Genomic DNA, 57,671 nt, shown 5'->3' on the forward strand with positions numbered 1-57,671 from the left:
TTGCAACATCTGTAACAGGTTTATATGTGAGTATTTTTGTTGCTTTGCCGTTAACAGAAAAACTGTATGGATGGATGACAAGAAGAAAAAGTAAAAATATGAAATCGAATGTGGGGGTGTAACCAATGTTAAAGAACATCCAAGAATGGGTATTAGTTTTAGGGATTATCGGAGTTGTGGTGTTAATTGGAAATTATATTGGCTATGATATACTCCCAATTACTGCATTACCAGGAATGGTTATATTAATCCTTATTTCTTTAGCTGGCCTGGTTATCGGTAAACTAGTCCCACTCAAAATCCCAAGTATAGCTTACATTGGAATATTAGGTTTTATACTTACTGTTCCTAGCATGCCTGGATCAGATCAAATTGTAAAGTGGACTGCAGATGTCAGTCTTTTAGCAATAGCTACACCCATTTTAGCCTATGCTGGGATAGGTATTGGCCGTTCATGGACAGACTTTGCTAAACTAGGTTGGAAAACAATTGTTGTTGGAATGTGTGTATTACTTGGGACCTTTTTGGGTTCTGCAATTATTGCTGAAATTGTTCTGCGCTTTCAAGGGATTATTTGATTTGAGGGTGAATTGAATATATCATCAAATAAACTAGTTTCTTGGAATGAAATGGAAGGCGTTCATGGCATGTTGATTCTAAATGATATTGTAAGTGCGCCCATGAACTTTCATAAACTTTTACTAACGTCCGGAACGAAATCCCTACTACTTATCTCCATCTTCTTTTCAACAACTAGTTAAAGAAGTTGGTTTTGTTCAACGTACAAGTAAATATCAAGCACAAGAATTAATTGTTTTATGTATATGGCTTAGCCAACAGGTCGCGAGTACACCACTCACACAATTGTGTAGCTGACTCGAAGCATCTACAGGTGTCCTCATAAGTCCCGAAGGGCTTAATCAACGATTTAATGATTCAGCCGTACAGTTTCTTCAACAAGGACTAGCTAACCTTCTAACATGTTGACTAAACACCACTGCCTTCGCATAGTAAGCACCGTTATCGTACGGAGCGGCATAATCAAGCTAACGGGAGCGTTGTATTATAAGGTCGACCAGTAAAAATTACTGGTTGACCTTTTTTAAATAGAATCTATTATATCAGTAGCTAGGGTAGAACGTACGGGTGCGTGGGACATGATCCCGTGAACTAAACTGTCTGCCCCCTACTTGTAGAAACATGTTTCTAGTTGGGACGTAGATCTCGTATAACAAGCGAAGCTATGACACTACATGGAGGACTAGGGGTACTGGTAAGTAAGTAGAGGAGGAAAAAACATTCTATTAGTAATTTGAATTCAATATATTAAACATCCTAATGATTTTTGGATAAAATAACCTATTTTTAATTATATAGTCTGCGCAAAAATCAGAATATTTCGTATAATATAATTATATTTGGTACGGACATCATGATGTGTATGAAGCTTTTTCAACAACATTTAGTAGGGGGGTCTCTTTCTAGTTGTTTACATGAAATATTTCTTAGAACATCATCGGTGTATATGGCATAAATCAAGGGGTGTTATGGAAAGGAAATTTAATCAGAAAAGGGGTTTTTTCTTGAAAAGAAATTTGTTTATCTCTCCCTAGTTTTTGTGCTTGCATTAGTAGGCTTTTCTTCAGGTACACTTCCAAACCATCTTGACCCTCTTGCACCTGACACTGTTTACTTTAACGGAAAAGTTATCACCATGGACAAAGATGCTACTATTGCCGAAGCGGTAGCAGTCAAGGAAGGAAAAATCATTGCTGTTAGTTCAAATAAGGAAATTCGCAAGTTAAAGGGACGGCACACGAAAGTCGTTGATTTAAAGAATAAAGTGTTATTGCCGGGATTCTTTGTGGTTGCTTAAAAGAGTGATTACAAAAACATTCCCATGCTAATAAGTACTTTTCAACTGGATCTTTTCCTTTTTCAATATAAACAGCTACCTCATCTGTGTAGCATTTCAAGAATTTCATTGAAGCGAAAAAAATCAAATGGTGTTCCCCTACTCTAATAGGTAGAAAATTATAAGATTATGAGAATACTGATGTAATATATATGGTTCTAGAAACCTTGTTGGTTCTTGTTGCATAAGATTAACAGCATAAAGGTCGTTTTTATCATTTATTATTCTGGTGATAAATCAAAGCTGATGAAAAGACTGCAATTATTAAAAACGATGCTTAAAGATTAGCTTCGTTTCCTTGCTCAATCATTGAAGTACATATGGGTTAACTAATGTATAAACAAAATGCTAACATTTTGCTATCGCAATCAAGTGAAAAAAGATAAAAAAACCATAAAGATATTACACACTCTCACTTAACGGGCGGCATGATGTATGATTTAAAGCCAAAAAAGTCCCACCAGTCACTTCGTACGATAACATAGTATCCTCTTTAAATATAGGGGGAGGGTTGATTTGTTTGCTATCTTTTTAACATAACGACTGCTATATCAAATATATATTATAATTATTTTAAAGAGAATCGTTAGCAAGTAAATTTATAAGAAACAGTAGCTGACTTAGATTTCTACTTTAATGGGAAATCAAGGGTTTTTATTTAAAAACCCAGAAAAACCCCCTTATAACACAAGGGGGTTTTTGGTGGTATATTGGGGAAAAACAAAAATATTGCCACCAATTACATCTGTTTAAAAAAAGGCCAATTATATCTACGATGGCAGCAAGAAAAAGTAAAAAGACTTGCTGACATTATTAATGCTATCTAACAATATTCGGATTTGTAAAGATATCACTACTATCATCACTATTTGATGAGAATTCGGAAATGATAGCTCCTTCAGGTCCGGATTTAAACCAATGGTTCGTATCAGTAGGGATGGTGTATTGGTCGCCTGGATAGAGAATGATTTCCCTTTGAGCTGTGTAGTATTCGGCATGTTTTGCCGGGGGTTTTGTTGAAATTTGACCTTCTCCTTCCACATATAGGTATACCATCCCTGAGCGACATCTGAATGTTTCTTGTTTTCCATCTTCACCGTTAATCCTTCGTGGATGACGATGTTCAGGGCAGGTCTGATTAGGTAGCATCACTAATTCTTTAGCACAATAGCGCTCATTATTTATATAGACAACTAATTGTAATCCTTCTTCATAAATGTTGCCTAAGCCCATATCTGTTACTTCTATGTTTGCTTTTTCCTCTTCATTCAGTACGATACCCGACTTATTAAGATAAGTTAACACTTGAGATTCGACATTTTTCATTTCGTAACCCTCCGTAAAGGTGGAATTTACTTCAGTGTGGGATTTTACTGCCCGTTAAGAGTGGGATAAATCTACTTTTTTGATGGAATTTAAAAGATGCAAATTAAATGCCTTGCGAGCTTCAATAATACAAATAGGGTAAATTATATTTGGATTCCATCGTTCCATACTTTATCTTTTGTTTAGATTTTGAGATGTATATTACTTGGGTTTTCGTTGGTCATAACCATTAAGACTTATCCTTTCAATCTATTCAAATTAATACTTTTTCTATTTCAGAAAGGGTGCTTGCCTGTATGAATCTTTCAAATACTACTTTATGAATGGATAAAGAGAATATTTCAGTTAATAGTTCATTTAATTGATTCCTATCTTTAAAAGCGATAACAATTTCTAAATTTGAATCAGTTGTAGTGACACCCTTTATGATATTGATACCCACAGCCGTTTCATTAACTACTTTTTGATCTATAAGAAAAACGGAAAATTGATTGTTTATTTTAGTTTCTGTAACAATCTTTTTATCAAGAAACCCTTTATAAAATGTAGTTCCATCTATCATTTTAGCTAGTATCTCTTTAAAGGAGTGTTCGTTTTCTAATCTCTTTGGTTGAATCAATATATAGCTTGGATGTAGGTGTTTTTTTAACAGAGGAAATGACATAATTCTAGTCTCTTTTGTTATACCATCTTCAATAAACCTCTCTTTAATATGCTTCACATCTGCATCATTGAGTAACGTCGATACATATGCGACAGGAAGGCTATTTTGTTTAAGTTTAACCGTTGAAATAATTAAATCAATGTCATCCAAGTTCGAAAAACGGTCCAGCCAGCTTGCCGATATCACATCAACAATCTCCCATTCAGGAAATGAACGGTTTATACGGTTCTTTAACAAGTGGGAGGTTCCTATTCCTGTTGAGCAAACTAAGATTACTCGTATTTTTTTAATTTTTTGTTCAATAGCTGCTTGGAAATGGACCAGTAAATAACTAATTTCATCTTGACTAATATAATTTAATTGATGAGCTTGCATAATAGGTAGAATTCCAAGTCTTACTAAAACAAATACGGAAGAGTATTCTTTGTAGAGCTCTTCTAAAAGAGGATTCTTTATGGCAATTTGGTACTTTACTCTATTCAGCATTGGCTTTAAATGGATGATTAATCCTTCATAAAGCTGACGATCATCTGTCAAATCCAAATTTATGATATTGGAAATAGTTTGAATTAATTCCTTTGCTATTATTCTTGAGTCTAAATCTGCTTTACTTAATAAATTCGTAGTATCAAGATTCAATGATGTAATGCATACGCCGGAAGAAATAAGATATTGATAAATAAAATAAATCTCTTCTTCAGGCAATGTTAACTCAAACAGTTTCGCAATTTGTTCTGCCATTTCTTTTGCTATGGAATATACTTTTTGATCGGTTATTGTTAAATTGTAAGTTACATCTTCTTGGTAAATGATTTTGCCTTTTTTCAGACGTTTAATACAAATTAGTAAATGAGTAAACATGTTTATGTAATAGGGATCGCCAATTAAATATCCTAAACGAGATTCTGTTTCCTCTAAAATCTGTATAATAATCTCGACATTTTTATGACCAAAATGATTTACTAATTCACTTAATGTTGCTTTTTCAATTCTGGATTCGATTTCATCTTCTATTTTTGGTTCTTCATTAATCAGCTCATTAATGAGGTATACCATTGCTTTACGAATATCTCCTTCTCGTCCGATCAATCGAGTACCATTCTTGTTTTTTTCCAACTTAAGGTTAAAAGGTTGTATCCATTCTTCAATGACTTTTAAATCATTTACAATGGAAGTGCTACTAATAAAATAGGCTTCAGAAAGTTTGTTAATAGAGGTTTCTCGAGGAGAATCATATAGTAAATTCGTTAAAATTTTCATTCTTCTTGATTCCACTGAAAGGCTACAAGCGACACTTTTATTCAATAAAGAAATTTCTTCGCTAAGTTTTAGCATTTGATCATCTGTTAAAACTAAAGATATACCTACGCCTGGTCTTTTCTCCAAATGGATATCTCTCTCTTTTAAATCTTCTTCGAGTACTTTTAAATCTCTATATATAGTTTTTTCGGATAATTGCATATGTTTAGAGATTTCTTTTACTGGAACATATTCTTTCTTACTAATCAGATAGTTCAATATTTCCCTGTTCCTATTTGGTAACGCTTTCATTAAAGAGCGCCTCCTGTCCTTTCATACAACAAATAATACCAGTCTTAATAAAATTGAAGAATACCAAACTGTGTCCACATCATTAAAGACATTTTATTATTCTTTATAAATCGATGATGAACCCTTGTAAGAGATTCAAGAGGTCTGGGTATCCGCTTGATTACTCATTCTCGAAAGAGTATATATCTAGTAATCAAGTAAAACCTATATCAATTATATGTATAGCCTGATTGTGGTGCAAGAAATATAGAGAATTTTCACATACAGATGCTATCATTCCAAAAAGAATGTCTATTGGTTAAAAAAGTAAGCAGAATTCAAGTGAGAGTATTATGAACTTGAATTCACTTTACATATGAAACTTTGATACCGTATCGATTGATTTCTTTAATTGTGTCCAGATGTGTTATGGACTCTTTAGGGTATTAATATGTCCTGAATGATACGGACATATTTTAGTATGTTCCAATATTTTGGATGATGCTATGATTTGAGTAAGAAAGGGGGGCGCCTCTTAAAGAAAGCGCTTTAAATACGAGTTATTAACTAGTGAAATTTCTATTGATTGTGTTCCAGCAAAAGAATTAAGGTGAGAATACAACTCATTAGGGTTGGAAGAAGCAAGAACTCAAATAGATGATAAGAAGGAGAATTTACAATGGACATTACTAAGATTATTAATGAAAATCTAATTGATTTAAACCTTAAATCAAAAACAAAAGATGAAGCGATTTGGGAACTTGCCAAATTATTAGAAAAAGACGGCGCATTATCTTCAAAAGAAGAATTTATAAAAGATGTCTATTTAAGAGAGGCCGAAGGACAAACAGGATTAGAAAATCATATTGCTATTCCTCATGGTAAATCAGCAGCCGTATTAAAAACATCCCTGGCTATTGGACGTACTGAAAATGCCATTGAATGGGAAACGCTAGATGGCAAACCTGTTCACTGTATTATTCTATTTTCGGTCAGGCTTGTTGATCAGAATACGACTCACATCAAGTTGTTGTCTCAAGTAGCTAGTACACTCGCTGACGAGGAAATTGTAGAACGTTTGTTAACTGAGCCAGAACCAGCTGACATTATAAATTTATTTGCTCATAGAGAAAGTATTTCATAACGATTTGATGATATGTTCGGTCAGCATACCATTCAATTTAAGCTCATTTCAAATGAAAAAAATAATGGGAGGGATTTATATGAAAATTGTTGGGGTTGCTGCATGTACAGCAGGAGTTGCACACACGTATATTGCCAAGGAGAAATTAATTAGAGGTGCGAAAGCTCGTGGGCACGAAGTGAAAGTTGAAACTCAAGGGACAATCGGAACAGAAAATAAGTTGACAAAAGAAGAAATTGCTGCTGCTGATGTTGTTATTTTAGCAGTTGATATAAAAATCGGTGGTGAGGAACGATTTAAAGGCAAGCCAGTTATCAGAGTTAAAACAGAAACAGTCATTAAATCACCTATTAAATTTATAGAAAAAGTAGAACAATCATTAGGTGTATCACCATTAATGGGAGGTTGATCTATGCACACTAAAGCTAATAATACCGCTTCAGCAATTAAAGGACATTTACTGACAGGTATTTCATATATGATACCCTTAATCGTTGCATCTGGGCTGTGTATAGCGCTAGGACAAATTTTAGGCGGGATGAATGTTAGTGAAGCAGAAGGTACGATTCCATATATGATTAATCAAATTGGCGGTTGGGGAATGGGATTAGTTGTCCCTGTTATCTGCGCAGCAATTGCATATTCTATTTCTGATCGCCCCGGGATTGTACCAGGATTGATTGTTGGTTTTATTTGTGCACAGATAAATGCAGGCTTTATTGGTGGTATGTTGGGGGGGTTTTTGGTTGGTTATGTCGTTATTGGCATTAAATATTACGTGAAATTGCCAAAATCGATGCAAGGGTTAATGCCCATTTTAGTTATTCCTTTTTTTACAACGTTGATTTGCGGTCTGTGTATTTTCCTTATTATCGGTCAACCAATTGTATGGTTGCAAGATAGTTTGACGGACATGCTTGAATCAATGCAGGGAGGTTCAAAATTTATGTTAGGAGCTATCTTGGGGATGATGGCTACCTTTGATTTTGGCGGACCAGTCAATAAAACAATGTCACTTTTTGCGGATGGAATGTTGGTCCAAGGTATCTATGGACCAGAGGCTGTCAAGTTTGTGGGCTCAATCATACCACCATTAGGTATTACATTATCTTATTTTATTACAAAAAACAAATATACACAATCGGAAAAAGAAGCGTTAAAAGCAGCATTTCCAATGGGGATTTGTATGATCACTGAAGGTGTTATTCCAATTGCAGCGCGAGATCTAATTCGTGTAGTTACTTCTTGTGTCATTGGCTCCGCTATTGCTGGAGGACTTATTATGATTTGGGGTGTAGAAGCTCCAGTACCTCACGGTGGCTTGTTTGTGGTTCCACTGTTTACCCATCCGTGGTTGTTCTGCCTATCGTTAATAATAGGTTCTGTCATTTGCGGTGTAGCTTTATCATTAATGAAAAAGCCGGTAACTGAAGCGGATGAAGATTTTGATGACACCGAAGATGATAACGTATCTTATGATGACATTGTATTTAAAGTAGAGTAATTGTTTGTTTACTAATTTGAAAGCGCTTTGTTTACTGCAGGGATAGAGTATTAATCATTATAACGATTAAATATTTTCCATAGGCTATTTATGAAAGGTGTGATGCCAAAACTTGATTATAGAATTCTAAAACGCAGGTAAAAATAGTTTAGTAGTTTTAACAGAGAATAATATTAAAAACTAAAGGAGATGGATAGATTATGTTAATCACAATGAAAGAGTTACTTACAGTTGCTAAAGAAAATAAATTTGCGGTAGGAGCATTTAATGTTGCGGATAGCACATTCTTAAGAGCGGTAGTTGAGGAAGCAGAAAAGGTAAATTCACCAGCTATTATAGCTATTCATCCATCTGAATTAGAGTTTTTAACTGACGAGTTTTTCTCATATGCAAAGCAACGCGCTTATGTAAGTAACGTACCTTTTGTGCTTCATTTAGATCATGGTGGTTCAATTGAAGACATCATGCGAGCTATTAAATGTGGCTTCACTTCAGTAATGATTGATGGGTCATTGTTACCTTATGAAGAAAATGTAGAGTTAACAAAGCAAGTAGTAAAACTTGCACATGGTGTTGGAGTTTCTGTAGAAGGGGAGCTTGGCACTATTGGGCAAACAGGTAACTCAATTGAAGGAGGAGTTACTACTGTCACTTACACTGATCCTGCACAAGCAGAAGATTTTGTGGCACGAACAGGCGTAGATACACTAGCTGTTGCGATTGGTACAGCTCATGGCATATACCCAAAAGATGTTAAACCAGAACTACAAATGGATATTTTGAAAGAAATTAATCAACTCGTTGACATTCCATTGGTTCTCCATGGTGGTTCTGCTAACCCAGATAGTGAGGTTTCTGAATCTGTACAGTTAGGCGTATGTAAAGTTAATATTTCAAGTGATATGAAGTTCTCTTATTTTAAAAAGGCTCGTGAAATTTTAAGCACTACAGAATTGTGGGATCCAAATGCAATTTATCCTGAATGTATTGTAGAAGCCCAAAAAGTGATTAACCATAAGATGAAACTATTTAATTCTATCGGAAAAGCTGGTTTATATAAAGAATTACGTAATGAACAACGTAAGGCTGAAAGTGTTAGTCTATACTAATATTTTCACAAGATAGGAGCTGTTATATAAAATGATGTACTAAATTTGACATGGTTAAGAGATAATCATGTTCGATTTTCTAAAAAAAAAGCGGATGACGTATCCCCCCAACATAGGGGGGTGATGCCATCCGCATATGTAGATCTTTAAGGATAGATTCAAGATGCCTGGGACATCATTTGTAAGTGCACTTTAAGAAAAGAAGATGATGTCGAATAATCAAGTTATTTGACTACAAGTCTTATCTTTGACTTTTTACCTTTCCTTTCTAGCAATTTAGGGTAAAAGGTAGACTAAATTATTTGAAGGGAAGGGTTTTAACATGCGATTACAAGGAAAGAAAATTGTCAGTCTAGTGCATGGTGAATTTGAAGATTTAGAGCTTTGGTATCCGATTCTTAGACTCAAGGAAGAAGGAGCAATTGTCCATCTTGTTGGAGAAGAAGCAAATGAAAAATATATTGGAAAATACGGTTTACCTGCTCAGTCCGAACTAGCGTATCGAGATATAAAGCCAGAGGAATATGACGCAATCCTAGTCCCAGGAGGCTGGGCACCTGATAAAATACGACGGTTTCCTGAAGTGATTTCATTGATTCAACATATGGAAGAAAATGAAAAACCTATTGGGCAAATCTGCCATGCGGGCTGGGTGTTAATATCTGCTAAAATTTTACAGGGAAAAAAAGTAACCAGTACACCGGGAATTAAAGATGATATGGAAAATGCAGGTGCCATATGGTATGACGAACCAGTTGTGACCGACGGACATCTTGTATCAAGTCGTCGCCCTCCAGATCTTCCAGACTATTTAAGAGAATTTATCAATGTTTTGGAACAAAAAGTGATTTCATGAAGAGGTTCTGTAAGGATGGCTTGTAAGAAATATGTGTTTGGGATTGATCTTGGCACAACGTTCTGAATAGACATTTTAGTCATTCAGGAAGGAGAAGTCAAACCAAAGGTAACGAAGGAGTATCCGCTAATTCATGAACCGGGATACAGCGAACAAGACCCTGAACAATTGGTTATTCAGACGTTTCAGGCATTAAGCGAGCTTGTCAAATTATCCATTTTTCCTTCTTCTGATATCGAATGACCGAGCTTTACTAGAAAAATGTATAATTTTATTGGATTGTAAAGATAAGGTGATCAGACCTTTGATTCTATGGAATGATACACGCTAGACCTAACAATGTCTAAAAATAAAAAAGCCAAATAGGCAGTCGTCTCCTGGACATCACAAAAAACCAGCGTTAGTAGGACTCAACCTTCCTAAATTAATGTGGGTTCAGGAGAATTAGAATAGATTTTAGAAATATTAGTGTTTTCTTATCCGAAGGATTATCTCATTTTCGCTTAATTAAATAGATAGCCAATAAATATTAAGGTGCAGCAGGCACTCATCTGTTGAAAATGTGAACAAATGTAAGAAGTTATATCAACCTATTAGTTACCTTTTAATTAACAGAATATTCCGATATAAGTCTTGGCGGATTTAATTTCTACGTATTAACTGTTTTACTGTTTTTGGGTGAACACATGCAATTGCAAAATGATGTGTGGTGATAATGCTAACTCATTTCTCGTGGTTAATTCTGGATATAAGACTCAAAGATTCTTGATTCTTAGACAGTAGTCTGGTGATGGGTTGCTTTAGATTTTTAAAATTAATCACACTAGACATAATTTGTGCGGCATAAGTGCCTTAATTATGGGGCGAAAAAGGGTGGTAGGAAAACTATGAATTTAGGTGCGATAGAAGCAGGTGGAACAAAATTCGTATATGCAGTTGGAGATGAACAAGGGAAAATCATCGATCGAGTTTCAATTCCGACAACGACCCCGAAAGAAACGATGAACAATGTTATTGATTTTTTTCGAGGGTATTCAATATCGGGCATTGGCCTCGGTTCTTTTGGGCCTGTTGATTTACATGTAGAAAGTCCACTTTATGGTCATATTACTATGACGCCGAAAGTCGCATGGCGAAATTATGATGTTCTAGGCGAATTGAAGAAGCATTTTCCTATCCCCATCGGATTTGATACCGATGTAAATGCAGCTGCTTATGGGGAAAAGATCTGGGGAGCCGCTAAGGATGTAGACAGCTGTATTTATATGACGGTCGGAACAGGTATTGGAGTGGGTGCAATTGTAGGAGGGAAGTTGCTCCACGGACTTATTCATCCTGAAATGGGCCATATTTTGGTACGCAGACATCCATTAGATCAGTATGAAGGAAAATGTCCATACCATAAAGATTGCTTAGAAGGCCTTGCCTCTGGTCCAGCAATTTCTGAAAGATGGGGGAAGGCTGGTTTGGAACTTCATAATCGAGCTGAAGTTTGGGAAATGGAAGCCTTTTATTTAGCGCAAGCATTGGTAAATTACTTGTTAATCTTATCACCCAAAAAAATAATCCTAGGAGGAGGCGTAATGATGCAGGAGCAGTTGTTTCCTCTAATACAGAATAAAGTTAAAGAGTTAATCAATGGGTACATTCATCATTCTGCCATTCTATTAGACATTGAGGAATATATAGTACCTGCAAGATTAGGTCAAAACGCAGGAATCAGTGGTGCTCTGGCTCTTGCTATCAAAGCAATTAATACAGATTTAAAGGCATTGAAAAATTTTTAAAAGGAGCCTTTTTATTTATGAATAAACCATTATTTCTAAAGCCGGTTTTTCAAGAGCGGATATGGGGAGGCACTGCTTTAAGAGATAAATTTAATTACGAAATTTCAACGGAACATACTGGAGAGAGCTGGGCTATTTCTGGTCATCCAAATGGTCAGAGTGTTGTTAAAGGTGGTCCTTATAGTGGGAAAACTATCAGGGATTTATGGAAATCCAATCATGATATTTTTGGAAACTACCCGTCGGACGTATTTCCATTGTTAACAAAGGTGCTTGATGCAAACAAAGATTTATCTGTTCAGGTTCATCCGAATGATGACTATGCAAAAGTTAACGAAAATGGAGAATTTGGAAAAACAGAGTGCTGGTATATTATCGATTGTAAAGAAGATGCAGAGCTAGTTTTCGGACATACTGCTCAAACTAAAGATGAATTCATTCGGCAAATAGATGCAGAAAACTGGAACGAGCTCCTTCAACGAGTGAAAATCAAGCCGGGTGACTTCTTTTATGTTCCCAGTGGAACGATTCATGCACTGTGTGAAGGGACACTCGTCTTAGAAATACAGCAAAATTCAGATACGACATACAGAGTATATGATTACGACCGTACAGATCAAAGCGGAAATAAGCGGGAATTGCATTTGAAAAAGGCAATCGAAGTTACAGCAGTTCCTCATTCCAATGTTGAAATAGAGTTGAAATATGAAGTGAAACCCGGTGCTAAGTTAACCACATTTGTAGAAGCAGAATATTTTTCTGTTTATAAATGGGATATTAACGGAAAATCTACCTTTGTTCAGGATAAATCATTTATGCTCTTTAGTATTCTAAGTGGAGAAGGAACTATTAAGGTTGGAAATGAAAGTTATACAATTAGAAAAGGAGATCATTTTATCATGCCTTCTAATATCGGCGAATTCATTCTAGAAGGAACGATGGAGATTATTGTATCGCACCCATAACAGCTAATCCTTATGATTATTAATCCCGCTCGTAAATGTCCACTTTTTTTTAACACATAAAGTTTATCTTAAAGATCCTTTTTTCATTATCGTGACTTATCAAAGGGGTAAAGCTGATTTTGAAGCAATGAGGTAAAAATTCATCTATATGCAAATCTCAGTTATTAAAAGCACATAATAGACATTTCAAGTCTAATATCTCTAATTTAGATTTTTAAATCGGCTTCTTAAGCAAACAGGTGCTTTACTTCAATTTGGAGTTGCTTTGGCAGCTCTTTTTAGTATAGAGCTAACGGGGGAGTTAAGTATAATAACAAGCATCAAATTGAAAACTATGCATGTAAACTCAAATAGAAATAAGCTAGTCAAACTGAATTTGCTTTTTATACGTCTATTAGTTGTAGTTATTCTAATTCTAAGCACTCTATTATAGTTCAAGCTAAAAAAATCCAATATTATCCCGAAAGTATAACTCTTTACGAAATCAAGAAGAAAGTTGTTTTTTACATAGAAGAAACTCGTCAAAAAAGTAGACGTTGCTGTTTTGAACAAAGGTTATATGTTGTCCCATAATAGTTTCTTCATCAAGTTTACAGTGAGCATGTATAGTTTAGCACAATATTTTTTTTTGATTTTCGTAATGTCTTTCAAGGTTGGAAAGGTTCGACTAGAAAAGATATGAGTCATTTTTGAGTTTCGCTGTAGAAAATCTATAATAATCTTCCTGTACGGTCATGCACTATGTGACTACTCCTATAGGAGCTCATACGGTATTAAGTCGGGAGTTTAAAGTGAAATTGGAAATGGATCATACAGAAACGAAAAAAGTTCAGGTCCCAAGCTGAAATTGCGTAATAGTTTGATAGAAATGGAAGGACAGAAATGACATGGATAATGGACTACGTTTAGAACTACTTAAACATTATAATCGAAAAGATGTGCATAATATTTTTGACCCATACAGTCCTTTTACATCAGGTTCAAGTTGAAAAGATGCAAGTTTTGAATAATTTCTCGCATCTCTTCAGCTTCTTTTTTTTATTTACAGTTTGTAGCCTCGAGTAAGATTGAGAAAATTAGAAACGGTCCTTCTTTTTAGCAAATTGCCTCCTAGTAATTCTTGACCGGTGTTTCTTCAATGGAAACAGGGGGGGAACAGGTCCAATTTCTGAACAGATTATATTACAAAACGTTAAACCAATAGCACAAAAATAAATACATATTGGGGTTCCACAACCCATCTGGCACAAACTAAAAAATTGTTCACAGATATCGCAAGGGTTGTTTGCTCTTAAAGGTGAGCATTTACAGTTACAATTTACGGACACTTTGAACTGCCCAACTAGGTTCATTTCTACTATCTAACAATTGAAAAACACCTCGATTAATAAGCTTGTACTACATTATATTCTTGAATGAATGAAGTTCTTGGATATTTTATTAGCCTTTTTTATTAAGGCTATGTTAAAGGAAAAGGTTTATTTATAGCAAAATGGTACAGTCACACCAACCCTACATCTGATCGAATTATTTTCATCTCAACTGGATATTTATGTTGAACTAAGAATAAGTTTGTGAGAGTTTAGACTTAAACTAACGGCGCAGGTTTGTTTAACAAGTAATGTATAATTAATCATTGTGAGGGGAATTTTTATGTTAAAGGTAAAACCTTTGGAAAATAGAGATTATGAACTTACTGTTATTCTTCCAACATTTGCTTCAACGTGCACTGCTGAAAAAACATTTCCCGATGTTGTTCTAACAGCTGCAATTTCAGAGGGAGACCATGAATTTGAAACAATTGTAGCTGTAGCACATCCGCATCCTCATGAAGATATAGAAAATTGCTTGGTCGTTGCTCCGTGTGGTATGTGTCGTGAGTTAATAAGTGATTATGGAAAAGATACCGATGTAATTTTTCCTTATAAAGGCGAATTAGTGAAATGTAATGAAATGGAGTTGTTACCGGAAAAATACACAAGTGATATAGAATGATTAGTTCTTAGTCAAAGACTAGTAAATAATTTGTGAATAAATGTACTTAAACTAAACGGGTGCTTTAGTAAAAGAAGGACATTAAAATACAATGAGCTTGGAGATACATTTCCCAGCTCATTTTTTTGTTCATTTTTTACTTTAACATTCAATTTTTTATGGACAGCTAACGATGAGTGACTTTTTAAGATGAAGGTCGCTTTTTTTTATTCCTTAAGAAAGATAGTGAAATAATGTACTTAAACTATAGGGTGCTATAGTTCAAGAAGCTAAAGGCAGCAATTATTAATATTATTTTGTTCTTCCACCAATCGGGCGCGTTAGTTGAAGATGGAGTTGCGATGGCAGCTCTTTATTCTTGCTGATCAACTTACGAATAGGTAAAAGGACCACACATATTAGACATATCAAAAATGTGTGGTCCTTTTAATATCAAAGGTTAAACTTACCTTACCTAAATATAACATGTGATCATTTGCAAATCTGGATATTTTAAATTTGCTTTCTATACACATTCAATTATTTCTCTTTTTGTATGTCTTCCCAAGGTTCAAACAAAAAGGGAATTCCAATCATGTACTAATGATGTATAAGGTATTTATTCCCTTCATTAATTGATTTCTTTATGTAAAGTAGATTAAACTTTTCAGTATGGGACAGAAAGTTTATTATTAAGTTAATACCTAGTAAAAGCAAGCCTCTTAAGAGTTGTAGTTTTTTAGTAGGAATCCCAATCACAAGGCAAGGTGTGTGAAGCAAATGGAAATTAACGATACAGATAAAAAAATTTTAGAGATATTAATGCAAAATGGTCGAACTTCGTATTCGGATATAGGAAAAGAACTAAATCTATCACGCAATGTTGTACGTGATCGTGTGCAGCAACTAATGGAAAAGGGTGTTATTGAAAAAATCAGCGCTGTTATCAACTCTGAAGCTGTAGGTAAAAAAGTATCAGCCTTTTTTGAAGTGGATTGTGAACCTGCAGACTTAGTGAAAGTAGCAGAAAAACTAGCTAATAATCCAAGTGTTGCAAGCTGTTACCAAATGACAGGACCTAGTACATTACATATGCACGTTTTAGTTGAAGACTTTGCTTCCTTGGAATTCTTTATCAATAATGAACTATACGGGATAGAAGGTATTTCTCGAGTAGAAAGTCATATTTTACTACGCCGTTTCAAAAGTAGATCAGGATTAAAACTATAATAAACTCCTTATAATCGGGGAGTTTATTTTTTTTATATAATTTTACTGAAAATTAGAACTTTTGTAAAAATATGTTTTACTATTCCGGAAAATAGTATATAATCATTTTTAAATCGTGCAATTGTTATTAAATGAATCCAGTTTAATTAACAAACGCTAGAAAATAACGTTTTTTTCGTTCGTTTGGTTATTCTGCCGCTTGAAAATGAGTGCATATTACATTTAAAGGGAGAGGGATTATTATGGCTTTACAGTTAGATCCACATTATTCACCTTATACATCACAACGAAATGTAGTATATGCCAAGAATGGAATGGTCGCTACGTCTCAGCCTTTAGCCGCACAAGCAGGGTTAGATATTTTGAAAAAAGGCGGAAATGCGATTGATGCAGCCATTGCAACAGCTGCTTGTTTGACAGTAGTGGAGCCTACCTCAAACGGAATTGGGGGAGACGCTTTTGCACTTGTTTGGACTAAAGGACAATTACACGGACTAAATGCAAGCGGTCCAGCACCTATGAATATCTCCATCGAGAAGGTAAAAGAAGATGGACATGAAAGTATGCCAAAGTACGGCTGGCTGCCGGTAACTGTACCAGGTGCTCCGGCTGCTTGGGTAGAATTATCAAAACGTTTTGGCCGACTACCGCTACTAGAAGTTATGAAGCCAGCAATTGAATATGCCGCAAACGGATTTCCTGTTTCACCAACGCTAGGTCGCTTTTGGAAAAAGGCATTTGAACAATACAAATTGGAATGTACAGGAGCAGAGTTCGAAGCTTGGTTTGAGACCTTTGCTCCTAAGGAACGAGCACCTGAAGTCGGAGAAATATGGTCGTCTCTTGACCACGCTGACACACTAGAAGAAATCGCAAGAACAAACGGAGAAAGCTTTTACAAAGGGGCACTTGCAGAAAAAATTGCAGCAGCTTCTGCGACTTATGGGGGCTATTTAACAAAAAATGATTTAGGAAACTTTAAACCAGAATGGGTTGATCCCATTAAGGTAAACTATCGCGGCTATGATGTTTGGGAAATCCCACCAAATGGACAAGGTATCGTAGCTCTTATGGCACTAAACACACTAAAAGGATTTGATTTTACAGCAAAAGAAGAAACAAACACATACCACAAACAAATCGAAGCAATGAAACTTGCTTATACTTGCGGCAAGCAATACATTACAGACCCTAAGCATATGGGTCTAACTGCAGAAGAGCTATTAAGTACTTCGTATGGCCAGCAGCATCAAGCACAGATTGGAAGTGAAGCATGCATGCCAGTTCCAGGTGTACCGCCACGCGGAGGAACAGTGTACCTTGCAACAGCAGACGGAGAGGGCAACATGGTATCGTTTATCCAAAGTAATTACATGGGCTTCGGTTCTGCGGTTGTTGTACCAGGAACAGGAATTGCATTACAAAACCGAGGACATGATTTCAGCCTTGATCCTACTCATTATAACTGCCTTAAGGGCGGTAAGAAAACGTACCATACGATTATTCCAGGATTTTTAACGAAGGATAATCAACCTGTGGGACCATTTGGTGTAATGGGAGGATATATGCAACCGCAAGGGCATGTTCAAGTAATTATGAATACAATAGATTTTCACTTACATCCTCAAGCAGCTTTAGATGCACCAAGATGGCAGTGGAAAAACGAAAAAACTGTAGAAATAGAAAAAACATTCCCATCCCACATTGCAGAAGAATTAGTACGAAAAGGACATGATATTAAAGTGTCGGTAGACTCAGGCTCGTTTGGACGAGGTCAAATTATATGGCGAAACCCTGAAACGGGTGTACTGATTGGTGGCACAGAATCAAGGACAGATGGAGCAATTGCTAGTTGGTAATCCACAGAAAGGATTGATTCCATGAAACAACTAGACATTTTTATCGCGTTTTTTCGCAGCAGCATGCTTGGATATGGTGGGGGGCCTACAACGATTCCTCTCGTTCAAAAAGAGGTAGTAGAGCGGTTTAAATGGATGAACAATGAGGAATTTGGCGATGTGTTAGCGATTGGAAATACGTTACCTGGTCCAATCGCAACAAAGATGGCAGGCTACATCGGATTTCGTATTGGTGGTGTACTTGGAATGATAAACGCCATTTTTTCCACCATTTTACCAACTATCATTTTAATGATTATATTACTCAGTACATTAATTGTGTTCAAAGATTTGAAATGGGTTCAAGGTATGACAAAGGCAGTTGTACCGGTAGTAGCAGTGATGCTTGGAGTCTTAACATGGGAATTCGTACAGAGTTCTATTAAAGGACTCAAGTGGTTTTTTACTACATTGCACATCATCGCCGCATTAGTACTTATCGAATACTTCGGTATTCATCCCGGTTTTTTAATAGGAGCTCTATTAGTTATTGCTGTAGTAAAACCTACCAATACGTTGGAGAAAAAGAAAAGGCAGAAGGGACTATCAGCATGATAATTTATTTGCATGTCTTTTGGGTCTTTTTCATCACTAATATTTTAGGATATGGCGGAGGACCAGCAACCATCCCTCTCATTCAGAAAGAAGTAGTAGAGCATTATAAATGGATGACCTCCCAAGAATTTAATGAAGCTTTAGCGATGGGGAATGCCCTGCCCGGTCCGATTGCAACAAAGATGGCAGGCTACATCGGATTTCAAGAAGGTGGATACCTTGGCTCATTCCTGGCAGTATTTGCATCAGTTGCTCCGTCTCTTATACTCATGCTAACTCTAATGGGACTTCTGTATAAATTTAGAGCTTCTCCGCAAGTTAAACGCATGACGCTTTACGTCAAACCGACAATTGCGGTGCTTCTTGGAGTGATGGCATTTCAATCATTCTATGAATCTTATTTTCAAATAGGAATAGGACACATTCTATTCTTAGGAATAGGCAGTTATTTATTAATACAAAAAGTGAAAGTACACCCTGGATTAGTAGTATTTGCTTCACTCATATATGGTGCAATCAATTTGTAGTGTAAACACTCTGTAGAGTCTCTATTAGAGGCTCTATAGAGTACACAATAGTGTGTGTTTATAAACCCAACTACTTAATTCACAGATGAGCATCACATTTTATATTCGGAATTTCCAAAAAATAAAGCGCTTTCTTTTTCGGATTTACGATAAAAAATACAGCCATATTGATCTTAATTAAAATTAATAGAGTTTAGGTGCTTCCTTTACTAAGTTGATTCATGTATTGAACTTATATCATTTTATTATCAAAAAAGGATGTGTTTTCTGTTATGAAATTAAAATGGATTGTTCTAGCTTTTTTGTCCGTTCTTTACTTGATTAACTTTACCGATAAGGCGATTATAGGGTACGCAGCTATTCCTATTATGGAAGATTTGGATCTTAATTATAGTCAATGGGGTATAGTTGGAAGCAGCTTCTTTTGGTTCTTTTCAATAATGTCTATAATTGGAGCTGCATTGTCAGATCGAATTGGAACGGGTAAAATGCTCGCTTTCATGGCTATTGGTTTGACAATAGTGCAGTTTGGAGCATTGACTATTTACGGATTACCAATGCTAATTTTGTCTCGTGTCCTGCTAGGTGCTATTGAAGGACCGTTTCATGCAACTGCTATTAGCCATATAAGCAAACATTTCGTTCCTGAACAGCGAGGGCTTGCGATTTCTATTATGAATACAGGTAGCATGATTGCTAAATTTATGGTTCCTCTTCTCATTTACATGATTGGAATTTATGGTTGGAGAATGGTATTGGTTTCTTTAGGAGTATTAAGTATGGTTTGGGCAGTTCTGTGGCTATTTACTTTAAAAGGGGAAAATGGGAGAAATATAGTGAAGAGTGAATCTACCTTAGTTTCCGAGAAAGTAAAATGGTCAGAGATATATCCACTTTTTCTATCTTCTACTTTTATCTTTACTTGCCTTGCTCTTTTCATGGCTTACTGGATTCTTACATGGTCGTTTATATGGATGCCGACCTACCTTGTTAAAATTGTCCATTTAACACAAACTCAGATGGGCTATGCAGTCATGTTCATAGGCCTTGGTTCTGCTCTTGGTGGTATGCTTATCTCATTTATATCAGATCTGTTACTCAAAAAAACAAAAAATCTTCGACAATCCCGTGTGCTTGTGGCTGGACCATCACTAATATTAGCTTCTGTATGTTTTTATTCTACAACATTTGTCCAAAGTACAATTGGAGCAATTATTGCCTTATTTTTGGGAATGGCGTTTGTAAATGGTATGTTTCCACTTGCACCCCAGATTGTGAATCACTTACTTCCTGAACGAAGAGGATTAATGTCAGGTGTTTTACTAGGGATTGCAAACTTGTCAGGAATTATTGGTCCAGCTGTAATTGGTTTTGTTGTCCAATCTGCAGGCGATAACATTAGGATCGGTTTTAATTACTCTGTTCTATTGACTGCCACTTTATTATTAATTGCCAGTCTTATTTTCTGCATTTTTACAAAACCTGATAGTCACACGAAAAAATCACCATTATCTACTGATGTTGTAAATTTATAGAAATAAAAACAGGTGGGAAAACTAAACACCGACCTCTCCGTATACCGTGTGTACCTTCTGGTATACGCTGGTTCAATTAAGTCAAATCCAGAATAAAATATCTTTCATAGACGCTTTAGTGCCCTTGACGATTCCAATAGGAATTATCGAGGGTTTTTGTGTAGGTTTCTGGTGTAAAACCTTCAAAACAAGGGCAATTAAACTTTAAACCTGAACATACTGATACTAATCTAAAAGAGATGTGGATCGATACGCCATTGAAAGAAAATAATTTGTTTAAGTGGATGCATTATCAGCCTAAAAATATATTCATCTGACTGTTAGATGGTACTTACAGTAATGGGATTCCGATTTCGGTCGAACTGACAGGGACATAGAAAATGATGGATTAGGGGAAAAGTAAAGATTGTTATAAGTGAGGTTCTCTATATAAAAAATCAGGAAATTGTTTTTAAAAATGCCACACCCCTTAATAAAAAAAATTAAACGGAAATCCATTCTATATATTTTTGAATGGGTTTTCTTTATCCTTATTACACTCTCTTAGTTAGATAAATATATCTCACGAATTATGAGAGGCGATATAAAAGGTATTTGATTATCCAAGAATGAAAGTTATTAAATCAAAAAAACGCATCAAGTTTAGAAGATGGAATAACCAATTTCTTCGTAAAAGTACACTTTTATGCAAAATTAAAAGTCCTTAATAGAAGTAAAAGGGTTCTAGTGTAAAACTCACTCGTTAGAAACAAAGTGTGGTTTCCTTTAAATTGCTAGCTTATGAAGATAATCCAAACTCCATTAAAGGGCGCATTAATTGAACAACGAATTTTTTATTTTATTGTAGTAAATCTTAATGTTGTTGTAGTAAATGAGGTCATATGTAGTACAAAGAAGGGCAGATAAAGCAAATTTTATCTATCCCTCTAACCGTATATAACCATGATTGGAAACTCATATACTATGTCCGGAAAATGAGCAAGTTCAAAGAGCACCCTTGATGCACCTGAATTATTTCACTTCAACATCAAGACCCGATACATCTTTCGCGATGATAGGACTTGCAAATTATTTATTGTTTAAAATTGAAATTTCAACTTTGTCATAAACGTTTTCTCAAATTTTTTATGCTTAGGATAATAAAAAGAAAAGGCAAGTATAAAACAAGAAAGCTCACGCTGTATGGATTGATTAATTTATTTAATATATCTAAGGCTTCGAAATCAAAAAGAAATATATTGATAAGTAGTATGATTATGGACATTGCCCACAAGGGATACTTTTGCTGGACATTGAATAAGCGCTTGACCCCCCTGCTGGCAGCCCACAAAGGAATGACCATGTTGGGTATGATAACAAGGGCCCACCAAGAAACTGTTATGTATTCGAACCGTTGAATAAAGGGCAATTCAATAATACTGGACAAAGTTAGTGTTGGCCATAGGGTAAGGACCAACAAACTCTGTGAATAAAAGGCTTTTGAAACAAAATAAATAAATAAGATCAATAACGTAGTGGCTAAGGCTCCTCCATGAGCATACTTTTGTGTTTTTTCAGCATTTTTGATGAATGGATAAAACATCAAAATCATTTCAAAACCAAGCATTGATAATGAAGTAGTTCTAGTTCCTTTCATTATTTCCAATAATGTATGATTAAAAATAGGAAGAAGATCAGTGAAATAAGCGAATTTTAAAGTATATAAAGGTATAAATAAAAGCCAGTATGAAGCTATTAAAGATAAAAAGGTAATACCCGTAACTGAACGGAATCCTCCCGAAATTATATAATAAATCAGGATTAGGAAAACCAAAGCAAACATCCAAGAGGGGACCTCGTCAAACATCCAAACATGTAAGATATTTATATAGCCGATTATGATCGTCATGCCAAGGACAAAAAAGTAAAGAATGAATAAGAGACTGAAGAAATTCCCCATCCATTTACCAAATGCATGATTATTAGCGGAAATGATATCACCAGGAACCATACTGAAAATCTTATATATAACCCAAATTAAAATATGAACAATTAATCCGGCTAAGATGATGGAAATCCAGCCATCGGTGCCAGTTACCTTAGCTAAATCTCTTTGAAAACTCAACACGCCTAATCCTATTTGCATGGAATGCACTAAAAAAAACACATAGAATGGCGATACCTTATACTTGTCATTAACAATAGTTTGGTTCATAAAGGTCCCTCATTTGTATCACTCATATATTTATAATCTGGCTTTTACAAGTGAAATCTATTCAAAAAGAATATAAACGTTCAGTACACAGTTCGAATAAACCATATGGAAAAAATGAATTGTCATATTGTAGCGCATTCATAATAAAAACCCCAAATAGGGGCTAATGTTAATATCAGAACGACTTTGGTGGGCAACAAAGATATGGTGGACATGAATTGTTTGGAACTCCACAAAAAATGTGTTCGATACAATACTCATTCACTACTGATTGAGTATGAGGGAAATAATGTTTGAAAGGGTTCACATGCTTATTGACTGTTTTAGTATGTGATGGATGAACCATAGGTATCACCGCGAGACATTAGTATTAACAAATTGTTTGGTTGGTGAAATTTGAGGTGGCTCATACTGAGCCGGCAAAGTTTGTGGTGGACAACCAGGTCCCATCAGTTATTATACATGTCTACACCTCTCATTATAAAAAAATTAGGTCAATTAGAGATTCTGAAATGTTATGAAAAGTGTACTAGTTTGAATGCCCTCTTCAATCCTGGTTAATATGCATAAATGTGCTACCATGTCACAAAAAAAGTAACTATCCGAGTGCTAGAATAGTTACTTTCGGAGAGGAGATATATATAAAGAGTGGAACAATATTCCGGAGGTTTAGGTTCCAATGAAACCCAACTTGTTACCTACCAAAAGAAAAATGTTTTGCGAAATACTTTAATCTTAATCTTAGTCTTAATTTCAATTTCTTTTTTACTTTTTTTGCTCATTTTTCCCTCACCTACCTATATGACATAAAATATTTTATGAATGTTGGACAAGTTATGACACGGCATGATTATGAAGCATACGACAGAAACCATTGAGTTAAGAGTCTTAACTTTACATTCAAAATGCAGTAGTCAAAAGGAGGTTCCGACGAAATGGGATATTCCGAGAAGAACAAGAAACTTCATTCGTTTTTGACAATAGTACGGGTAAGTGTACTGTTTACTCTACTGTGCCTTACACATTCGAAAACTCTCTAATTTAGCAGAGTGATTCATCATAGAATCCGAGGGTGATCGACCGATAGAGGGAACAAGCAGCTGAAAGGTTTTCTAAGGCAAGAAACGCCTTATAAATAAAGAAAAACAAAACTATAAACCCAATCGGAACGAAAGGGAGCCAATAACATGACAACAGCTAAGTTGAACGTATTATTTAGAAAAATTCAAAAGGATGATATATACGAAGTTCTTATGTTCCAAGTTCAAGGGGATGAATTACCGCATGCTAATGAAATTTTAAAAATGCGAGGATTCACTATGATGCTGAAAGATGAAAGAAAGTGAGAATCAGTCTATTCATTATTTACATAAAAATAAAGAAAAACGTCCCTGTTTAGTAAAAGTGCAGGGATTAATTTGATCTTAAACACAAATAACCCCGTTCAAGTAATTATGAACGGGGTTAAATATTTCCTTATGATATACTAATTTTACTCTAATCCCGCATGATCTTTTTCAATTTGACTACTTGTAGATAAAGCATTGTAATGTTGATATAAATAACCTGAAATGACATGCAATAATGTGTGGTACCGCATATTCTGAAACCGCCAAGACCAGTCAATCTGCATCTCTACTGTTTGATAAATGTCCTGTAATGGACGTTCAAGTTCATGTATAATTTCTTCATCTATTTTTTTTACTGTTAATATATTATAGGTTTTATCACCTTGTTTAAAGTAATCCCTCGGTCACAAGGCTGTCCACCGCCACCTGGATAAAAAATCGTTTGATTAAACACAACAAATTGTTCTTTTATTGAAACAATATTTGCCGTACATTCTTTTATATAACTATTCTCTGCATATAACTCTATCGTTGCCATTTTTTTCTCCTGTAGTCGCCTTAATATCTTCTACTAGCATTTCAACATGTTCTTTTTTCGTTGACCAACTAGTACAAAATCTCATAGCACTGTGTGTAGCATCGACTTTTTCCCAGAAGGAAAATGAATACTTTTTGCCTAATTGCAAAATTACATCATCCGGCAAAATGGGAAACTGCTGATTTGATGTAGAATCATATCGTAATGAAAATCCATTTTCAACAAATGCATCTCGAATCTTGATTGCCATTTCCACGGCATGATTAGAAATTTCATAGTATAACCCATCTTCAAATAAAGTTTCAAACTGGATCCCCAAAAGTCTTCCCTTAGCCAATAATCCTCCCTTTTGCTTGATAATATATCGGAAATCCTTTTTCAGGGCATCATTTATGATGACTACTGCTTCACCAAACATCGCACCAACTTTAGTTCCGCCAATATAGAATACATCACATAGACTTGCAATATCTGCCAAGGTTAAATCGCTATCCATTGAAGCCAAACCATATCCTAATCTAGCGCCATCCATTACCAATGGCAAACGACATTCCCGGCAAACTTTACTTAATGCTTCCAATTCGACTTTACTATATGTCGTTCCATTTTCTGTAGGGTTAGAAATGTAAACCAATCCTGGCTGTACCATATGCTCATGAGTGACATCATTCCAATGCGCATCATATAAATCTTTCACCTGTGCTGCTTGGATTTTCCCATCGTCACTCGGTAAAGTAAGTATTTTATGACCCGTTGCTTCAATTGCGCCAGATTCATGTGCGGCTATATGACCAGTAATTGCTGAAACTGCACCTTGATGTGGGCGCAAAATGGAAGCGATAATAGTTGTATTCGTTTGTGTTCCTCCTACTAAAAAGTGTATATCTGCATTCGGGGCATCACACTCTTTTCTAATGTAGGCCCTCGCTTTTTCACAGTGTTCATCCACTCCATATCCGGGTGTTTGTTCTTCATTGGTTTCTATTAATCGTTCCAGAATTCGCTTATGAGCACCTTCTGTATAATCATTTTCAAATCGTATCATCCTGTAATTCCTCCAAACTATCCAATTTCTTCTGAATGAACATCATAGAAGCATGGATTTCTTTAATTTCTTTTTCTGATAATCCTCTAAATAAATTCATTACTTGTTCATTAGATTTTTCATTAATCTGGTTAAAAATAGTGATTCCTTTAGGAGTTAATCGAATCAGACTAGTTCTGCTATCCAAGGTCGAATTTTCCTTGATGACTAGTCCATCTTTACTTAGCTTGGCAATTATTCTACTCATATAGCTACGATCAATTTTCAGTTTATCAACTAGATCATTTGCTATACACTGCTCCAATAAACCGATTTCTAAAAGTACCCTTGCCTCTGTGAAAGAATATCCGGTATCCAATATATGCTTATCAAATAAACCAAGTATATTGGTATAAAATCTATTGAATTTCCGAATATCTGCAATAGTATTATTATTTATATTCATTGGAAGCTCCTTTTTAGTGGACTGTATCAACTAAAACTTTAGTTTAATTAGTGGACTTTGTCAACTTTTTTTAATGAAGGATAAATCGTTATATACTATCCCTCCATTTTCAATTTCTTCGATTTCAAATGTGGGACTTGTCCATGCCATATTTTTGATAATGCATACAGTAATAATATGTTCATTTTTTATAACTTAAAATAAACGTGGAATGGAGAATCTTGATGGCCAATGGATGTAACCAGAATCCGATAGGGGATTGTTCGGAAGCTGAAGGAATGAATACAACTGCTAATGGGACAGCCTCACATGCAGAAGGAATGAATACAATTGCCAACGGGTCTGCTTCCCATGCAGAAGGAAGTACTACAACTTCAGGTGGGAACGCTACACACACGGAAGGGTTTAATACAGAAACAACAGCTGATACGGCACATGCAGAGGGATCTACTACGACAGCAAGCGGTATAGCTTCCCACGCGGAGGGGTATCTAACTACCGCCAGTGCAAATACTTCCCATGCGGAAGGAAGTGTAACAATTGCGACGGGAAACTCTTCCCATGCGGAGGGGTTCCAGACTGCGGCGATTGCTGATACGGCACATGCAGAGGGATCTACTACGACAGCAAGCGGGGTTGCTTCCCATGCGGAAGGTTTTGCGACGAATGCAAGTGGAGTCCAATCGCATGCAGAGGGAAATAATACAACAGCAGCTGGAGCTAATTCGCATACAGAAGGATTGAATACACAAACAACGATTAGCGGTGTTAATGCGCACGCAGAAGGAGAAGGGAATACGGCTAGTGGCAGGGCCTCCCATGCGGAAGGAGGTGGAGTAGATCAAATAGGTAATCCAGCACCTACCTTAGCAAGTGGGGATGGTGCTCACGCAGAAGGCATAGGGACAACCGCTAGTGGACCTGCTGCACACGCAGAAGGATTCAATACATCTGCAAGTGGTTCTGTTGCCCATGCCGAAGGAGTTGGTACAATCTCCAGTGGTTCTGTTGCTTCCCATGCGGAAGGAGTCAATACAACTGCTAGTGGATTTGCTGCTCATGCCGAAGGGTTAGGCACAATTGCCAGTGGAAATTCTTCTCATGCCCAAGGGGAGGGCTCTATCTCCAGTGGGCTACGATCTCACGCGGAAGGACAAAGTACAACCGCAAGTGGGGAAGCTTCTCATGCCGAGGGTAGCAATACAAACGCTACTGCAACGGATTCCCATGCAGAAGGATTTCAGACTACCGCCAGTGGATTTGCGTCACATGCCGAAGGCAATACAACTCTAGCACAAGGTGAAAGTGCTCATGCGGAAGGATCCTCTACTATTGCAAGTGGAATAGTTTCCCATGCCGAAGGAATTAGAACAACTGCAAGCGGGGATGCCACTCATGCGGAAGGTTTTGAAAGCATAGCAAATGGATTTGCGTCCCATGCCGAAGGCCAGTCAAGAGCTTTTGGGTCGACGTCCCATGCGGAAGGCGCTTCGCTAGCTAATGGAGGAGTTTCTCATAGTGAAGGTTTGTTTACAACTGCCAATGGAGACCAATCGCATGCAGAGGGAAATAATACAACAGCAGCCGGAGCTAATTCGCACACAGAAGGATTAAATACGCAAACAACGATCAGCGGTGTTAACGCGCACGCAGAAGGAGAAGGAAATACGTCAAGTGGCAGGGCCTCTCACACAGAAGGCGGTGGTGTGGACCTACTTGGTAATCCTGCTCCCAATTTTGCTAGTGGACAGAGTTCACATGCTGAGGGAATCGGAACAACTGCAAGTGGGTTTGCTGCTCATGCGGAAGGGGGAACCGAAGATATTACGTCCCTGTCTGGTCCGCAAGCTATGGGGGATTTCTCTCATGCAGAGGGTAATAGCACCTCGGCCAGTGCAGAAGCAGCCCATGCAGAAGGAAACTTAAGCATCGCAAACGGAATTGCCTCCCATGCAGAGGGAAGCGGAACTTTGGCTATGGGAGATTTCTCTCATGCAGAGGGTAATAGCACCTCGGCCAGTGCAGAAGCAGCTCATGCGGAAGGAAGTTCAACACAGGCCTTAGGCCCAGCATCGCATGCGGAAGGAACGAATACAATTGCGAATGTCCAAAATGCACATGCAGAGGGAAATGGAACTTTCGCTTTTGGTGTGAATTCTCATGCAGAAGGATCGAGCACCAATGCAAGTGGGTTCGCTGCTCATGCAGAAGGTAACGGATCCACTGCAAGCGGAGATCATTCACATGCGGAGGGAGAAAATACGGTTGCTTCTCAAACAGCGGCCCATGCAGAGGGAGGAGGAAGTACTGCGAGTGGAATTGCTTCCCATGCAGAGGGAACAAATACGAATGCTTTTGGGATATCCTCTCATGCGGAAGGCCAAGGGACGCAAGCCAACGGAGCAATTTCTCATGCAGAAGGGAGTCAGACACAAGCACAGGCTCCTTTCTCCCATTCAGAGGGTCTAAATACGGTCGCAGCTCAAACTGGTTCTCATATTATGGGGCAAAATGGGACCACACGCTTCCCTTTTTCCTGGCATTTGGCAAACGGTCTTGCTGTTGGGCCAACGTTAAATTCCGCTGTAATCGAAGGGGCGACAGGAAATCTCTACCTGGACGGTGTTGTGTTGTCTCCTGCTGCAGCCGATTATGCTGAAATGTTTGAAACGGTTGATCGAAACCCAATTGATGTTGGCTACTTTGTTACTTTCGATGGTGCAGGTGATAAAATACGGAAAGCGAATGATGCAGATCAGTATATTCTCGGGGTAGTGAGTGCAACTCCAGCAATGATTGCGGATGCAAGTGATTTGCGCTGGCACAACCTCTTCGAAAAAGATGAATGGGGCAGGATTCAATACCATGAGGTGGTTGTACCTGAAATGAAAAATGCTGATGGAACAGTGGTACAACCAGAGTTTACAAAAACTGAACCAATATTAAATCCTGAATGGGACGCTTCAAAAGAATATACCCCACGTTTGCAAAGACCTGAATGGGTTCCTGTTGGTCTTTTGGGAAAACTTCTGGTTCGGGATGACGGTACATGTCAGCCGAATGGATATTGTAAACCTAATAATGAAGGGCTTGCAACAGCAGCAGATCATGGATACAGGGTGATGAAGCGTACGGGACCTAATCAAATATTAGTGATGCTTAACTCTATTCCTTCAATAAAAGAGATTGATATTGTTGACAAGTTAGAAAATCTAGCAAAATTAAAAGTACAAGGATTTCTAACAGATGAGGAGTTTCAAACGCAAAAACTAAAATTATTATCGTTATAAAAGCCTGCCCTATAAAAAAACAGCCTGTTCACATGAACATGGCTGTTTTTTTAAGTAAATCAAAGTTAGGTCTAATATTTTTAACTATTACCGTAATATCATTATCATCGTTAGATTCCACTTGATCGATTCGGAAATCCTCACTAGCAACATATCTACCTTTTATCTGCTGAACCCAATCGAATGCCGTAATGGCTGCTCTCCAGCTAACGCACCCATCATGACAAAGTTAAATCCTTTTATTTATATTTTTTAAGTTTTTCTTCATTAGATGGGATACTCGTAGATTTTCTTGATTAGAAGTGTTTTCTAGATGCTTGATAATTAATTCTTGACGTTCCACAGGATGATTTTGACTTAATTTAGCTTTCGCTTCAATTTTTGTGATTATTATTTTGAATGCTACAATCCCTTTACTCATTCCTTCGATAAAATTGGAATCTACATCATTTAATTTGTATAGGCTATCTGTTCCTTCATATTTGTTTACCATGTCATTTAATGAATCGAATATTACTTTTGGATCTTCAACAATCTCAATCTTTCCATATACATGGATAGACACATAATTCCAGGTAGGAACTGCCATCGTTGTTTCATACCAAGACGGAGATATATAACAGTGAGGACCCTGAAAAACCACAAGAACTTGTTGGTTTTCTATATCCTTCCATTGTTCATTTGGGCGAGCAAAATGACCATATAGAGCACTTTCATCTTTATTTAATGTGAGTGGAAGATGGGTTGCGTACGGTTCTCCATTGTGCTGAGAAAATAAAGTGGCAAAGCTGTTCTTTTCGATAAAATCATAAATCATTTCTTCATCATTGAGTTGAAAATGTTTAGGAATATGCATCATGTTTCCTCCTATTTACTTGTTTTTTCTTTCATTCATCGCTTATATAAGATATTCTACGATGCGAATTGACATTTAAAAAGGTACAATTATATAAAAATAGACATGTCAAAGGTGATTGTAAATGAAAAATACCATTTTTGCGTTTAAGGATGAATCTCCCAAATACAAACAAATATACGAGCAATTTAAATTATTTATAGAGCGAGGTGACATACCAGCAGGTGATCCATTGCCCTCCATTCGCCACCTTGCCGACTCCCTTCAAGTAAGCCGCAATACGACATTAATGGCATATGAACAGCTTGTAGCTGAAGGCTATATACGTGGAGAAGGTCGAAAAGGGTATTTTGCAAATGCATTAGAGCCACTTTTATTTCAAGATGCTTTAGTCCCACGTCATAAACAAACAAAGTCGGTGACACCGGTCCTGATTGATTTCCGAGCAGGAGCCGTAGATCAAACCAATTTCCCCTTGAAAATTTGGAGGAGAATAGCAAATCGAGTGTTAACATTAGAGGAGAGCTTTCGATATGGAGAACCCTTTGGTGAGGTATGCTTGCGTGAACAAATCGCCACATATTTACTCCAATCTCGTGGGGTGAAAACAGATGCAAATTCGATTATCATCGGCAGTAGTACCCAACAAATGTTGATTCATCTTGGACAAATCCTGATGGGTGATTTCCCAAGCATTGTCGTAGAGGACCCAGGGTATGATGGAGCTAGGGAAGCTTTTCAATTCCATCATTTTACTCTGGAAACATTACCAGTTTATGAAACAGGTGCTGATCTTTCAAAATTAGAACAAGTGAAGTCACAATTAATCTATGTAACACCCTCCCATCAAAGTCCAATTGGAGTAAGTATGTCCATTCAACAAAGGCAAATGCTTATTCATTGGGCTAACAAGATGCAAGGATATATTATCGAAGACGATTATGATAGTGAATTTCGCTATACGCAACAACCATTTCCAGCACTTTCTTCCATTGATTCAACAAGAGTTATTTACCTAGGGAATTTCTCAAAGTCCTTTCTTCCAGGACTACGTCTAAGTTATATGGTGCTGCCAGAGCTACTTATAAACCGTTATAAAGATCAATTTCTTCATTTCGAGAGTACCACTTCTCTTCTTAGCCAGCTTACAATGGCTAAATTTATGGAAGAAGGAGAATGGAATCGCCATATTAAACGTATGCGTCTTGTTTATAAGCGAAAAATGCAGTGCATTGTTTCCGAATTAAAAAAATACTTCAAACAAAATATATCCATTATTGGGGAGCAGTCTGGTTTGTACTTATTAGTTAAGATACGTTTGAATCGTTCAGAAGAATGGCTAATTGAACGTGCTTCCTTTTTTGGAGTTAAAGTGTATCCTACCTCCATTTACTTCATTAAAAATCATTCTGATGAAACAGTTCTTAAATTTGGTTTTAGTAATCTTACTTGCGATGAAATCCAGTTAGGCGTGAAGCTTTTAAAAGAGGCTTGGTCATAAAAAGCACCCCGTCCGTTAGTTGATTCCAAAGAAAACGTACTTGTTCATCACAAAAACTTTGAAATAACAGCAGATTGAAGTGGAATTTGATGATGATATAGTGAAGGTCTCGTTTTTAGTTAATCGAATAAAAAGATGCACTGCAAACAGTAATATTTTAAAAGGCTGTTCGCAGTGCTTTTTTTAAGACCATCCCCATATTCAAACAATCCCGATTATTACAGTAATAAACAATATAGAAAGAAATAAGGGCATTAATGCAATAGAATATTTCAATTGCAACACGGTGAAGTGGCCTTATAGGTCGGCTGGCTTTACCATGTGCAATAAATGCAAAGTAAAAACAGCTACTTTCATTTGGAGGTGAAAAATAGTTATATTTGCATCTGAGTGCTTTTTCTTTTGGACATAGAAGGTGATGGAGAATCGATTGAATAATGCCTGGGCAATAGGGGTGTGCAAATGAAATAAGAAAATCGCTCATCTGTTGAACCTACAATTGCAGAAGGAATTAACACAGAAGATGAATTGAAAAGGGATTTTACAAAAGAAGAGATAGACAAAGGCGATTACACAGAAGTAACCACTTTGTCTTTGGATGAAAAAGGTGATTTCAAGAGTTAGGACTTTTGGATTTACTTAACCAGGTCTCTAAATTAACGTTATTTTCATAGTAAAATTCACTTATGTTTAGCTCTCAATCGTGTTAATTTCCTCTTGTGAGTTTTTATTGCTGTTTCTTTACCTTTTAGGCTTTTAGTAATTACTCCATCGCTTTCTACAACAACCAAATTATTGGTTCCGTCTTGATAATTCTTATAGCTAATATACATAATTACCATCCTCTCTTCATACAGCAATGATAAAATGTTTCATTTTCATTCTTCTAAAATAATTATAGGATATGTTTTTTAAGCCTGTGTTAAAAAACAACAAAGATTGCGAAAACAACATTGAAAGCTAAAGCTCATTCATCTGTAAAGATTTTTGATTTTATGAGTGTGTAACTAAGCCAAGTGTTTCCAACATTACGGTTAAGAATAATAAAGGAAAGTCAGATTCAGTAATAGTCAAAGGATTGAAAAAAAGTGATGTTGTAAAACTATATACATCCTCCGGGAAGTATCTATCAAGTAAAAAGTCCACTTCCTCCTCTGCAACCATCACGGTTAATCAGTTAAGTAAGGGTTCAGGTTCCGTTTATGTAACAGTAACACGCCCTGGAATGAATGAAAGCGACAAAGTGAAGAAGACATACAAAGCAGAATAGTATAGTAAAACTAGTACTGGATAAAAAGAAAAGAGGATTAGCGGCTGACAATAGGCTAAATGAAGGCAAAGAGTCGGCAGAAAATTCGTGTTTCATGGGTAATAGAGAAAAGAGGCGACACTCAAATTAGGAGTGTCGTCTTTTAGTATACAAAAAGGGAGTGTATTCATATGTGGAACTGAGTGGGAAATGGAGATAATAAAAAGAGCTGGAATCAAAAAAACATTGCTAGCCATCACAATCCACCTTTTAAAGCTTTAAATAAGGCGTGATTTTTTTTATTTCTACACCTTATCTTTTTAATTACTGAATTATTTTTCAAGGTTGCTCGAGGTATGTCCCATGATCTTTCATTAATAAAGAAGGTATAAACCCCTTGTTTGGAGAATATTTTGACAAAAGGGGGTTGTATAATTGCGGAATAATATTGAAATGGATTTATCAAAAGAGGATATTTTAAAAATGATTGTTCAACACCTGGGTGTATTCCCTTTAACTAGTCTAGGGGCTATTAGAGAAGTGATTAGAAGTTCTTTGAAACAGCGTGGGTTTATTAGAGGGGTAACCGAACATTTAAGTGCTGCGACTATACCATATAATCGAAAAATAACTGAAGAAGATATTCGTTTAATAAATGATTGCATATATGACCTTTTATATAGCCGCGTTATCACACCAGGTATTAATGATGATAATCAGGATTTACCTTGGATTCGTGTATCAGATAAAGAAAAACTTAAAAATATATGTATTTAACAAATTATCGATAGACTTGATCAGACTGTAGGCACTAGGAGTCTATCAGAAGGTACGAGACTCCTGCGGGAAAAGCGCGTCTAGGGGAGAATCCTTTAGGCGCAAGAAGAGGGCGGACCGCCAGCGGAAAGCGAGTGCCCTACGTTCCAATCAACGTTTACATTGTAAAATCCATAAAAAAACAGTAGGCAAACTCAATTTTCATCGAGTTTGCCTACTGTCTGGGGGAGAGCACATAATAATATGTGCTCTTTTGTTATCTCTAAGTGATAGCTTAAGTACAGTTCTGCATATTCTCACTAAAATTGAATGGTGAATGACGTTTCATTTGTTCCTCACTAATTGAGGATGCTTTTTAAAGAAGTTACAATAGATTCCTGTCTAACAATATTCCCATTTGTTCTGCCACGACTTGAGGTGGATCAGGTATACCTTTCGTGAAATAAGATTCCACTACACCTACGACAGCTGATCCAAAGAATGTAAGAATAACATCTTTACTTAATCCTTGATTTGTTCCTTCTGATATATTCACATCGCCCTTTAATTCTTCAATGACAAATTCCAGGAACTGACTCCGAAAAGTAGAAGCTCCTTTACTCTTTAACATCGTCGAAAAGAATAAATAATTACTTTCAAAGTATTCAAACCAAATAATATTCCCATCTTTAAAATCCATTTCGGACGCGGATTGGCAGAGTTTTCTTAGTTCGTTAATATGTTCTTCAATGAGTTTATCCAGTAAATCAAACTTATCCATGTAGTGATGATAAATGGTTCTTCGGCCAACATTCGCCCTGTCAGATATATCCTGTATCGTAATTTGATCGAAATTATTTTCAGACATTAGTTCAATAAAAGCTTTTTTTATGGCTTCTTGAGATTTGAGTATTCTTCTATCCACCCTAGACATTGTGAGAGTCACCAAACTTTCATAAAGATAATTACACAATTTTATTAAAATTGAGCAATAAGGCACAAATTGTGATTATTTGATTATTGCAGACATCAAGTTTTCATTTTATATTATACACAGATGTGCGATATCGTATCAATGTGTATTTACTATCGGGGCATTATATTTATACACATCAGCATAAGAAAATAGTGAATTGAAAAAGAAAGAAGGGATAAAATGTCAAATCCAAATGACCTTACTCCTGCACAGAAAATGATCGGAGAGTTTGCTCCCAAACTTGTACAATTAAACGATGATGTTTTATTTGCGGATGTATGGGAGCGTAAGGAGCTTTCTCCTCGTGAACGTAGTTTAATAACTGTATCTTCTTTAATAACTGGTGGAAATACAGAACAACTAGGTTTTCATTTCAATAAAGCAAAAGAAAATGGCCTTACTGAAGAAGAACTTATTGAAGTCATTACCCATCTTGCTTTTTATGCTGGTTGGCCAAAAGCGATGTCAGCCATAACGGTGGCTAAAGAATTGTTTTCGGAAGAAAAGTAAAAATAATGTTTAAAAAGTAGTTATAAAGAAAGGATGTTTTGTGTGTCTAATATTAAAGATAAAGTTGTCATTATTACGGGTGCTTCTAGTGGTATTGGAGAAGCTGCTGCAAAAGAACTTTCATCTAAAGGTGCGAAGCTAGTATTAGCTGCTCGTCGTGAAGACCGATTGTCGAAATTGCAAGAAGAGCTTCAAAAGAATGGCGGACAAGCTATCTATAAAGTGACGGATGTGACTGCCCATGAGCAATTGGAAGAGTTAGCCGAGTACGCTCTTAAAGAGTTTGGTAAAATCGATGTACTAGTTAATAATGCAGGAGTCATGCCACAATCATTTATGTTCAAGAAAAAAATCGAAGAATGGAATATGATGATCGATGTGAATATTAAAGGGGTTCTTTATGGTATTGCTGCCGTTTTACCTACCATGCGGGAACAGAAATCTGGACACATCATTAATCTTTCTTCCATTGCTGGGCATCATGTCTTTGCTGGTGGATCAGTATATTGTGGTACCAAACATGCAGTGAGAGCAATCACTGAAGGTTTACGTCAAGAAGAAGCAATTAGTGGTACAAATATCCGTACAACAAATATCTCTCCAGGAGCCGTGAGCACGGAATTGACAGAGGGTATCACGGATGTAGAGATAAAACAGGCCTATGATGAATTGTACAAAGGCGCAATTGAACCAGAAAGTATTGCACGTGCGATTGCTTTCGCGATTGAAGAACCTGCAGATGTTGCCATTAATGAAATGATTATTAGACCTACAAAACAACAGGCATAATAGGTGATCATGTTTTGGAAATGAATTGCACAAGAGCGAGAACATCGTCCTAAATACAAAAGTATTGGCCAATATATGTGATGTCATTGGGAAAGTCTTGCTTGAGGAAATTTTGAACACTCTACATCACATTCAGAGAAGGTAAAAGGTTTAACAAAAGATGAAACTGCTGTAATCATCACACATATTTCGCTCTAGGCAGGTTGGCTCAAAGCTTGGTTTACATGTAACATCGCAAAAAAATCTATAAACATTAAAAGAAAGTAGGTTTTATATATGGCATATGAAGAATTAAGCAATAGCACAATCTTTCCAATGGGAGAAAAAGTTGAAGCAAACTTTATCGGGGATGCATACTTACAAATGGTGTTTACAGATAAAACACCACTCAATACTTCAATCGGGAATGTAACCTTCGCTCCTGGTGCTCGCAATAACTGGCACTCTCATAAAATTGGGCAAGTTTTGTTAGTTACTGGTGGTGAGGGTTGGTTTCAAGTAGAAGGAAAACCAGCTAAATTACTCAAAACGGGGGACGTTGTGAATATTCCGCCGCATGTAAAACATTGGCATGGTGCAACAAAAGACAGTTGGTTTGTACACTTAGCAATGACACCGGGAGAAACGGAATGGTTAGAACCTGTTGATGATGAAACGTTTAATAAATTATAAAGGAACGATGCAGCGAGTCAATTGACTTGATGCGTTATTCCTTTATAAAAGTGGAAGTACTTAATCATTCAAGTGAAGAACTTGGTTAATTTTTAACAGAATGAAATAATCACACCCACGCAGCATTAGATATTCTTATATGTTCTGGGTAAACCTGAACTACTTAGTAAAAGAGAAAACATTGCTTCAATTAAGGAATTGCCAAAGAACCAGTTTTAGAGGATTCTAACCGTAAAGAATAGATGCGTACGAAGAGAGAGCATTCCTTCAAATATATAAAAGCCCTTCTCTAATTGAGGAGGGCCAATGTTGGATTTGGTTAAGAGAATTATGATAATTGCATTTTAATAACACTTACTCAATTAATTGTAGTTTTCACCGGTAAGATGGGTTTCAAACATATCGATAATTTCAAGGAAACGTTCGGCTTCACGGAAAACGTGATCTGCCAATAGTGGATGGATAATGCTCTTGATTTTGCATTCCTCGATTAAATCCCTGGCGGTTTTCTTAAAGTCTCGAAGTGATACAACAGACACACGATTCTGATCTAAAAATTGATCCAAAAGAGGGGCTGTTTGAGATTGTGGTTTCATGGACTCTAAGTCTACAGCCTGAAAGACTAATTGATCAAAATCATTGCTAAAGTTTCGCGCCATATCTACAAGCTTTCTTTCCGATGGATCGAGGAGATGTCCGATAAATTTTGCGTGGTCTGCCATTATTCTTAAAAAGAAAACATTTTCCTTGATAATAGAATCTGCGAGTGGTTTCAATTTTCCTTCATTTAACTCTTTTAATCGTTTTCTAAAATAATTGGCTTCCCGGCTTGTATGATCGACTAAAAGAGGGAAATTGTTTGCCCCAGGCAATTTACAAGTAAGGATTAATCCTAATACTTTCCTTTTAAATATAAAAATCCCCGTTGCGGCTTGTTGAACTTCCGAATTAAATCTTCTAATCTGTTCTGGGTCAGTTTGATTTGTAAAAGAATGAGATTGCTGTTCTATCCGTTCAAATACATGATAAAAATGATTAGCTTCTTCAATTAGCTGTGTATCATCACATCTGAAACCCAGTCTTAGAAATAACGAATGTTCCTTCATTATTCTTGACCAAAAACGTATTTCATCCAACGAACGTGCTACAAACATTCCGGATGTATTTCTCATATTAAATTCCTGTGTGTTCTCACTCATAAAAAATCCCCCTTTTTTCAAAACCATCTTTAAAATCTTATTAAAAAGGGGTCAATAGTATACGGCTAAGTTACATATTAAATATAGCTTTTAATTATTAAGGTCATTTAGCCAACACTTGAACCAAACCTACTTAACGAACATTTTCGTATAATCACCGTAATGAAACATTCATCTCTTGGAAGCACTATATAAGCATTTTCCTCTTTAACCTATACGATATACGATACAAGATGTAGGTGAAGTTAAAAACCAAAAGGGGAAAATACAATTAAGATAATCTAGATCTTCGAAAAAGAAGATACCCGTGGGATCTTGGTTAAGTTTCCTAAGGATGGATATTACTGAAAAAATATTTATTAAAAGAATTATGTGAATTTTCAAACATGTGGAAATAGAAACAATAATGGTTTAATATTAAAGGAATATTTTTTTTGGAAGAAGGCGGTTTATTCATGCATCAAGAGGGTGAAAAGCTTCAAAGAGGTTTAAGTAATAGACACATCCAATTAATTGCTCTTGGCGGGGCAATTGGAGTTGGCCTTTTCTATGGGTCTAGTGAAACGATTCAGATGGCGGGGCCTGCAATTCTTCTTTCATATATAGTTGGAGGATTGGTTATTTTTACAATCATGAGGGCTTTGGGGGAAATGGCCGTTGAAGAGCCAGTCTCAGGTTCCTTTAGTTCCTACGCGAACCGTTATCTGGGCTCTTTCGCAGGTTACTTAACCGGATGGACCTATTGGTTTATGTGGGTAGTGGTCGGAATGGCTGAAATTACGGTTGCTGGTGTTTATGTGAACTATTGGTTTCCAGATATCCCTCAGTGGGTTACGGCACTTGTGGTTCTTATTGGGATTACCTTGATTAACCTGATTAACGTAAAAGCGTTTGGGGAGTTTGAATTCTGGTTTGCGATGATTAAAGTTATCGCGATTATCGGAATGATTCTTGCAGGATTGGGAATCATACTCTTTGGTATCGGGAACGAAGGACAACCAATAGGATTTGAAAATCTATGGGCACATGGCGGGTTTATGCCAAATGGAGTTAAAGGCATATTATTTTCACTAGTCATGGTAATGTTTTCTTTCGGTGGGGTAGAATTGATCGGAATTACAGCAGGGGAAGCTGAAAATCCTAAAAAGTCGATTCCTTCTGCCATTAATAACGTAGTTTGGCGAATTCTGATTTTTTACATTGGTGCGCTAGGCATTATGATGGTCTTGTACCCTTGGAATAAAGTTGGCTCAGAAGGAAGCCCATTTGTTCTTATATTTGATAAAGTTGGTATTCCAGGAGCAGCCCATATTATTAATTTTGTTGTTTTGACAGCAGCATTGTCAGCATTTAACAGCGGACTGTTCAGTACTGGGAGAATGCTCTACAACTTATCTCTGCAAAATAATGGCCCAAGATACTTTAGGAAACTAAGCAAACATGGTGCTCCGATTAGAGGCATTTTGTTTTCATCTTCTTTCCTATTAGTTGCGGTCTTTTTAAACTATATTGTTCCCGAAAAGGTATTTATCTATATTTCTGCGGTTGCAACGGTTGCGGTCATAACTAGCTGGACAATTATTTTGATTACACAATTAAAGTTCAGACAGTCCAAAACCAATGATGAAGTGAAAAAACTTAAGTTTAAAATGCCACTACATCCGTTTTCTACTTATATAGCGCTCACTTTCTTAGCACTTGTAATTGTATTAATGGCCTTTATCGACGGCATGCGGGTGGCCTTAGTTGTCGCACCAATATGGTTTGCTGTTCTTTATGTAGGATTTAGATTAAAAAAGAAAGATTCATCTGGAAAAATCAATTGAACAAAAGCACGATATGAAATAGGTGACAATAATTGAGGTTATCGCCTCTGCTTGTTGAGAAAGTAGTATTTCTCAACAAGCTTTTTTTAATTCTTCATTTTTTTTCTTTGAAAAATTGGCATGCTGTTCATATTCCCGCATGCAGTGAGTAGCACTGCTCACTTGCAATAAAACTTCTATTTGACTAAATCTATATTCTTCCACAATTGGCCGTGGCTGCTGAAGGTGATTCGCTTTGTTTATAGAACCAGCTTGCTTGGTGCAATGATTCAATAAAGGGCTGTGATAACAGCTTTATTTGTTCTACAAGAAAAATCACGAAACGCCTGAATTAAGACAGATTTCCCTGCATTTGTTTGTGCGTTGTAATTTCTGGGCAGGAATAAAGACGAAAATAATAAACCAATAGCTTTGAAAAAATGGAAGACATTTTGGTTCAGATCGAGTATCAAAAGCAAGGATATTAGCCTGAATTGGGATTAGGAATGGTAGCTGATAGAGGAAGCAAATACAGATTTTTATAACCAAGTGGGTTTACACCTGTTTCGGGAGGAGTTTGGCATTCGAATAATCAGAGGTGATTGTTAGCTTTAATGATTAAATGGTGCAGAATATTCTTAAATTCACAATGAAGGTAATTGGTTAATTAGATCGTTATTTTTTACCTAGAAAGGGTAGTATGAATCAGTAAAGATCTTTAATAGGCTAAAAGATAAATCATGAGAATCTCAATATAGGATTACCGGTAAAACAGTGGTTGTAAAGATGACCCATTAGATTGACTTTCATATGAAGGACAATGCTGAAACCCTCTGGGAAGCCATTATCAATAATATAAGTAAGTAATAAAATAATCCGATATCAAATGTTTAGAGCAGAAAGAAGGAATAAGAATGGGAGATTTTCTAGTTAATAAAGCAGGTGCTAAAATTTATAATGACACCAATAAACACGAAATTCTTAAAGTTCCAGTATTACTAAACGAAAAATCAAAAGGGGTCATTCATCAGGTTCTTTGTCTAGGTTATTTGGGAGGACAAAGAGAACCGATCATCACTATTAAAGAGTCAAGTGGAGAAATTGTCGCATATCGTTTACCTCATAATTTATATGGATGGGTTGCCAATCTAATGGGATTGAAATTAGAGGGAGTTGATATGTTTCCTGCAAAAGTTGAATTCGGCATATTAAAAGATAAGGCATCTGGGAAAATTCTATAGAAGCATCGGCAACATTTCGTGGTCAGGTAGCTCGTTTTTTACTTCATTGATTTAGCCACAAACAAAAGGTACATGCATAGTACTAAGCTTGTTTAAGATTAGTCACATTAAGTATGTTGTAAAAGGAAAGGGGGATAAGGATGGAAGCCGTTGAAATCTAAAAGGAATGAATCATTACATTTGGCAGCACGATAAAGAATTATTGAAACAATAGGATGAAAATGCTGAAGAGCAAATCCATCGTGCGAGTCCCCCAAGGATTATGGGAATTGGACCCGTTGCCTTTTTATTCTAGGGTTTAACGAATATAATTTATCGCCAATTGGATGATTTCAAAATATAAGATATAGTATATTATACATGTAAACGCAAACATATAATCTTTTTGAATTTAGGGGTTAATCGAAAGAAAACAAGGAATCCAACTGGGACGTGTTATCAAAAAGTCGCCGAAAAAGAATAGATGAAATTACCACAGAGTTAAACATTCCGTATTTTGAGTGTGATTCATATCATCCAATAAAAAATATAATACAGATGAAAGCGTTTTCTTTTCAAAAACGTTAGCGAAAACAAATTCCTTGAATCTTAGGAGCTCCTGAAGGCTATGTTCGATTATCTTTTTCCAGCTTAAAGAAAAAAGATATAAAAGAAGCCATTATTCGGTTTGCAAAAGGTATTGATAGGATGTTACCTACTTTAATCGTACTCATTTACCATTCACTTTCATATTTTCATAAATTACAAAAATAGGGCGTGTTAGCATGAGTATCAAAATCTCTGAAGAGAGTTATGATCATAATTTAGTTGTAAATAACCGCAAGATTTTAACGTCCTCATCGGCTTTGGGGATTCTACGACAACAACTGGTTAGAAATATAGGATTAGAGAGAATTAATAGTTTTCTTTTTCATTTTGGGTGGGAAACTGGCGTGAATGATGCTAAAGAAGCTTTAAAAACTGATTTATCGTTAGAATCTTTAATCAAATATGGACCTATTCTTCATATAAAGAACGGTCATATTAGAGGGATAAAGCATGATTGCTGCGTGGAGTTGGATGAAGATCAAACCATTGTATCTTATCACGCCACCGGGACTTGGTTTGATTCTTATGAGGCAACAGAGCATATAAAGCGAATAGGCATTTCAAAAACGCCAGTTTGTCATACACTTATTGGTTATTCAAGTGGTTTTATGTCAACAGTAAGCGGAGAACCACTTCTTGCTAAAGAAATAACATGTGTGGGTAAGGGGGATTCAGAGTGCCGTTGGATCTTAAGGACACAAAAAGAATGGGAAAGTGAAATGCAGAAAGGTGAACTGCCTTTTTACAATGAAACACCTATTGTAAAAGAACTGGAATATACATATGAACAATTGCTTGAGCAAAAAAATTTCGTTACACGATTAGCCAATTTTCAAAAAAAGTTAACGGAAGAGATAACTCATGGGAGTGATTTGCAAACGATAGCCAATATGGTATTTGACATCGTTCAAATTCCCATCATTATTGAAGGGATAGACTTTCAAACTATCATTTATTCGGGTTTATCAGAAGAAAAATATTTGGAATTGAAAGCTGATCTGGAACAATATATTCAAGAAAACGCTCCAAAGGATCTAGTACAAAGAAAAGAAAAGAATCCATTCCCGTTTAGGAAAAAAACAATTATAACCGCCATACAGGAACGTCTCATTACTCCTATTCTTGTACAAAAGGAGGTCTTGGGATATTGTACCTTTATTTATGAAGACATAAAAAACGATAAACAAGAGGAAGATTATTTGCTTCTAGATCGTTTTGCAACAGCGGCTTCTCTTCTTCTATTAAATGAGAAGACTAAATTTGAGTCTTTCGAGAGAATGAAGGGGAATTTTCTAGAACAAATATTAGACGCAAAGTTCCCTGCAAGTGAACTAATCAAAAGAGGGAAATATACAGGCCTAGACCTGGGACAGCCTTATTATATTACGGTGATGGAATATAAGAAAATGCAAAGTTCTATTGAGGAAGAATTTCTGTTACAGGAACAAATTTCCGAATCTACTTTTCGCTACTTTAATGAAAAAAAGCATAATATATTGGTAAGTCAACGCGATGGAAAAATCATATTATTTATGACGAACGAAACCGCTAAGAGTTCAACGATATATGATTTGATGAAAGAATTTTATAAATATATGATACGAAAATATCCTCAAGGTGAATTTAAGTTTGGAATCAGTAATGCAGGTTATGATATCAAAAATGCATCAAAACATTATGAGGAAGCAACAATTGCCTTACGATTAACGATAAAGAAGAAAATTGTGCCATTTAAAACATTAGGAATCGTTGGAGTGCTGATTAATGCTAATAATAGGAACGGAATTAAAATGATTGCAGAGCAGGAGCTTGGACCTTTATATAACACAAAAGATCCAAAAACAATAGAACTCATTAAAACGTTATACACATTATTGTTAAATGGTGGAAAACTCGAACGGACAATGAGTGATCTTTCTCTTTCAATGAGTGGGTTACGGCATAGGATTAATAAGATAGAAAGTTTGCTAGAAAAAGATATTCGAGATCCAAATGAAACGCATCAATTATTACTGATTATAAAATCCTTAATTGCTTTAGGTGAATTAGACCTCTAATAGAAATCTCTTTTCTGTTATAAATCGAGAGACATATGACTATCATGAGTATTCCCAGTTGTTACAATTGTTCCTAGTAAAAACCGTTGCGGTCTGAGGCCGCATGGAATGAATAAGCAAAGTGTTTTGTTCGTTCATCTTTCACATAATAGCCACTCTCAGGATCAGTTGTCCTTTCTTTAATCTCTTTAGTTTCTTCCTTATCAAATTTATCCGGTGGAAAAGGTTTCTTTCTGGGAGATCCTCAGGCGCAAGCCGAGGACGCTCCCGGACTGCCCACGGAAAGCGAGTGCCATACGTTCTAATCAACGTTTAAATAGTGAAATCCATAAAAAAACTGTAGGCAAATTCGATTTTCATCGAGTTTGTCTACAGTCTGAGACCATCCAGTTTTAACTGGTTGGTCTTTCTTATTTTTCGGAAGTAACATAATTTTAGTCTTTATAGATGAACAAAAAATTGTTATAAAAAGGAGATTTATGAATGGTTTTTGCTCTAGTCTGAATATTTCAAAATCGATACACTATAAATAGACGGTGATATGTAATGCAAGTTGTAAGCGGTAACAAGATTTGAGTTATTCGACCGGTCAATATCATCTTATTTTTTTTAAAAAAACAAACCGTCAACGAAAGAAAAATAAACAAATGAGGTGAAAAAATGGGAAACATTGCACCAATAAAAGAAGAAAATGTAACGATTGAATATATATTAGCAGGTGCGGAAAAAGTCGGAAAATTAGCGGAACAAGAAGCACAAGAAGCGGAGAAAAATGCGACGATTTCTGAAAATGTCATTAATCTACTGAAAGAAACGCAAATATCGAGATTAATGCTCCCTAAGAAATACGGTGGACCTCAAATCGATTTAAGAACGTTTGCGAAGGTTGTTCGTACGGTTGCTAATTATAATATTTCTGCAGCTTGGTTGGCGTATCTTTATCCTCTCCATAATATGTTGCCTTCTTACCTTCCGCAAAAAGGCAGAGATGAAATAGTGAATCAAGGTGGATTAATATGTGATGTATTTGCAGCAATTGGAAAAGCAGAAAGAGATGGGGATGGATACCGGATAAGTGGAAAGTGGAATTTTGCTAGTGGTGTCCTATATTGTGATTGGATTGGCCTTGGTGTTGAGATGCAATTCCCTGATTGTACAAAGCCAGAGGTAGCTTTGCCGATCTTACGGGCATCCGATATTCAAATCGTTGAAAATTGGGATACTTTTGGGCTAAGAGGTTCTGGAAGTAATCAAGTAATTGTGGATAATGTATATGTCCCAATGGAACGTATTTTACGGTTAAAGGAAGCTGAATCTACTCGTAGACCACCAGAGGAAGATTATGATAAGGAATATCCTTTATACCATGTTCCATTTTACCCTGCTTTTTATCTTGGATTTCCAAACATGGCACTTGGTGGTGCAGAGCGTATCCTTTCTGAATTTAAAAAGCTTACCGAAAAACGTGTTCGATTAATGGATGGAATAAGGGAAAGTGAGTCTCCTCGCAGCCAAAGAGTTTTAGCTGAAATGACAACAGAATTTCATGCAGCAGAAGGATTGATGGACCAGTATATTCGATTATTAGAAAACTATGAAAAGGATGGTGCAGTTACCGGATTTGCACAATTCTTTGCTATTAGGACGAAAATAATCAAAATCTGTACAGATATCGCGGTTAGAGCTCTTTCAACTCTTGGAGGTGCAGCTCTCTATAAAGGCGGTACTTTGGAATTGTTTATTAGAGATATCTTATCAGTAGCTACTCATAAGACATCTTTATATGAGGATTCAGTAGCTGCTTACGGTAAGGAACTATTCGGTTTTGATGGAGAGATAAGGGGATAAAAGTAAAAAAATCCACCTATTAATAGAAAAAACTAATTCAAACACACTAAAAATCAGGAGGATCCTTTGAATGGATGATCGTCAATTCCGTAATGCAATGGGTAAATTTGCGACAGGCGTAACAGTAATTGCAACAGAAGTGGATGGGGGGGTGCACGGCATGACTGCTAATGCTTTCATGTCTGTGTCACTTAACCCGAAACTGGTGGTCATCTCACTTGCTGAAAAAGCACAAATGCTTGAAAAGATTAAAAAGAGCAAGACGTTTTCAGTCAATATTCTTTCTGACGATCAACGGGAGTTATCGATGATTTTTGCTGGGCAGTTAAAAGAACATGAAGAAGTAGTGTTTGAACGTCTTGATGGGAAACCCGTTATACCTAGTGCAGTGGCCCAAATCGCCTGTAAAGTATCAGGGGAATATGTGGAAGGTGACCATACGTTGATTATTGGTAAAGTAACCGATATTCACCTTGAAGAATCTGATCCTCTCATTTTTTATAGCGGACGCTACCGTTCATTGTCAGAAGGACAACCTGCCACATTATAGTGGAATGAAGGGAGACTGTATGGAAACGATTCATTTAAACCGGGAAAATTTGGCCACTTGGCAGGAAAAGGCAAGACCGAATGTCATGGCTCTTGGATGTTTTGACGGTCTACATCACGGACATTGTAAAGTGATCAAGACGGCTTTACAGAAGGCGAAAGAAAAAAAAGTGTCTTTAACAGTCATGAGTTTCTTTCCCCATCCGAAAACCGTATTATCGGATGGAAAAGAACGGGTTCACTATTTAATGCCGCTGTCTGAAAAAGAGGAGAGGCTTAGGAAACTTGGCGTCAATACCTTTTATATTGTTCATTTCGATAGAGAATTTGCTAATCTTCCACCAGAACAATTTGTCGCCAAATACTTGATTAATCTCGGGGGTATCCATGCAGTCGCTGGTTTTGACTTTTCGTATGGTTGTAAAGGTGTTGGACATATGGATCGCTTAAAAGACGATTCCGGAGGCATTATTGATGTGACAAAAGTGGCAAAAGTGGAGTACCGTGGCGAGAAAATTAGTTCAACTTATATTAGGAAAAAGTTGTTGGAAGGGGAAGTGGAGGAGTTGTTTAGACTTTTCGGACACTTCTATGAAGTAAAATGTGTTTGGGACGGAGTTTTATTAAAAACTTACCCGTACTATACGCTTCCTGCACCTGGCCGCTATGATGTCACGCTGAAAAATGAGATGGGATCAATGAAAACAGAAGTTATTGTAATGGAAAAGCAAAAAGGTCTAAAATGTGTGATACAGATTCCCTCATTTATGGAAGGGAGACTATCCATTGTGTGGCATCGCCATATCCAGGAAGAAAATGTCCAAACTCAAGACGAGAAAATACTAATATTTTAGTATGTAACTAGTAAATACCGCGAACTATTAATCAAGATAAATTGGAATGAAACCGCTTAATTAAAGGGAGAAGCGATAGGTATATTCTGTTCAAATCGTTATCTTTATAAAAATATTTGCTGTTAGGAGTATATGGAAGGCGCTTCAGGGCTATAGAAGCATTTGACAATATCATCCGGGATTGTAGAGCAGGCGGGATATGTAGTAGAGGGGGATAACTTTGAGTTTAAATAATACCGATAAAAGTGTCGAGTTTTCTAAATATCTGGCCCAGGCAGAGCTGAATCGCGAAGGGGTTTCACCTCTCACTGAATTGGACCCCGATTTGACACTGGACGAAGCGTATCTTATTCAATTAAAAACCATTCAGAATAAAGTGGAGGCAGGACAAAAAATAGTAGGGAAGAAGATTGGGCTAACTTCAAAAGCTATGCAAAATCTTTTGGGAGTGGATCAGCCGGATTATGGTCATTTATTAGATGGAATGGCTATTAATAATGATGGGAAAATTCCACTAGAAAAAGTGATACAGCCAAAAGTAGAAGCGGAAATTGCTTTTATATTAAAAGATGACTTAACAGGGCCTAATGTAACGATTGAGGATGTATTGAATGCCACTGATTATGTAGTTCCTGCTTTAGAAATTGTAGATAGTAGAGTGAAAGACTGGAAAATTACATTGCAGGATACGATTGCCGATAATGCCTCTTCAGGCTTATACGTTCTCGGGGGAAAACCTCTTTCTGTTAAGGAGATTGATCTGATTCAAGAAGAGATGGTTTTTTATAAAAATGGAGAGGTCATGAATACAGGGGCAGGATTAGCGGCTCTAGGAAATCCAGTGACTTGTGTAGCTTGGCTGGCCAATAGAATGTTTAAATATGGTATTACTCTCAAGAAGGGAGAAATCATTCTTTCCGGCGCCCTTTCTGCCGCAGTTATTGGAAAGCCGGGAGATCATTTCCAAGCCCGCTTTACTAATTTAGGAGAAGTCAGTGTTCGTTTTTCTCAAAAATAATAAGGAATGTGTGAGGAGAGGAAAAGATGCCTAAAGTGAAAGTAGCCATTCTCGGGTCTGGAAATATCGGCACGGACCTGATGATGAAATTAGAAAGGTCAAACGAGTTGGAAGTAACGACCATGATTGGAATTGACCCAGATTCAGACGGGTTAAAAAGGGCGAAAGAAAAAGGATATAACGTGATTGATACCGGTTTAAAAGGGTTTCTTGAAACAAATCACGATGTTGAAATCGTGTTTGATGCAACGGCTGCAAGAGCGCATATTCGCCACGCAAAGATGTTGCGGGATGCGGGAATCATTGCGCTTGATTTAACACCGGCAGCAGTGGGTGAACTGATAGTGCCGTCAGTAAATTTAGAAGAACATATCGATAAAGATAACGTGAATTTAATTACATGCGGCGGGCAGGCAACGATTCCTATTGTCCATGCGATTAACCGTGTTAGTCCAGTTGATTATGCCGAAATCGTTGCAACGATTTCTAGTAATAGTGCAGGTCCTGGAACACGTGCGAATATCGATGAATTTACTGAAACAACGGCTAAAGGCATTGAAGCGATAGGCGGTGCTAAAAAAGGGAAAGCCATCATTATTTTAAATCCGGCTGAACCACCGATTTTGATGCGCGATACGGTTCATGTTTTAGTAGAAGAAGGCAGCATGAACGAAGCGGCTGTGATTCAATCGATTCAAGAGATGGTCCAATCTGTTCAATCTTATGTACCAGGTTATCTCTTGCGAACCGAACCGATTATTGAAGGAAATAAAGTAACAGTACTTATTGAGGTAGAAGGAGCAGGTGATTATTTGCCGAAATATTCTGGCAACCTCGATATTATGACGGCAGCAGCCGTGCGAGTGGCTGAAACATTTGCCAAAAAAAGACTTGCTAAAGAATCTGTCTAAGGAGGGATTAAGTTGGAAAATATTCGAGATATCATCTTAACAGAAGTTGCATTGCGCGATGGCAGTCATGCTGTTGCTCATCAATATACAGTGGAACAAGTATTGAATATTGCGAAAGGGCTAAATGCGGCAAATGTTCCTTACATTGAAGTAACACACGGTGACGGCCTTGCAGGTTCTTCTTTGCAATACGGATTTTCCCGCACAAATGAACTGGAGTTAATTGAAGCAGCTGTTTCTGTATGCGATACTTCGAAAATTGCTGTATTGCTGCTACCGGGGATCGGAACGGTAAAAGAATTAAAACAGGCAGCAAATCTTGGTGTAAAAATGGCTAGAGTTGCAACACATGTTACAGAAGCCGATGTATCAGCTCAACATATTGACGCTGCGAAAAATCTAGGTCTTGAAACAGTCGGCTTTCTGATGATGTCCCATATGGCGCCTGTTGCAAAGCTGATTGAACAAGCTAAGCTTATGGAAAGCTTTGGAGCGGATATCGTTTATATGGTTGATTCAGCTGGGGCACTTTTGCCGCACCAAGTGACAGAGCGTATTAAAACATTGAAAGAGCATGTGGGAGTTGAGATCGGCTTTCACGGTCACAATAATTTATCTCTTGCGATGGGTAATACGCTCGCAGCCATTGAAGCAGGGGCGACACGTATTGATGGAAGCATTCGCTGTCTAGGCGCTGGTGCTGGAAATACGCAAACAGAAGTGTTGGTTGCTGTTTTGGATCGCTTAGGCATTCAAACGGGCGTAGACTTGTATAAAATGATCGATCTTGCTGAAAACATCGTGGCCCCTATTTTGCCAAAACCACAGGAAATTACGAAAGATAGTCTTGTACTTGGGTATGCAGGCGTATATTCGAGCTTTTTATTGCATGCTCAGCGCGCTGCGAAAAAATATGACATCGATTCACGTGATATTTTAATAGAACTGGGACGTCGTAAAGTAGTTGGCGGTCAGGAAGATATGATTGTAGATGTCGCAGCGGAAATCGCTCAGAAAAGACAAGCGTCAATTGCATACTAATACTTAATAGATTATTAAGTATGTTTGCTTTCATACTAAATAAACATGTGTAAAACGATGAATTTAGTTGATTATAAAATTTTAGATAGTTAATAAACAAAAACCAAAATAATAGAATATGGGAGTGACGAAAAATGATTTTACGTTTAGGACAAATTGAGCTTTTTGTAACCGATTTAAATAAATCCAAGGAATTTTATGTAGATGTATTAGGCTTTATTGAAGTTGAAAGAACTGAAGATAGCTTATATTTAAAAGCTACAGATGAATTTGATAAATACTCTTTGATCTTAACTCAAAAACCAGTTGCAGCGTTAGGTAGCTTTGGATTAAGAGTTTCAACACCAGACTACTTAGAAGTATTAAAAAGAAAACATGATGAAGTAGGAATTAGAACAGAATTTTGTCTAGATAGTCCACATCCTGGTAAAGGACCTTCTTTAAAAGTAGCAGAACCAAACGGACATCCAGTAGAATTCTATCATTCTATGGAGCAAATCGATGTTAGTAATCAAAATGGTGGTGTGAAGGCACTTCCAATGCGTCATACTCACCTTCATAGAGGAATTCCGCCAATACGTATCGATCACATGAATTTACGTGTTCCTAATGTTGATAAAGCGCTTGAATACTGGAACGATGTACTTGGTTTCAGCACTTCAGAATATGTTCAAGGTAAAGATGGGAAATTTGCTGCATGGACTCGTGCGAAAACATCTACTCACGATGTAGCATTAGTTAAACACAAAGAAACAGCATTGCACCATATTGCTTATACAGTAGATGGGATTGCTGGCGTTGTAAGAACTGCAGACTTGTTAGCTGACGCAGGTTATAGAGACTCGGTTGAATACGGTCCAGGAAGACATGGAGTATCAAATGCATTCTTCTTATATGTAAGAGACCCAGATGGACATCGTATTGAAATTTACTCTGGAGATTATAACAGAGATACTGATTTAGCACCAATTGGCTGGACTCAAGAAGATTATGAGAAAAATGGTCGTTTATGGTGGGGTCCAACTGTACCAGAACGCTTCTTTGAGACAACTCCAGTTAATTCGGAGTGGATGAAATCTGTTATTCAAAGGTAATTAAACACGGTAGACATCTATTCGCAAGCATTAAATCATAGATTAATTGGTATTTGTCTAAGCAAATGATGTTAATGCCAGTAGGTTACGTACCCTTTATATACATATAACTACTTTGAGAAGGATTTTCGTTCTACTGGCTTAAACTGGTTCGCTTCCTATTAGTAGAATAGGATCTAATTTGATTCAACTTTAGATAGTGTTTTAATATTTTTTAGAAAAGGGAGAGATTGAGATGACAATTTGGACGGGCTTTGCTGATATGGAATTTAAACTTCATTATATTAATGCTAACGGAATAAAAACAAGAATTTTGGAAGCTGGTAAGGGAGATCCTCTAATTTTGCTTCATGGTACTGGGGGACATATTGAGGCGTATGCAAGGAATATTAGAGGTTTAAGTGAACATTTTCGAGTAATCTGTATTGATATGGTTGGACATGGATATACAGAAAAACCAAATCGACCTTATGGTATTGATTATTATAGTGATCATTTATTAGGGGTTATTCAGGCATTAAATTTATCGCAAGTGTTTATTTCAGGTGAATCATTAGGCGGTTGGGTAGCAGCTTGGTTTGCGGCATATCATCCGGAATATGTGAAAGCTTTGGTTTTAAATACCCCAGGAAATGTTAATAACAAGCCTGAAGTCATGCAAAAACTGAAAGAATCAACTGTAAAGGCAGTTGTTGAAGCTAATTATGAAAATGTAAAAGCAAGACTTGAATGGTTAATGTATGATAAAAGCCAGGTAACAGAAGAACTAATAGAAGCTCGGTATAATATCTATACACAACCAGATTATCAAGAAGCTGTTCATAATATCGTTTATCTTCAAGATATCGAAGCAAGAAAACAATACTCTTGGGATCCATCTTGGTGCGGCAAAATTAATGTTCCGACTTTGTTAGCATGGACTGACCATGATCCTACTTCAACTGTAGAAGAGGGAAAACCTCTTCAAGCAATGATTCCAAATAGTGAATTTACGGTCATTAAAGATGCAGGACATTGGCCGCAATGGGAACAAGTCGAAGAGTTTAACAACGTGTTAACTAATTTCTTATTGCAAGGTAGTGAAAAAGTGGCAGCGAAGTAAATCTTTAAATGATCCTGTAAAAACTGACAGTAAGCTCCCCCATCCTCAAGGTTTAGAAAGATTGAAGAAGCATAGGTGGGGGATGCTTATTACAAGACTGGATTGGTTCCAATAGTTACCTGACAATCTCCAAAAAGTGTTTAAGAAGTTTTTTTCATTATGTTACACAATAGTCTTATTAAATTCAGAACATATTTTACCTCTAACAGATGTATATAGACATTTTTAACGTAAGAACTAGGTCACTTTTTTTTCGTTTTATAAACAAAAGGTTCAATAAAGGAGGGCATTTTATGGTGCAAAAGAAAGTACAAGGTGTGGGAGCGTTAAAAAGAGTGTGGGTTGTGATTTTCCTTTTATTCTTATTAACTGTAATTAGTAATGCAGATAAGGCAATCATTGGATTTGCCTCTGTTCCAATCATGGATGAATTAGGATTGTCGCCAGAGCAATGGGGAATGGTAGGTAGTGTTTTTTTCTTATTATATTCGATTTCGGCAGTAACAGGTGGTGCACTCGCTGATCGGTTTGGAACAAGAATAGTAATAGCTGGTATGGTGGCAGTTTGGTCTCTTGTTCAGTTCTCAACTATATTTGTGACTAGCTTTTGGTATTTGTTGATTACTAGAATCATTTTAGGGGCAGGTGAAGGACCTTCCTATTCTTTAGCTATGACTGCAGCATCCAAATGGCTCCCAAAAGAAAAACTTGGAATAGGCTTAACGCTGGTATCAGTTGGTGGTCCTCTTGGAGTAGCAATATCAGCCCCGATTTTAATGCATCTTATTTTAACTTATGGATGGCGTTCAGCTTTTGTAACTACTGGAATAGTTGGTGCAATTTGGATTTCATGTTGGTTGTGGTTAGTAAAAGAAAAAAATAATTTGAAAAATGAATCTTCCGTGACAAAAGACGCTTTTGACTCATCTACAAACCTCTCAGAATCAAAATTCTCATCTATATTGCTTTCTAAAAATTTCATCTTAATTGCTTTGTGCGGCTTTGCTACATATTGGTCATTTACTATTGGTCTAAACTGGCTACCTAATTATCTTGGAAACGTTCGCCGATTAAGCGCAGAACAATTACAAATAGTTGTAGCATTACCTTGGATTCTCATTACCATTTCACAGATTGTATTCTCTGCAATTTCTGACCGGCTGTATCGTAAAACTAAAAGTGTTGTTAGGGCTCGGGTTTTCGTTCTTGGACCTGTCATGTTGGCGGGAGCGGTCTGCTACTTTTTTGGAACGATTGTAAGCTCAAACTTTATGGCCATTACTTTTCTGTCACTCGGGTTGACTTTTGGATGTATTACATTAGTTCAAGGACCAGCAATATTAGTGGATCTCGTTTCTAAAAAACACCAAGGTAAAATCCAAGGTTGGTTTATGGCCTTTACTTCATTAGGGGGTATTGCTGGACCATACGTTACAGGTTTTCTTGTTGAAAATTCTTCAAATCCAATGACAGGTTTTCATTACTCTTTTCAGCTTTGTGCATTAGTTCTTCTTGTTTTTGGAGGACTGGTATGGGTTGCTGTACGCCCGAAAAAACTTGAAAATACACCAAATATATTATTACCTAAAAATATACAAAGTTAAGTAAAACGCTGGAGTACCATTTTATTTTAAGCAAAAACATCGAAAAAAAATGAATGCGCTTTCAAATGTTCGAAATGAAGATGAATTTATTCGTATTAACTTCCGATAATCTCCTTGTTGTTGGAGTGGATATTCCCCAACAATTACATGTGGCCAGAACCTTGAATTTCCGTGTTATTCATCACAAGTATCTTGGTAGCTAAGTTAAGAAACCCTTCCATTGGACTTTAGAAGTTGGAGCTAAACTGATAAAAAGAGGCTGCAGTAACGAAATAGTTTCAGGATAAGTAAAGATCTTAAATTGATTAAACCGTAACTTTGGAGGAGGAGTATTAGATATGTCATATAGTAAGAAAATAGCCCTTCGTTTTTTGATTTGGGCAGGTTGAGTGAAAAAAGTGAATAAACAATCATATAAGGTCCATTCTATATACAAGAATGATAAAAAGGAGATTACATCGTGAAGCCATATGAAATAAAAAATATGATTATTGATGACGATTTTGATGGTGAAGAAACGGTTACAGCTGATTTTACTCACAATTATAAAGATTATAGCGTTACTTTAAAAAAAGCAGATCTTGAAATACTAAATACATGGGTTTTTGAGGATGGTTCATCTCTTCCAGCAAATTTATCAGGTACTATCATTGAATCAATAAGGGAAGATATTAAAAAGAGAATCTAGTCATATGTACTTGATCTTTTTTGAAGTCATTTTCTTGATCGAAGAAGAATTTAGCTTAGTTTATATTGATGATAAAAAATAATGAGGTAGGAAAAAGTGATTGAAAAATCAAAGAAGAAAAAAGACTGAAGGCAAAAGAGGTTCTATCTAAATTTATAACCAAGTTGATTGAAGTGGGTGTGCGAGGCCCCCGGAGACCGCCCGCGGAAAGCGAGTGCCCACGTTACAATCAACGGTCAAATGTGAAAAGCCTAAAAAAGATTGTAGACAAACTCAATTAATATCGAGTTTGTCTACAATATAACCCCGTTAACTTATAACGGGGTTTTTTAAGTTGGATAATATAAGATCATGCTCAATCGAGTTAATGATTCCCCTGAATTGAGATAGGAGTGGGGCTTGTCTGCCTTGAATCTGATAGAATCACCATTTTTTATAGTGTATTCCTTGTCATTTACTCGTACAGTTAGTTCCCCTTCAAAAACAGTTAGGAATTCTTCAGTTCCCTCTCTGTGCGAATCCGCGCTTAGAAATCCACCTTCATCTATCTCGATCGAATAAACTTCAAAGCGTTTATCATCTTCGAAGGGAAAATAGGGGTAGACTCGATATTTTCCGTTGTCCTCAGATAATGTTTGAATATCACTTCGGTGAACAACTTTTGTATCTGGCTGCGGATTATTTATAAGGGAAGAAAAAGAAATTTTCAAGCCATTTGCAATTTTCCAGATTGTTGTAATAGTGGGACTCGACTCTCCTCTTTCAATTTGACCAATCATCGTTTTACTTACGCCACTCAACTCTGCAACCCTTTCAAGACTCAATTTTTTACTTTCTCTAAAGGCTTTTAAGTTTTTTGCAAGGATAAGATTTATTTCCTCCATAAATACACTCCCCTATATACAATATAACGATCGTATTGTACAATAAAAAGTAAGTCGTTATACTATTCGTTTTAGTCATTATAACATACATTAAAGAAAGAGGGTTCAACATGCCATTATTCACGTTTTTGCTATATGTTTTTGTCACTAGTTTTACCCCTGGTCCCAATAATATTATGGCAATGCTTTTTGCTAACAAATACGGGTTTAAAAAGACACTTAAATTCTGTTTAGGAGTAGGTGCAGGTTTCTTTGTAATCATGTTATTGTCTAGTTATTTTAATCTTTTGCTTAAAAATTTCATTCCTAAAATTGAATTTATTATGACAATCCTAGCTGCAATCTATATGTTGTATCTGGCTACAAAAATTATAATGAGCAGTAAAAATAAGGATAAAGACGAAGATGGAGATAAAAATAACCGTTTTCTTTCAGGAATGCTTTTACAATTCGTAAATCCGAAAGGTATTTTATATGGGATAACAGCAGTATCAACCTTTATCATTCCTTATCACACTTCAAATATCAGTTTACTGTGTTTCTCTATATTTCTGGCTTTCGTTGGCTTTCTTAGTACCATGAGTTGGAGTGTATTTGGTTCACTGTTTCAAAGGTTCCTTAAAAAGTATAGAAGTCAGTTTAATATAGTTATGGCTTTGTTATTGGTGTATAGTGCCATTTCGATTCTTGTAGAATAAAATAGCTTTTTTGTTAAACTGGTGCTTTTCTTTAATGCTTTGTATGTATCCCTTTTGCCCAAACAATCTTTAAAGAATACGAGATTTGATACAGTGCAATTACGGGGTTGCTGTGACAGCCCATATCGGATATAAGAAAGATAACGGAGAGAAAGTAACTAACTTTAGCAGATATTAGTGAAATCTAATTATGGATAGAGGACTTGCTAAGAGGTACTATCTCTGAATCATTTTTACCCTTATAAGTTCAATATATAATAGAAGAAACTCGACGAAAAGAAGCCTTTGGTTCAACTAGAGGCTTCTTTTTGATCACTTCCATTACTTTAATGAGTATCGACTTTTATTTTACGCTTTTTCCTTGTATCTCTAAGGAATTTTCTTTTTGTGGGAAGTGGGGATCTAGCTTGTAGTTTGTAAGCCATAGTAAACATAGAAAAATTAACTCAAATGCATTCGTAACAGCCGAACTCTCTAGTGGAATCGGGATAGCACTTCCAACAATCATGACAAGGACTCCTAAAAGCATCCAAATCCAACGTGTTCTCACATAAATGTTGAGGCTGATTACTAAAAGGGTAAAGGTTACAATAAGCACCATGAGAGGGGGGCCAGAAGATTCCATACTAACATATCTTAAAACGCCATACTTGTAGACAGGTACAAATGTCTTATGCATATTTATAATGAATTCATAGATGATAAGCCCCACCGTAAGAAAAAAGAAAAAATAGGATGCTATGTTTTTTTCTGAAAAAGGAATATGTACCCTCTTTGCCATCCCCCACCCAAACAAGATCAATGTGGGAGTGATAAAACCATGACTCCAGAAACGAGATGCATTTAACATTTCTAACAAAGGGCCATCACCTATAAATTTTCCTGAGGCAATTATTAAGTTATCCACGATGAGCCCGAAAGTAATTAAGAGGAGAAAGCTTGAAGACGATAAAAAACTACGATCCTGCCGAATGAACAACATTCCCGTTATAAAAAGAATAATGTAAATGAATGAATAACAAAAATAGAGAATAGTATCCAAGTACATCCCCCCAATTATGTTTTTATCATTATAAAATACATCAAAACAAGTCACAAGAAATAACTGTAAATGAGACAGGAAGGAGTATCGATGTCAGGCATCATAGGTGCTTACTAGGTCCAATGGGTCACTTCATATATTGATTTCCCTGGAAACTTACTGGTCTGTATCGCATGTATCACATAGCTTGGACCGAGCACAATTACGACTGCTATCACGCAAATAGGCGTTTTAGAATTTTTGGAGCTGCCACCGCTTGTTTCTGTCTCCATCATTATTACGCTCTTTCTAGATGCCTTGATTCTTGTTATGATCATATATAAATAGTCACTCGTGACTAATGTGCTCATTCTAAGTAGATATGATTATCCGTCAGCAAAAGGGAGGAAAATGACAAAAACATTAAAATGTATTAGGAAGGAAATGTTAGTTCGTTTTATCCAAACAGAAAAAGAATTTTCGGAAAGGCGAAAAAACAAGACTACTATCAATTTTGTTTAGTCATCGTACACCAAGAGATAAGTTTTAGGAATAGAGGTATAGCATGAAGAAGACTATTAAATACGGTCTTATTAGTATCATTGCATTAATGGTTATCGCATTCGGCGGCTTTTACATTTGGTCGGAGCAAACATATAAACCATCCGATGAATTGTATTCGTTAGTTGGGAAGGGGAATATAACAAAGGATAATGGGTTTGTCACATTCCAACCAACCAAAAGCAAGAAAAAGGGCATTGTCCTGTATCCAGGTGCTAA

Annotated in this window: 51 protein-coding genes and 2 pseudogenes (2 of these 53 cut by a window edge); 39 read left to right on the forward strand and 14 right to left on the reverse strand. The window is 36.5% G+C overall.

What is annotated here, in order from left to right:
- The 4 genes and pseudogenes from ACQKMH_RS19415 to ACQKMH_RS19430 all read left to right on the forward strand — a co-directional run.
- Positions 1-122: the 3' end of a DUF3100 domain-containing protein gene (locus tag ACQKMH_RS19415; protein ID WP_427589065.1), read on the forward strand. It extends 691 nt beyond the left edge of the window; only the last 122 of its 813 coding nucleotides appear in the window; the start codon falls outside the window, past its left edge; it ends in the stop codon at positions 120-122.
- A 3-nt stretch (positions 123-125) separates the two neighbouring features.
- A complete protein-coding gene (locus ACQKMH_RS19420; protein ID WP_353751862.1) occupies positions 126-578 on the forward strand; it encodes a hypothetical protein in 453 nt (150 codons plus the stop codon).
- Between the two features lie 148 nt (positions 579-726).
- Positions 727-981, forward strand: a pseudogene (locus ACQKMH_RS19425) (IS4 family transposase); the annotation flags it as partial.
- A gap of 733 nt (positions 982-1,714) precedes the next feature.
- The gene (locus ACQKMH_RS19430) at positions 1,715-1,876 is read left to right on the forward strand and encodes a hypothetical protein (protein ID WP_427589066.1); all 162 of its coding nucleotides are present in this window, start codon (positions 1,715-1,717) and stop codon (positions 1,874-1,876) included.
- Positions 1,877-2,734: 858 nt separating this feature from the next.
- Here ACQKMH_RS19430 and ACQKMH_RS19435 read toward each other — a convergent pair.
- Both ACQKMH_RS19435 and ACQKMH_RS19440 read right to left on the reverse strand, forming a co-directional pair.
- Entirely contained in the window at positions 2,735-3,241 is a 507-nt protein-coding gene (locus tag ACQKMH_RS19435; RefSeq protein ID WP_427589067.1) for a D-lyxose/D-mannose family sugar isomerase, read from the reverse strand.
- 253 nt (positions 3,242-3,494) lie between these two features.
- The gene (locus ACQKMH_RS19440) at positions 3,495-5,456 is read right to left on the reverse strand and encodes a BglG family transcription antiterminator (protein ID WP_427589068.1); all 1,962 of its coding nucleotides are present in this window, start codon (positions 5,454-5,456) and stop codon (positions 3,495-3,497) included.
- 658 nt (positions 5,457-6,114) lie between these two features.
- Between ACQKMH_RS19440 and ACQKMH_RS19445 the strand changes: the two genes are divergently transcribed.
- The 13 genes from ACQKMH_RS19445 to ACQKMH_RS19505 all read left to right on the forward strand — a co-directional run bounded on the left by ACQKMH_RS19445 (position 6,115) and on the right by ACQKMH_RS19505 (position 20,519).
- Complete coding sequence (locus tag ACQKMH_RS19445; RefSeq protein ID WP_148358993.1) at positions 6,115-6,579, forward strand: PTS sugar transporter subunit IIA; 465 nt, start codon at positions 6,115-6,117, stop codon at positions 6,577-6,579.
- Positions 6,580-6,658: 79 nt separating this feature from the next.
- Positions 6,659-6,988, forward strand: coding sequence for a PTS fructose transporter subunit IIB (locus tag ACQKMH_RS19450; protein WP_427589069.1), 330 nt, complete (start codon positions 6,659-6,661; stop codon positions 6,986-6,988).
- A 3-nt stretch (positions 6,989-6,991) separates the two neighbouring features.
- Positions 6,992-8,083, forward strand: a complete 1,092-nt coding sequence (locus ACQKMH_RS19455) for a PTS fructose transporter subunit IIC (protein ID WP_427589070.1) — start codon at positions 6,992-6,994, stop codon at positions 8,081-8,083.
- Between the two features lie 200 nt (positions 8,084-8,283).
- Positions 8,284-9,192, forward strand: a complete 909-nt coding sequence (locus ACQKMH_RS19460) for a ketose-bisphosphate aldolase (protein WP_148358995.1) — start codon at positions 8,284-8,286, stop codon at positions 9,190-9,192.
- A gap of 322 nt (positions 9,193-9,514) precedes the next feature.
- Positions 9,515-10,048, forward strand: a complete 534-nt coding sequence (locus ACQKMH_RS19465; RefSeq protein ID WP_427589071.1) for a type 1 glutamine amidotransferase domain-containing protein — start codon at positions 9,515-9,517, stop codon at positions 10,046-10,048.
- Between the two features lie 887 nt (positions 10,049-10,935).
- Entirely contained in the window at positions 10,936-11,835 is a 900-nt protein-coding gene (locus ACQKMH_RS19470) for an ROK family protein (RefSeq protein ID WP_427589072.1), read from the forward strand.
- A gap of 17 nt (positions 11,836-11,852) precedes the next feature.
- Complete coding sequence (gene manA, locus ACQKMH_RS19475) at positions 11,853-12,800, forward strand: mannose-6-phosphate isomerase, class I (protein WP_427589073.1); 948 nt, start codon at positions 11,853-11,855, stop codon at positions 12,798-12,800.
- Positions 12,801-14,453: 1,653 nt separating this feature from the next.
- Positions 14,454-14,795 carry a cytidine deaminase gene (locus tag ACQKMH_RS19480; protein ID WP_427589074.1) on the forward strand — a complete coding sequence of 114 codons (342 nt, stop codon included), beginning with the start codon at positions 14,454-14,456 and terminating at the stop codon, positions 14,793-14,795.
- Between the two features lie 759 nt (positions 14,796-15,554).
- A complete protein-coding gene (locus tag ACQKMH_RS19485) occupies positions 15,555-16,004 on the forward strand; it encodes an Lrp/AsnC family transcriptional regulator (protein WP_098373035.1) in 450 nt (149 codons plus the stop codon).
- 242 nt (positions 16,005-16,246) lie between these two features.
- On the forward strand, positions 16,247-17,863 hold the full coding sequence (locus ACQKMH_RS19490) for a gamma-glutamyltransferase family protein (protein ID WP_427589075.1): 1,617 nt from the start codon (positions 16,247-16,249) through the stop codon (positions 17,861-17,863).
- Positions 17,864-17,884: 21 nt separating this feature from the next.
- On the forward strand, positions 17,885-18,457 hold the full coding sequence (locus ACQKMH_RS19495) for a chromate transporter (RefSeq protein WP_427589076.1): 573 nt from the start codon (positions 17,885-17,887) through the stop codon (positions 18,455-18,457).
- Positions 18,457-18,984 (forward strand): chromate transporter, encoded by a 528-nt coding sequence (locus ACQKMH_RS19500; RefSeq protein ID WP_427589360.1) that lies wholly within the window; start codon positions 18,457-18,459, stop codon positions 18,982-18,984. Before ACQKMH_RS19495 ends, ACQKMH_RS19500 begins: the two co-directional genes overlap by 1 nt.
- A 272-nt stretch (positions 18,985-19,256) precedes the next feature.
- Positions 19,257-20,519, forward strand: coding sequence for an MFS transporter (locus ACQKMH_RS19505; protein WP_427589077.1), 1,263 nt, complete (start codon positions 19,257-19,259; stop codon positions 20,517-20,519).
- Between the two features lie 1,102 nt (positions 20,520-21,621).
- Here the strand turns inward: ACQKMH_RS19505 and ACQKMH_RS19510 are convergent.
- Both ACQKMH_RS19510 and ACQKMH_RS19515 read right to left on the reverse strand, forming a co-directional pair.
- Positions 21,622-22,713 (reverse strand): GerAB/ArcD/ProY family transporter, encoded by a 1,092-nt coding sequence (locus ACQKMH_RS19510; protein WP_427589078.1) that lies wholly within the window; start codon positions 22,711-22,713, stop codon positions 21,622-21,624.
- 175 nt (positions 22,714-22,888) lie between these two features.
- Positions 22,889-23,059, reverse strand: coding sequence for a CotD family spore coat protein (locus tag ACQKMH_RS19515; RefSeq protein ID WP_427589079.1), 171 nt, complete (start codon positions 23,057-23,059; stop codon positions 22,889-22,891).
- A gap of 841 nt (positions 23,060-23,900) precedes the next feature.
- Between ACQKMH_RS19515 and ACQKMH_RS19520 the strand changes: the two genes are divergently transcribed.
- A complete protein-coding gene (locus tag ACQKMH_RS19520) occupies positions 23,901-24,059 on the forward strand; it encodes a hypothetical protein (RefSeq protein WP_427589080.1) in 159 nt (52 codons plus the stop codon).
- Between the two features lie 361 nt (positions 24,060-24,420).
- Here the strand turns inward: ACQKMH_RS19520 and ACQKMH_RS19525 are convergent, their stop codons facing one another.
- From ACQKMH_RS19525 to ACQKMH_RS19535, 3 genes are read right to left on the reverse strand one after another with little or no spacing between them, the layout of a single operon-like run.
- Positions 24,421-24,600 carry an alanine--tRNA ligase-related protein gene (locus ACQKMH_RS19525; RefSeq protein WP_427589081.1) on the reverse strand — a complete coding sequence of 60 codons (180 nt, stop codon included), beginning with the start codon at positions 24,598-24,600 and terminating at the stop codon, positions 24,421-24,423.
- A complete protein-coding gene (locus ACQKMH_RS19530) occupies positions 24,569-25,645 on the reverse strand; it encodes a threonine aldolase family protein (RefSeq protein ID WP_377359119.1) in 1,077 nt (358 codons plus the stop codon). The genes ACQKMH_RS19525 and ACQKMH_RS19530 overlap by 32 nt, the downstream gene beginning before the upstream one ends.
- Positions 25,632-26,090, reverse strand: coding sequence for a MarR family winged helix-turn-helix transcriptional regulator (locus ACQKMH_RS19535; RefSeq protein WP_427589082.1), 459 nt, complete (start codon positions 26,088-26,090; stop codon positions 25,632-25,634). Before ACQKMH_RS19535 ends, ACQKMH_RS19530 begins: the two co-directional genes overlap by 14 nt.
- Positions 26,091-26,314: 224 nt before the next feature.
- On the opposite strand from ACQKMH_RS19535, the gene ACQKMH_RS19540 reads away from it, so the two are divergent.
- Positions 26,315-29,380 carry a peptidase G2 autoproteolytic cleavage domain-containing protein gene (locus ACQKMH_RS19540; protein WP_427589083.1) on the forward strand — a complete coding sequence of 1,022 codons (3,066 nt, stop codon included), beginning with the start codon at positions 26,315-26,317 and terminating at the stop codon, positions 29,378-29,380.
- A gap of 229 nt (positions 29,381-29,609) precedes the next feature.
- Here ACQKMH_RS19540 and ACQKMH_RS19545 read toward each other — a convergent pair whose 3' ends face one another.
- The gene (locus ACQKMH_RS19545) at positions 29,610-30,236 is read right to left on the reverse strand and encodes an FMN-binding negative transcriptional regulator (RefSeq protein ID WP_427589361.1); all 627 of its coding nucleotides are present in this window, start codon (positions 30,234-30,236) and stop codon (positions 29,610-29,612) included.
- A gap of 124 nt (positions 30,237-30,360) precedes the next feature.
- Between ACQKMH_RS19545 and ACQKMH_RS19550 the strand changes: the two genes are divergently transcribed.
- Positions 30,361-31,737, forward strand: coding sequence for a PLP-dependent aminotransferase family protein (locus ACQKMH_RS19550; RefSeq protein WP_427589084.1), 1,377 nt, complete (start codon positions 30,361-30,363; stop codon positions 31,735-31,737).
- Between the two features lie 1,684 nt (positions 31,738-33,421).
- Positions 33,422-33,763, forward strand: a complete 342-nt coding sequence (locus ACQKMH_RS19555) for a hypothetical protein (RefSeq protein WP_230159554.1) — start codon at positions 33,422-33,424, stop codon at positions 33,761-33,763.
- Positions 33,764-34,127: 364 nt separating this feature from the next.
- Here ACQKMH_RS19555 and ACQKMH_RS19560 read toward each other — a convergent pair whose 3' ends face one another.
- Entirely contained in the window at positions 34,128-34,676 is a 549-nt protein-coding gene (locus tag ACQKMH_RS19560) for a TetR/AcrR family transcriptional regulator (RefSeq protein WP_427589085.1), read from the reverse strand.
- A 222-nt stretch (positions 34,677-34,898) separates the two neighbouring features.
- On the opposite strand from ACQKMH_RS19560, the gene ACQKMH_RS19565 reads away from it, so the two are divergent.
- The 3 genes from ACQKMH_RS19565 (at position 34,899) to ACQKMH_RS19575 (ending at position 36,689) form a co-directional block, all read left to right on the forward strand.
- The gene (locus ACQKMH_RS19565) at positions 34,899-35,228 is read left to right on the forward strand and encodes a carboxymuconolactone decarboxylase family protein (protein WP_427589086.1); all 330 of its coding nucleotides are present in this window, start codon (positions 34,899-34,901) and stop codon (positions 35,226-35,228) included.
- Between the two features lie 42 nt (positions 35,229-35,270).
- The gene (locus ACQKMH_RS19570) at positions 35,271-36,017 is read left to right on the forward strand and encodes an SDR family oxidoreductase (RefSeq protein ID WP_427589087.1); all 747 of its coding nucleotides are present in this window, start codon (positions 35,271-35,273) and stop codon (positions 36,015-36,017) included.
- Positions 36,018-36,293: 276 nt separating this feature from the next.
- Positions 36,294-36,689 (forward strand): cupin domain-containing protein, encoded by a 396-nt coding sequence (locus ACQKMH_RS19575; RefSeq protein WP_427589088.1) that lies wholly within the window; start codon positions 36,294-36,296, stop codon positions 36,687-36,689.
- 362 nt (positions 36,690-37,051) lie between these two features.
- Here ACQKMH_RS19575 and ACQKMH_RS19580 read toward each other — a convergent pair whose 3' ends face one another.
- Positions 37,052-37,888 (reverse strand): DUF2935 domain-containing protein, encoded by an 837-nt coding sequence (locus tag ACQKMH_RS19580; protein WP_427589089.1) that lies wholly within the window; start codon positions 37,886-37,888, stop codon positions 37,052-37,054.
- 455 nt (positions 37,889-38,343) lie between these two features.
- Here ACQKMH_RS19580 and ACQKMH_RS19585 point away from each other — a divergent pair, with 455 nt between their 5' ends.
- The 3 genes from ACQKMH_RS19585 (at position 38,344) to ACQKMH_RS19595 (ending at position 43,579) form a co-directional block, all read left to right on the forward strand.
- Positions 38,344-39,714, forward strand: a complete 1,371-nt coding sequence (locus tag ACQKMH_RS19585) for an amino acid permease (RefSeq protein WP_427589090.1) — start codon at positions 38,344-38,346, stop codon at positions 39,712-39,714.
- Positions 39,715-40,607: 893 nt separating this feature from the next.
- Positions 40,608-40,934: a hypothetical protein gene (locus tag ACQKMH_RS19590; protein ID WP_427589091.1), complete on the forward strand. Its 327-nt coding sequence runs from the start codon at positions 40,608-40,610 to the stop codon at positions 40,932-40,934.
- A 764-nt stretch (positions 40,935-41,698) separates the two neighbouring features.
- Positions 41,699-43,579 (forward strand): XylR N-terminal domain-containing protein, encoded by a 1,881-nt coding sequence (locus ACQKMH_RS19595; RefSeq protein ID WP_427589092.1) that lies wholly within the window; start codon positions 41,699-41,701, stop codon positions 43,577-43,579.
- 32 nt (positions 43,580-43,611) lie between these two features.
- Here the strand turns inward: ACQKMH_RS19595 and ACQKMH_RS19600 are convergent.
- Positions 43,612-43,811: pseudogene (locus ACQKMH_RS19600) on the reverse strand (IS5/IS1182 family transposase); the annotation flags it as partial.
- Positions 43,812-44,239: 428 nt separating this feature from the next.
- Between ACQKMH_RS19600 and ACQKMH_RS19605 the strand changes: the two are divergent.
- The 10 genes from ACQKMH_RS19605 (at position 44,240) to ACQKMH_RS19650 (ending at position 54,288) form a co-directional block, all read left to right on the forward strand.
- The gene (locus ACQKMH_RS19605; protein WP_427589093.1) at positions 44,240-45,427 is read left to right on the forward strand and encodes an acyl-CoA dehydrogenase family protein; all 1,188 of its coding nucleotides are present in this window, start codon (positions 44,240-44,242) and stop codon (positions 45,425-45,427) included.
- 70 nt (positions 45,428-45,497) lie between these two features.
- Positions 45,498-45,977: a flavin reductase family protein gene (locus ACQKMH_RS19610; RefSeq protein ID WP_427589094.1), complete on the forward strand. Its 480-nt coding sequence runs from the start codon at positions 45,498-45,500 to the stop codon at positions 45,975-45,977.
- 19 nt (positions 45,978-45,996) lie between these two features.
- On the forward strand, positions 45,997-46,830 hold the full coding sequence (locus tag ACQKMH_RS19615; RefSeq protein WP_427589095.1) for an adenylyltransferase/cytidyltransferase family protein: 834 nt from the start codon (positions 45,997-45,999) through the stop codon (positions 46,828-46,830).
- Positions 46,831-47,050: 220 nt separating this feature from the next.
- Positions 47,051-47,848 (forward strand): 2-keto-4-pentenoate hydratase, encoded by a 798-nt coding sequence (locus ACQKMH_RS19620; RefSeq protein ID WP_427589096.1) that lies wholly within the window; start codon positions 47,051-47,053, stop codon positions 47,846-47,848.
- A 26-nt stretch (positions 47,849-47,874) separates the two neighbouring features.
- Entirely contained in the window at positions 47,875-48,759 is an 885-nt protein-coding gene (locus tag ACQKMH_RS19625; RefSeq protein WP_427589097.1) for an acetaldehyde dehydrogenase (acetylating), read from the forward strand.
- A 12-nt stretch (positions 48,760-48,771) separates the two neighbouring features.
- A complete protein-coding gene (gene dmpG / locus ACQKMH_RS19630; RefSeq protein WP_427589098.1) occupies positions 48,772-49,800 on the forward strand; it encodes a 4-hydroxy-2-oxovalerate aldolase in 1,029 nt (342 codons plus the stop codon).
- A gap of 134 nt (positions 49,801-49,934) precedes the next feature.
- Complete coding sequence (gene hpaD, locus ACQKMH_RS19635) at positions 49,935-50,894, forward strand: 3,4-dihydroxyphenylacetate 2,3-dioxygenase (protein ID WP_427589099.1); 960 nt, start codon at positions 49,935-49,937, stop codon at positions 50,892-50,894.
- A gap of 235 nt (positions 50,895-51,129) precedes the next feature.
- Positions 51,130-51,996: an alpha/beta fold hydrolase gene (locus tag ACQKMH_RS19640; RefSeq protein WP_427589100.1), complete on the forward strand. Its 867-nt coding sequence runs from the start codon at positions 51,130-51,132 to the stop codon at positions 51,994-51,996.
- Between the two features lie 293 nt (positions 51,997-52,289).
- On the forward strand, positions 52,290-53,600 hold the full coding sequence (locus ACQKMH_RS19645) for an MFS transporter (RefSeq protein WP_427589101.1): 1,311 nt from the start codon (positions 52,290-52,292) through the stop codon (positions 53,598-53,600).
- Positions 53,601-54,060: 460 nt separating this feature from the next.
- The gene (locus ACQKMH_RS19650; protein WP_427589102.1) at positions 54,061-54,288 is read left to right on the forward strand and encodes a hypothetical protein; all 228 of its coding nucleotides are present in this window, start codon (positions 54,061-54,063) and stop codon (positions 54,286-54,288) included.
- Between the two features lie 329 nt (positions 54,289-54,617).
- Here the strand turns inward: ACQKMH_RS19650 and ACQKMH_RS19655 are convergent, their stop codons facing one another.
- On the reverse strand, positions 54,618-55,172 hold the full coding sequence (locus ACQKMH_RS19655; protein ID WP_427589103.1) for a helix-turn-helix domain-containing protein: 555 nt from the start codon (positions 55,170-55,172) through the stop codon (positions 54,618-54,620).
- 110 nt (positions 55,173-55,282) lie between these two features.
- On the opposite strand from ACQKMH_RS19655, the gene ACQKMH_RS19660 reads away from it, so the two are divergent.
- Positions 55,283-55,870 (forward strand): LysE family transporter, encoded by a 588-nt coding sequence (locus ACQKMH_RS19660; RefSeq protein WP_427589104.1) that lies wholly within the window; start codon positions 55,283-55,285, stop codon positions 55,868-55,870.
- Between the two features lie 343 nt (positions 55,871-56,213).
- Here the strand turns inward: ACQKMH_RS19660 and ACQKMH_RS19665 are convergent, their stop codons facing one another.
- Both ACQKMH_RS19665 and ACQKMH_RS19670 read right to left on the reverse strand, forming a co-directional pair.
- The gene (locus tag ACQKMH_RS19665; RefSeq protein ID WP_427589105.1) at positions 56,214-56,912 is read right to left on the reverse strand and encodes a hypothetical protein; all 699 of its coding nucleotides are present in this window, start codon (positions 56,910-56,912) and stop codon (positions 56,214-56,216) included.
- 113 nt (positions 56,913-57,025) lie between these two features.
- A complete protein-coding gene (locus ACQKMH_RS19670; protein ID WP_230159568.1) occupies positions 57,026-57,187 on the reverse strand; it encodes a hypothetical protein in 162 nt (53 codons plus the stop codon).
- A gap of 269 nt (positions 57,188-57,456) precedes the next feature.
- Between ACQKMH_RS19670 and ACQKMH_RS19675 the strand changes: the two genes are divergently transcribed.
- Positions 57,457-57,671 carry the 5' portion of an alpha/beta fold hydrolase gene (locus ACQKMH_RS19675; RefSeq protein ID WP_427589106.1) on the forward strand. The gene runs 520 nt beyond the window's last position, so the window shows 215 of its 735 coding nt (coding positions 1-215); the start codon lies at positions 57,457-57,459; its stop codon lies beyond the right edge, outside the window.

Source organism: Peribacillus sp. NPDC097895 (genome assembly GCF_050277555.1).
Taxonomy (GTDB): domain Bacteria; phylum Bacillota; class Bacilli; order Bacillales; family DSM-1321; genus Peribacillus.

Bases quoted from the DNA above. Each gene is read 5' to 3' on its own strand.
- ACQKMH_RS19580 (WP_427589089.1), bottom strand. From the start codon at position 37,888: ATGAGTGAGAACACACAGGAATTTAATATGAGAAATACATCCGGAATG.
- ACQKMH_RS19585 (WP_427589090.1), top strand. From the start codon at position 38,344: ATGCATCAAGAGGGTGAAAAGCTTCAAAGAGGTTTAAGTAATAGACAC.
- ACQKMH_RS19525 (WP_427589081.1), bottom strand. From the start codon at position 24,600: ATGGCAACGATAGAGTTATATGCAGAGAATAGTTATATAAAAGAATGT.
- ACQKMH_RS19595 (WP_427589092.1), top strand. From the start codon at position 41,699: ATGAGTATCAAAATCTCTGAAGAGAGTTATGATCATAATTTAGTTGTA.
- ACQKMH_RS19575 (WP_427589088.1), top strand. From the start codon at position 36,294: ATGGCATATGAAGAATTAAGCAATAGCACAATCTTTCCAATGGGAGAA.
- ACQKMH_RS19465 (WP_427589071.1), top strand. From the start codon at position 9,515: ATGCGATTACAAGGAAAGAAAATTGTCAGTCTAGTGCATGGTGAATTT.
- ACQKMH_RS19480 (WP_427589074.1), top strand. From the start codon at position 14,454: ATGTTAAAGGTAAAACCTTTGGAAAATAGAGATTATGAACTTACTGTT.
- ACQKMH_RS19670 (WP_230159568.1), bottom strand. From the start codon at position 57,187: ATGATGGAGACAGAAACAAGCGGTGGCAGCTCCAAAAATTCTAAAACG.
- ACQKMH_RS19610 (WP_427589094.1), top strand. From the start codon at position 45,498: ATGGATGATCGTCAATTCCGTAATGCAATGGGTAAATTTGCGACAGGC.
- ACQKMH_RS19515 (WP_427589079.1), bottom strand. From the start codon at position 23,059: ATGGTTCATCCATCACATACTAAAACAGTCAATAAGCATGTGAACCCT.
- ACQKMH_RS19470 (WP_427589072.1), top strand. From the start codon at position 10,936: ATGAATTTAGGTGCGATAGAAGCAGGTGGAACAAAATTCGTATATGCA.
- ACQKMH_RS19495 (WP_427589076.1), top strand. From the start codon at position 17,885: ATGAAACAACTAGACATTTTTATCGCGTTTTTTCGCAGCAGCATGCTT.
- manA (WP_427589073.1), top strand. From the start codon at position 11,853: ATGAATAAACCATTATTTCTAAAGCCGGTTTTTCAAGAGCGGATATGG.
- ACQKMH_RS19550 (WP_427589084.1), top strand. From the start codon at position 30,361: ATGAAAAATACCATTTTTGCGTTTAAGGATGAATCTCCCAAATACAAA.
- ACQKMH_RS19605 (WP_427589093.1), top strand. From the start codon at position 44,240: ATGGGAAACATTGCACCAATAAAAGAAGAAAATGTAACGATTGAATAT.
- ACQKMH_RS19460 (WP_148358995.1), top strand. From the start codon at position 8,284: ATGTTAATCACAATGAAAGAGTTACTTACAGTTGCTAAAGAAAATAAA.
- ACQKMH_RS19520 (WP_427589080.1), top strand. From the start codon at position 23,901: ATGACAACAGCTAAGTTGAACGTATTATTTAGAAAAATTCAAAAGGAT.
- ACQKMH_RS19545 (WP_427589361.1), bottom strand. From the start codon at position 30,236: ATGCATATTCCTAAACATTTTCAACTCAATGATGAAGAAATGATTTAT.
- ACQKMH_RS19440 (WP_427589068.1), bottom strand. From the start codon at position 5,456: ATGAAAGCGTTACCAAATAGGAACAGGGAAATATTGAACTATCTGATT.
- ACQKMH_RS19430 (WP_427589066.1), top strand. From the start codon at position 1,715: ATGGACAAAGATGCTACTATTGCCGAAGCGGTAGCAGTCAAGGAAGGA.
- ACQKMH_RS19565 (WP_427589086.1), top strand. From the start codon at position 34,899: ATGTCAAATCCAAATGACCTTACTCCTGCACAGAAAATGATCGGAGAG.
- ACQKMH_RS19615 (WP_427589095.1), top strand. From the start codon at position 45,997: ATGGAAACGATTCATTTAAACCGGGAAAATTTGGCCACTTGGCAGGAA.
- ACQKMH_RS19510 (WP_427589078.1), bottom strand. From the start codon at position 22,713: ATGAACCAAACTATTGTTAATGACAAGTATAAGGTATCGCCATTCTAT.
- ACQKMH_RS19435 (WP_427589067.1), bottom strand. From the start codon at position 3,241: ATGAAAAATGTCGAATCTCAAGTGTTAACTTATCTTAATAAGTCGGGT.
- ACQKMH_RS19445 (WP_148358993.1), top strand. From the start codon at position 6,115: ATGGACATTACTAAGATTATTAATGAAAATCTAATTGATTTAAACCTT.
- ACQKMH_RS19560 (WP_427589085.1), bottom strand. From the start codon at position 34,676: ATGTCTAGGGTGGATAGAAGAATACTCAAATCTCAAGAAGCCATAAAA.
- ACQKMH_RS19660 (WP_427589104.1), top strand. From the start codon at position 55,283: ATGCCATTATTCACGTTTTTGCTATATGTTTTTGTCACTAGTTTTACC.
- ACQKMH_RS19420 (WP_353751862.1), top strand. From the start codon at position 126: ATGTTAAAGAACATCCAAGAATGGGTATTAGTTTTAGGGATTATCGGA.
- ACQKMH_RS19505 (WP_427589077.1), top strand. From the start codon at position 19,257: ATGAAATTAAAATGGATTGTTCTAGCTTTTTTGTCCGTTCTTTACTTG.
- ACQKMH_RS19640 (WP_427589100.1), top strand. From the start codon at position 51,130: ATGACAATTTGGACGGGCTTTGCTGATATGGAATTTAAACTTCATTAT.
- ACQKMH_RS19450 (WP_427589069.1), top strand. From the start codon at position 6,659: ATGAAAATTGTTGGGGTTGCTGCATGTACAGCAGGAGTTGCACACACG.
- ACQKMH_RS19540 (WP_427589083.1), top strand. From the start codon at position 26,315: ATGGCCAATGGATGTAACCAGAATCCGATAGGGGATTGTTCGGAAGCT.
- ACQKMH_RS19645 (WP_427589101.1), top strand. From the start codon at position 52,290: ATGGTGCAAAAGAAAGTACAAGGTGTGGGAGCGTTAAAAAGAGTGTGG.
- ACQKMH_RS19590 (WP_427589091.1), top strand. From the start codon at position 40,608: ATGGGAGATTTTCTAGTTAATAAAGCAGGTGCTAAAATTTATAATGAC.
- hpaD (WP_427589099.1), top strand. From the start codon at position 49,935: ATGATTTTACGTTTAGGACAAATTGAGCTTTTTGTAACCGATTTAAAT.
- ACQKMH_RS19655 (WP_427589103.1), bottom strand. From the start codon at position 55,172: ATGGAGGAAATAAATCTTATCCTTGCAAAAAACTTAAAAGCCTTTAGA.
- ACQKMH_RS19535 (WP_427589082.1), bottom strand. From the start codon at position 26,090: ATGAATATAAATAATAATACTATTGCAGATATTCGGAAATTCAATAGA.
- ACQKMH_RS19455 (WP_427589070.1), top strand. From the start codon at position 6,992: ATGCACACTAAAGCTAATAATACCGCTTCAGCAATTAAAGGACATTTA.
- ACQKMH_RS19625 (WP_427589097.1), top strand. From the start codon at position 47,875: ATGCCTAAAGTGAAAGTAGCCATTCTCGGGTCTGGAAATATCGGCACG.
- ACQKMH_RS19485 (WP_098373035.1), top strand. From the start codon at position 15,555: ATGGAAATTAACGATACAGATAAAAAAATTTTAGAGATATTAATGCAA.
- ACQKMH_RS19530 (WP_377359119.1), bottom strand. From the start codon at position 25,645: ATGATACGATTTGAAAATGATTATACAGAAGGTGCTCATAAGCGAATT.
- ACQKMH_RS19490 (WP_427589075.1), top strand. From the start codon at position 16,247: ATGGCTTTACAGTTAGATCCACATTATTCACCTTATACATCACAACGA.